Below are 57,671 nucleotides of genomic sequence, written 5' to 3'. Positions count from 1 at the left end.
GGTCGGTACGCCGAACGTTTCGTCGGTGTACTTCTTCGGGTCCAGGCGCTTGAGGAACGCAGCGTCACCGATCAGCGAACGGATGTCGCGGTCGGTCTCGGCGGCGATGCGTTGCACCAGCGGATACGCTTCCGGGTGAACGGCCGAGGAATCCAGCGGGTTGTCACCGTTCATTACGCGTAGGAAACCGGCGGCTTGCTCGAAGGTTTTCTCGCCCAGTCGAGCGACCTTTTTCAACGCGGCGCGGGTTTTGAACGCGCCGTTTTCGTCTCGGTGAGTGACGATATTCTGCGCCAGCGTGGTGTTCAGGCCGGAGATACGGGCCAACAGCGCGACCGAGGCAGTGTTTACATCCACGCCAACCTTGTTCACGCAGTCTTCCACCACCGCATCCAGGCCACGCGCCAGCTTCAGCTGTGACACGTCGTGCTGGTACTGGCCGACACCGATGGATTTAGGGTCAATCTTCACCAGTTCGGCCAGCGGATCCTGCAGGCGACGGGCGATGGATACCGCGCCACGGATCGACACGTCGAGGTCCGGGAATTCCTTGGAAGCCAGTTCCGACGCCGAGTACACCGAAGCGCCCGCCTCGGAGACCATGACCTTGGTCATCTTCATGGCTGGGTATTTTTTGATCAGTTCGGCGGCAAGCTTGTCGGTTTCACGGCTGGCGGTGCCGTTGCCGATGGCGATCAGGTCCACCGAATGCTTGGCGCACAGGGCGGCCAGAATCGCGAGGGTCTGGTCCCACTTGTTATGCGGCACGTGCGGGTACACGGTTGCGTGGTCCAGCAGCTTGCCGGTGGCATCGACCACGGCGACCTTGCAGCCGGTGCGCAGGCCCGGGTCGAGGCCCAGGGTGGCGCGCGGGCCGGCTGGTGCGGCCAGCAGTAGGTCGTGCAGGTTGTGGGCGAAGACGTTGATCGCTTCGGTTTCGGCACCGTCGCGCAATTCGCCCAGCAGGTCGGTTTCCAGGTGGGTGTAGAGCTTGACCTTCCAGGTCCAGCGCACTACTTCACCGAGCCACTTATCAGCAGGACGATTCTGATTCTGGATGCCGAATTGTTGACCGATCATGCCTTCGCACGGGTGCATGGTGCCCGGCAGCTCGTCGCCGACTTTGAGTGCGGAGCTGAGAATGCCTTCGTTGCGGCCACGGAAAATCGCCAGTGCACGGTGGGACGGCATGCTCTTGAGCGGTTCGTCGTGTTCGAAGTAATCGCGGAATTTGGCGCCTTCTTCCTCTTTGCCGGCGATGACGCGAGCGCTGATGATGGCTTCCTGCTTGAGGTAGGTACGCAGCTTTTCCAGAAGGCTGGCGTTTTCGGCGAAGCGCTCCATGAGGATGTACTTGGCGCCTTCGAGGGCTGCCTTGACATCGGCAACGCCTTTTTCAGCATTGACGAAGCGCGCGGCTTCGGTGTCCGGGGTCAGCGACGGGTCGTTGAACAGGCCGTCGGCCAGTTCGCCCAGGCCGGCTTCGAGGGCGATCTGGCCCTTGGTGCGGCGCTTTTGTTTGTAGGGCAGGTAAAGGTCTTCGAGGCGGGTTTTGGTGTCGGCGAGCTTGATGTCGCGCTCAAGCTGCGGGGTCAGCTTGCCCTGTTCCTCGATGCTGGCGAGGATGCTGATACGCCGTTCGTCGAGTTCTCGCAGGTAGCGCAGGCGCTCTTCCAGGTGACGCAGTTGGATGTCGTCGAGGCTGCCTGTCACTTCTTTTCGGTAACGGGCGATGAAGGGCACCGTGGAGCCTTCATCCAGTAGAGCGACGGCCGCTTCGACCTGTTGTGGGCGTACACCGAGTTCCTCGGCGATGCGGCTGTTGATGCTGTCCATAAAACCACCTGAAATTCTTAGAAGCAGCTTGCAGGCCCGGAAAACAAGGCCTTGCGCAGCTGGTTGAGCGGCCCGACTGGCGCCGCTGCCTGGGTCAAGAGGCAGCCTATTGACCCTCGAAATCGGAAAAATCGCGACAAGCGGGTAAAAAAGCTTGGCAGTAAAAAGGTAACGATCTGACGTCGCCCTGTATGAGGGCGCCGCATTATAACCAGCGTTTTGTCCTTGAGGGCTACTGCGCGGGTGGTTGTAGGGCGCGGGTTTGCTGGCAGTTGAGGAAAAATCTGCTAACAATGCACACGGTGCGTATAACGACAGCTACGCCATAATGCGCGCCGAGATAAGAGGAGCATCTAATGAGCAGCACTGCACAAACTGCTGAAGGCGAAAAAATTCTCATCGTTGATGACGATCCAGGGCTGAGCAGCCTGCTGGAGCGTTTCTTCAATTCCAAGGGCTACCGTGCCCGCGCGGTGCCGAACACCGAGCAGATGGATCGCCTCCTGGGGCGCGAAGTATTCAACCTGGTCGTACTCGACCTGATGCTGCCCGGCGAAGATGGCCTGACCGCATGCAAACGCCTGCGCGGCGCGAACAATCAGATTCCAATCATCATGCTCACCGCCAAGGGCGATGAGCTGAGCCGCATCAAGGGCCTTGAACTGGGCGCCGATGACTACCTGGCCAAACCCTTCAATCCGGATGAGTTGATGGCGCGGGTCAAAGCCGTATTGCGCCGTCAGGCACCGCCAGTACCGGGCGCGCCAGGCAGCGAAGACGAAAGCGTTACCTTCGGCGACTACGAACTGTCGCTGGCGACCCGCGAACTCAAGCGCGGCGATGAAGTGCACATGCTCACCACCGGCGAATTCGCCGTGCTCAAGGCGCTGGTGATGAACGCTCGCCAGCCGCTGACACGCGACAAGCTGATGAACCTGGCTCGTGGTCGTGAATGGGACGCCCTGGAGCGCTCCATTGACGTGCAAATTTCCCGTCTGCGCCGGATGATCGAGCCGGACCCTTCCAAGCCACGTTATATCCAGACTGTCTGGGGCGTGGGTTATGTGTTTGTGCCGGATGGCACCGCAACCAAGTGATCGATGATTTGCAGGGCGGGCATCCTGGCGTTTGACTCCATGAGGGTCGACGGGATGCCCGGCGTCTGCAATTCTGCGAGCGCCGCTCGTTCCTGCAAGGTGTCCAGCTTTCATCTATGAAAACCCCGCTGTGGTTCCCACAAAGTTTCTTCTCCCGCACCCTTTGGCTGGTGCTGATCGTCGTTCTGTTTTCCAAAGCGCTCACGCTGGTTTATCTGCTGATGAACGAAGATGTGCTGGTGGATCGACAGTACAGCCACGGTGTGGCTTTGACGCTGCGCGCCTATTGGGCCGCCGATCCCGAGAACCGCGAGAAGATTGCCAAGGCCGCCACTCTGGTACGCGTGGCGGGTGCAGGTGTGCCGGAAGGCGAGCAACATTGGCCTTATAGCGAGATTTACCAGCGCCAAATGCAGGCCGAACTGGGTGAAGACACCGAAGTACGGCTGCGTATGCATGTGTCTCCTGCATTGTGGGTACGTGCGCCGAGCCTGGGTGAGGACTGGCTGAAAGTGCCGCTGTACCCTCATCCTTTGCGGGGGCAGAAGATCTGGAACGTGCTGGGCTGGTTCTTGGCGATCGGGCTGCTTTCCACAGCATCCGCGTGGATCTTTGTGCGCCAGCTCAACCAACCCCTTAAACGATTGGTGTTCGCCGCCCGGCAATTGGGTCAGGGGCGCAGCGTGCGCCTGCCGGTCAGCGATACACCGAGTGAAATGACCGAGGTGTACGGCGCGTTCAACCAGATGGCGGAGGATGTCGAACAGGCCGGGCGCGAACGCGAGTTGATGCTGGCCGGTGTCTCTCACGACCTGCGCACGCCGCTGACACGCTTGCGACTGTCCCTGGAGTTGATGGACAACCATACCGATCTGACCGACGACATGGTCCGCGATATCGAGGACATGGACGCGATTCTCGATCAGTTTCTGGCGTTTATCCGCGATGGCCGCGATGAGGTGGTTGAGGAAGTCGACCTGACGGATTTGGTGCGCGAGGTGGTTGCGCCCTATAACCAGAACGGCGAACAGGTTCGGATGCGCCTTGAGCCGATCCAGCCGTTTGCGTTGCGACGTGTGTCGATGAAGCGCCTGTTGAACAATTTGATTGGCAACGCCTTGCATCACGCCGGCTCTGATGTGGAAGTGGCGGCGTACGTTTCGGGCGACAGCGCCGCACCTTATGTGGTGCTGAGTGTGATGGACCGTGGCACGGGGATCGACCCGGCGGAACTGGAGGGCATCTTCAACCCGTTTACTCGTGGGGACCGTGCACGCGGTGGCAAAGGCACGGGGCTTGGGCTGGCAATCGTGCGACGAATTGCCTCGATGCATGGTGGCAATGTTGAGTTGCGTAATCGCGAAGGCGGCGGCCTTGAGGCGCGGGTGCGTTTGCCGTTGGGCTTGATGTTGCCCAGAGACGCGGTCTAACAAACAACGCAGATCAAAATGTGGGAGGGGGCTTGCTCCCGATTGCAGTGGGTCAGCTACCAATAAGCTGGCTGATCCACCGCTATCGGGAGCAAGCCCCCTCCCACATTTGGTTTACGTGTGCCACAGACTGCGTTTTATCAGCCCTTGCCCTTGGTCCTGGTCATATTCGGCCCACCATTCTTCTCTAGATGCTGAATGATGATCCCCGCCACATCTTTGCCAGTGGTGGTTTCGATACCTTCCAGGCCCGGAGATGAATTGACTTCCATCACCAGCGGCCCGTGGTTCGAACGCAGGATATCTACCCCCGCCACGGCCAACCCCATCACCTTGGCCGCCCGCAGCGCGGTCATGCGCTCCTCAGGGGTGATCTTGATCAGGCTGGCACTGCCGCCGCGGTGCAGGTTGGAGCGAAACTCTCCAGGTTTGGCCTGGCGCTTCATCGCCGCAATTACCTTGTCGCCCACCACGAAGCAGCGGATATCCGCACCCCCTGCCTCCTTGATGTATTCCTGCACCATGATGTTCTGCTTGAGGCCCATGAATGCCTCGATCACCGACTCCGCCGCGGTTGCGGTTTCACACAGCACTACGCCAATGCCCTGTGTGCCTTCCAGTACCTTGATTACCAGTGGCGCGCCGTTGACCATCTCGATCAGGTCCGGGATGTCATCGGGTGAGTGGGCAAACCCGGTGACCGGCAGGCCGATCCCCCGGCGCGACAGCAGTTGCAGCGAACGTAATTTGTCCCGCGAGCGCGCAATGGCCACGGACTCGTTCAAGGGGAACACCCCCATCATCTCGAATTGGCGCAGCACCGCGCAGCCATAAAACGTCACCGAAGCGCCGATCCGCGGGATTACGGCATCAAAGCCTTCCAGCGGTTTGCCTCGGTAATGGATCTGCGGCTTGTGGCTGGCAATGTTCATATAGGCACGCAACGTGTCGATCACCACCATTTCGTGGCCACGTTCGGTGCCGGCCTCGACCAGGCGGCGGGTGGAATACAGACGCGGGTTTCGCGACAGCACAGCAATCTTCATGCAGCACCTGGGGCAGAAATAGTAGAGACCGGGAACACCGGCTTGTCTTGAACGTACTTGATGCCGGGGTTGACCACCAACTGGCCGTCAATCAGCGCCTTGGAACCCAGCAGCAAGCGGTAACGCATAGCCTTGCGGCAGGCCAGGGTGAACTCCACCCGCCATACCCGATCACCCAACGCCAGGGTGGTGCTGATCACATAGCGCACCTGCGCATGGCCGTTGGAGCTCTTGATGGTTTTCATCGTCACCAGGGGCGCTTCGCAGCGGCGGTGGCGCAGTTGCACAACACTGCCCAGATGCGCAGTGAAGCGCACCCACTTCTCACCGTCGCGCTCAAAGGGTTCGATATCGGTGGCGTGCAGGCTTGAGGTGCTGGCACCTGTGTCGATCTTCGCGCGCAGGCCTGCCACTCCCAAGTCGGGAAGTGCCACCCACTCACGCAGACCCACAACGGTCAAATGGTCAAATGTCTTCAATATGGGTAACCGGTCAATTAGCCCAAGCTTTCGGTGAAACCTCGGCCAGGGCTTTGAATGCGGGCTTGGCGAACCAGTAGCCTTGCATGAGAAATATTCCACAGTCAGACAGAAAGTCTCGCTCTCCGGCACTTTCAATGCCTTCGGCGATGACAGTAACGTTCAACTGCTCACAGATTGTGACAATCCCCCGGACGATTACCTGGCGGACACGATCCTTGTCGACATCGCGGATAAGAGCCATGTCGAGTTTGATCAAGTCAGGTTGGAAATCGGCCAGTAGATTCAGCCCCGAATAGCCCGCTCCGAAATCGTCGATGGCGGTCTTGAAGCCGAATTCGCGGTATTCACGCAGAATATTCGTCAAATGGCGATAGTTATCTACATGCTCGCTTTCCAGCGTCTCGAAAATCAGTCTGTTCAGCGGGAAATTGTGTGCGCGAGCCGCCTCCAGGGTGCTGCGGATGCACAACTCCGGACGGTACACGGCGTTGGGCATGAAATTGATGGAAAGATGGGTTTGCATCCCCATGGCTGCTGCGCCGGCAATTGCCTGAGTGCGGCAGCGTTGGTCGAAGCGGTAGCGATTGCTTTCGTTAACCTGGTTCAGCACCGACAACGCGCCTTCGCCTTGTGTACCGCGCACCAAGGCTTCGTGGGCAAAAATCGAATGGTCCCGAAGGTCTACGATAGGCTGGTAGGCAAACGCAAAATCGAAACCCAGGGGCTCGCTTTGCTGGCAGCCTACGCAGCGCTGGTCAGGCGAGGTGAGTGAAGTGGGAAAGTCGGTCACGGCGTATCCTCGCGAAAACAGGGTGCTACCTGGCGTATCTTAGGTGAGCCTTGAGGTTTATGCGTCGAAGGGTTTCAACGGTAAAGTTGCGACATTTTTCAGAGCGAGGAATTCAAGTGGCTCAAAAGCAGGAAGAGGAAGAAAAGGTTCGCCTGGACAAGTGGCTGTGGGCCGCGCGTTTCTATAAAACCCGTGCCCTGGCCAAGGCGGCGATAGAGAGTGGCAAGGTGCACCATCGTGGCGAGCGCTGCAAGCCGGGCAAGGAGCCACGCGTCGGCGATGAGTTTCAGATTCGTACCGGTTTTGATGAAAAGACCATTGTGGTCCAAGCACTTTCCATCGTGCGTCGTGGCGCACCTGAAGCTCAGGCGCTCTACACCGAGACCGACGCTAGCATTGCCAAGCGCGAAAATGCTGCGGCGATGCGCAAGGCGGGGGCTTCAGGCCTGACCACCGATGGTAAGCCGAGCAAGAAGCAACGCCGCGATCTCTTCAAGTTTCGCGGCAGTGGCAGTGATGACTGATTGCGCAGAACCCCAGCCGAATTAGGGAGGGAGCCAGCCCCCTCGCTTATTCGGCCTGCAGCGTTAAGGGGATGTGCGCACGACGCTCAATCCTCCGATCACCGGCAGCTTGCCAAGTAACCGGAAGATCGGTGTTGTCACGTGTAACAAAGCGCCCGACACCTTTGCCGCAAACGGCGTGTAATACCCCCAGCCCAACGCCAACAGCGCCAGCAGCACTCCGCCGATGTAATCGTCCTGCCCCCAATGCGCACCTGCCACCAGCCGCGGCATCATAAACAACAGCGCCAGGCCCCAGATCACCAGCACTTGGCTGATGCGCTTGGCGAACACCGTCATGAACATCCCCCAAATCAACAGCACAGACGCATGATCCCCAGGGAAGCTTTGGCTCGAACGGTCCTTCAGCTCCCAGGTCTTCTCCAGGCCAGGAAAGTAATCACTCATCTGAATGGCCCCGCCGATCACCATCGACGGGCTGCTGTGCTGCCAGCCCATCTGTGCCGCAAGTTTGGAAAACAGCATGCGGATAAACAACAGCAGCAACAAAATGCCGACAAAACCTAACAGCGCCTGACGCACCTGTACGGCCTTGAACACCCAGTCGCCGCGAACCAGCAGCGACAGCAGGATCACCCCGACCACCGCATCAAACGGTCGCAAACTGGCCACGGCCCAAATGTGCAGCCACGTTGCGTTAGTGGCCAGAGGGTCATTGAGCAGATGAAACAGCCACTCGTCGAAAATCACACAGAGCATCTGGCCCGTGGGCCACAGCCAAAAACACAGCAGCGCGATAGCGAGTAGATTGCACAGAACCCATCGCCGGAGGTTCCACTTGGCTTGGAACAAACCCGGATTGTTCATAAACTGTCCCTCTTCGCTCTATTTAAACTCTCTGTTTCCAGGAGAAATTCGCACCAAAACGGTGCTAAAGCGTTTAATTCTATAAACCTTGTAATCAATTTGTCATCAATTCAGATACCCAGACCTATGACTGATCTACCGGATACCGACTTCACCCAACGCTTCATCTTCGACGAGAGCGACGCCCGCGGCGAAATGGTTTCGTTGGAACTCAGCTACGCCGAAGTCCTCGCCAAGCACCCCTATCCTGAGCCGGTCGCGCAACTGCTTGGAGAGCTGATGGCCGCTGCGGCGTTGCTGGTCGGCACCATGAAGTTTGACGGTTTGCTGATCCTGCAGGCCCGCTCCGAAGGCCCGATCCCGCTGCTGATGATCGAGTGCTCCAGCGAACGTGAAATCCGCGGCCTGGCCCGTTATGACGCCGACCTGATTGCCCCGGACGCCATGCTGGCGGACCTGATGCCCAACGGCGTCCTGGCGCTCACCGTCGACCCGACCGTTGGCCAGCGTTACCAGGGCATCGTCGACCTCGACGGCGAAACCTTGTCGGATTGCTTCACTAACTATTTCGTGATGTCCCAACAAGTCGGCACCAAGTTCTGGCTCAACGCAGACGGCAAACGCGCCCGTGGCATGCTGTTGCAGCAATTGCCGGCCGACCGCATCAAGGACGACGACGATCGCGCTGAAAGCTGGCGGCACACCATCGCTCTGGCCGACACCCTGAAAGCCGAAGAGCTGCTGGGCTTGAACAACGAAACCATCCTGCATCGCCTCTACCACGAAGAACCTGTGCGCCTGTTCGACGCGCAAACCTTGCGCTTCCATTGCAGTTGCTCCCGCGAGCGTTCAGGTAGCGCATTGGTCAGCCTGGGTCTGGAAGATGCGCAAAATCTGGTGGTGGAACACGGTGGCAATATTGAGATCGACTGCCAGTTCTGCAACCAGCGCTACCTGTTCGATGCTGCCGATGTCACTCAATTGTTCGCTGGCGCAGGCATCGACACGCCATCCGACACCCGCCACTAAAACGTTTAAGCACAGGTAAATCACCTGACAAATGCCGGATTAGAGGTGTTCTGACGGGAGGGCCCTACTCTTTTTGGGCTTTTCTGGCATAATCCGGCCCACTTTTTTCGCGGTAGTAGTGCGCAACTTTCTACTACAAAACGTTTGGAGCACTCGGCCATAGGCCGACGGGGAACCTCATGACGCAAGCCAATAACGCCGTATACACCGATCTGAGTGTTGACGATCTGGTCAAAGAAGCCCTGCAGCGCGGTGAAGGCGTGCTTGCCGATACTGGCGCACTGGTCGTAGAAACCGGTCATCGCACCGGTCGTTCGCCGGTCGACCGTTTCATCGTTGAAGAGCCTTCCACCCAGGACGCCATCGCCTGGGGCCCGATCAACCGCAAGTTTCCGGCCGACAAGTTCGATGCCCTGTGGGCTCGCGTCGAGGCTTTCAACAACGCGCAAGAGCACTTCGTTTCCCACGTTCACGTAGGGGCTGCGGAAGACCACTACCTGGCTGTGAAAATGACCACCCAGACTGCCTGGCAGAACCTGTTCGGTCGTTGCCTGTTCATCAACCCGGCCCAGTACAACCCGGCCGGCCGTGACGAATGGCAAGTGCTCAACGTGGCTAACTTCGAGTGCGTGCCAGAGCGTGATGGCACCAACTCCGACGGTTGCGTGATTCTCAACTTCGCACAGAAAAAAGTACTCATCGCTGGCATGCGTTACGCCGGTGAAATGAAGAAAGCCATGTTCTCGGTGCAGAACTTCCTGCTGCCGGCTTCCGACGTACTGCCGATGCACTGCGCCGCCAACATCGGCGAAGCGGGCGACGTGACCCTGTTCTTCGGCCTGTCCGGCACCGGTAAAACCACCCTGTCGGCCGACGAAAGCCGTTACCTGATCGGTGACGATGAACACGGTTGGGGCGAAGGCGTGGTGTTCAACATCGAAGGCGGTTGCTATGCCAAATGCATCGACCTGTCCGAGAAGAACGAGCCAGTTATCTGGAAAGCCATCAAGCACGGCGCAGTATTGGAAAACGTCGTGATCGACGACGCCAAGCACGCCGACTACGCCGACGTGAGCCTGACCCAGAACAGCCGCGCCGCCTACCCGCTGGAGCACGTTGCCAAACGTTCCGAGAAGAACCTGGGCGGCGAGCCAAACGCAGTGATCTTCCTGACCTGCGACCTGACCGGCGTACTGCCACCAGTGTCTATCCTCAGCGAAGAACAAGCGGCCTACCACTTCCTGTCCGGCTACACTGCATTGGTGGGTTCGACTGAGATGGGGTCGGGTAGCGGCATCAAATCGACTTTCTCCACCTGCTTCGGCGCGCCATTCTTCCCACGCCCAGCCGGCGAATACGCAGAGCTGCTGATCAAGCGCATCCGCGGCTTCGGCTCCAAGGTCTACCTGGTCAACACCGGCTGGACCGGCGGCGGCTACGGCGTTGGCAAGCGCTTCAACATCCCGACCACTCGCGGTGTGATCGCAGCGATCCAGAGCGGCGCGTTGATCGGTGCTGAAACCGAACACCTCGACACCATCAACCTCGACGTGCCATTGGCCGTACCGGGTGTTGAAACCGGCCTGTTGAACCCACGTAATACCTGGGCTGACAAGGCCGCTTACGATGAAGCAGCGAAGGCGCTGGCTGGTCTGTTCATCGAGAACTTCAAGAAGTTTGAAGTGAGCGATGCGATCAAGGCTGCGGGTCCTAAGTTGTAAGATTCGCGTGTTGTGAAAAAGCCGCCTCTTGTGGGCGGCTTTTTTATGCGCGAAAGGTCAGTCGGCGATGTGCAGAACTACTGCTCCGATCAATACCAATACAACCCCCAGCACCTGCACCGCAGTGAGCCGCTCCTTGAAAAACACAAACCCCAGAATCGCCGCAATCCCACCTGACAACGTACTGATCACCGTCACCACCGAAACCGACCCCGCCATCGCACCCCATGAAAACGCCGAGAACCCGCCGAGGTTCATCAAGCTCGCGCCGGTCAGCGTCGCACAGTTTTTCAGTGGCGGGATTTTCAGGCCGTCTTTGATCTTCAGCACCATCATTACCAGTACGCACACGCCCACCAGATAACCCAACCAAAGCATGGTGATCGGTCCCAACGCGGGTAGCGTGTAGCGGCCTTGCAGCCAGAAACTGGCGCCGTACAACAGTGCGGCGAGCATGGCGTAGGCGATGGATAGGCGGGGGTTGTTGTGGGGTACGCCGTTGTCCTTGTGGATGCTGGAGAGGATCACGCCGATGACGCATAGGGCAATGCAACCGAGTTGTATAAGGCTGATGTGCTCGCCGCTGGCCCAGGACAATAAGGTAGTGACCACGCCGTAGGATGTCACCAGTGGTGCAACGATGGCGGCTTTGCCCATGGCGAAGGCTTTGGACAGCGCGAGAGCGCCGGACACGGTGAGCAGCGCGGCTACGATGCCCAGCAGCCAGGCGCTTAGCGGGGCGTCGAGGGATTTGAAGAGAAAGGTCGGCAACATGACCAGTAGCAAGGTCATGATCAGGAAGCCGAGCGCCTGGCCAAAGTAAACGGCGCGTTTAACGCCGACAGCCCGGGCATTGAGGCCGACGAGGAAATCCGTGCCACCCCAGAGCAGGGCGGCCAGCAGGCCCATTGTTACGTCCATGTATCGTCCTTTCTGAAGACTCAATTTCCTTTAACAGCCCCGCTTGCCGGCAATGGCGACCTCAAGACCGCCATCGCCGGTAAGCCGGGCTCCTACAGGGGGCTGCGTGTTAGCTCAGGTTTTCCAGAGTCTGCGTGTCCCAGCTGTGAGTCTTTATGGCGAGATAGAGCATGCCGATGGTCAGTGGAACCTTGTTGCCGCGCCCCTTGGCCCGACGCTTGAGGAACACATCAAAGACCGGCGGGTTGAAGTAACGATAAGTGTCGTAGTCGCCCAGGTCGAGTACGAATTCCTGCTCCAGCGCTTCCATCAGTTGCTTGGCTTCACTGCCGTCACAGCCCAGGTCGAAATTGAGTGAGGTTTGCAGGCGGATAGTCTTGTGTTTCGGCAGGCCGATTTCTTCGTGCAGCAGTTGCAGGAGTTGCTGCATGACGGGGTCTTCGGGGAAGTCGGGGGCGAGGTTCATGGTGGGGGCACGCAGGAGTGGGTGAAGAGGGAGGTCGCGTTTCAAGCGGAATTTGTTTCGGGTGATGAAGAGTGCCAAGCCTATCAAGAATAGGAATACAGGCAGGAGGGGCATTTTAAGGATTACTGCTACGTAGGGTAGTAGGAATGCCAACGTAACGCCTGTCGCGAGCAACGTGATAGCAAATCGCTTTCTGAGTATTGGGGTTGTGATTTGGTGATTCAAAACAAGGTATAGCGCCACAAAGGCGACAATTTGAACGCAGATAGTCATGGCTTCTGACATTCCATGGCTTCGAGTGGATAGCTGCGAATAATACTTTTGGTGATCGCACCCACAGTGGTGGCAGCGGCGCGCGCTATTGGTTTTGAAAACGGGTGAATTGGCGCACTGAAAAGTCCCGCTAACGCTAGAGCGATAAGGGGCCCGCGTTCATTGAGCAAATCTGCCTGCTGCCGGTTCAGCGGCTTAGCGATTGCGACAGTCATTTTGCAAGGCAAATCACCGGGTAGCATTTTTCCGTAGAGATCCGCCAGCCGATAGCGAACTTCGGTTGCGCGGGTGCCGGCTTCCAAAAGGCAGAGGTTTGCCAGTGCTTGTCGATGGGCGGGTAGAACGCTAAACCGAATCACCGCGAAGGTGATGCCGTAGTGGCCAATGTATTGAGTCCTTTCGATGTTCACAGGTTTCTGCCGGGAAAGTTGAGGCCGCGCTATTTTCATTCAGCGACGGGTAACTTCTGTAGAGGGTTGAGCGGGTGTCTGGAGCAGTTTGGGAAGGAGATGTCGTAACCTGTGGAAATTTCCTACGACTGTTTCAGGCATTTGTGGCTTGGCATCACATTTTCTACAAAAACTCCGCCAGTGGCCTGAATTAAGCGTATGTTTCACCGCAAAATCTTGTAGGGCGATTTCCGCCCACTACTTAAATGGAGTTAAGCATGGGTTTGCTTCGTGTCGCTTCGGCGATGTCATTGTGTGCGTTGGCTTTTTCCGTCCAGGCCGAACAGTTGCCGATTGAAGTGCTAAGCGCCGTGGTCAAGGATCAGAAAATCGCCGACGCCGAAGTGCTACTGCAACGCAACGGCGCGCAGAATGTGGTGGGTCGCACCAACGCCCAGGGCCAAGTGACGCTGACCAGTGAGGCCGCCGATGACGCGAGCAACCTGCTGATCATCAAGAAGCCCGGCTACTCCAACCTGGTGGTGAAGTGCCCATGCGCGGGCATGACCTACGCCATCAGCCCGGTGATGGAAAACCTCGATGGCCTGCGTGTGGTGCTGACCTGGGGCAAGACCCCGAGTGACCTCGACTCCCACATGATTTTCCCCGGCAATAACATCTATTTCGAGAACCAGAAGGGTACCGACGCCGAGTTGGATGTGGATGACACCGACAGCTACGGCCCGGAAACCATCACCCTGCAGAAAAAGCACTACGGCGAAAGCTACGTCTATGCCGTGCACGACTACAGTAATGGCGGCAACCCGGGCTCGCGCCAGTTGTCCGACAGCGAAGCCAAGGTGTTCGTGTACATGGGCCAATCGCTGGTGCGTACCTACTACGTGCCTAAGAACCGCAGCGGCAACCTGTGGACTGTGTTCCGCATGACCGGCAGCGGCGACTTCCAGGACATCAACACCTTCAGTGGCGTGACAGTGAATGCCGCCAATGTGCTGAACGAAGTCAAACCGCTGCTGGATGACAGCGTCGCGGTCACCGCAGTCACCGTTAGCTCTTCCGTACAGACTGATGCGAAGAAGCTGAACCTGAAAGGTGAAGCGGCTTACCAGGCAGGCAATCTGGATCAGGCGATTGACTACTTCCGTCAGGCCATCGATCTGGATAACAGCTTCGGCAAGGCTTACGGCAACCTCGGCCTGGCGTATCAAAAGGCTGGTAACACTGCTGAATCGATCTGGGCCAACCGCAAGGCTATCGCCCTTGCCACCGGCGCCAATGCTGCGACCGTGCGTGCAGGTGCCTACTACAACATTGCGCGGATCTACGAAGCGGCGGGGCAGTTCCAGGATGCGCTGCGTCACTACCAGTTGGCCAAGGAACAGAAAGCCAACCCGGTGTATGACACGGCGATTGAGCGGGTGCAGAACCGCTGATTCAGCTGTAGCTCAGTTCTAAAGATGTGGGAGGGGCTTGCTTCCTCCCACATTTGGATCGGTGTGTTTCCTACTGCATCATCAGGTTATTCCCACTTCGGCCCTGGGCCATCTCCCAGCCTGTGTATCATCCTGTCTCTTTTTCCATGCGACCTTTCTCGATCCGCTGAGCTTACTGGGCTACGTTTTTAAGCCACCTTCAGCGGTCAATGGAGTGACAGCCTATGCACGACACCCTCCAGCAGGTCTTTGGTTATCCACAGTTTCGTTTGGGTCAGGAAGAAACGGTCAGCGCCGTTCTGGCCGGTCGTTCGGCGGCTGCAATTTTCCCTACTGGGTCGGGTAAATCCCTGTGTTATCAGCTGTCAGCAGTGTTGCTGCCGCACCTGACGCTGGTGGTCTCGCCACTGTTGGCACTGATGCAGGACCAGTTGGGCTTTTTGCAGCGCCATGGCATTTCGGCGGGTAGTATCGATTCGGCCCAGAGTCGTGACGACGCCAATGACGTGATGGCCCGCGCCCGTTCCGGTGAGCTGAAAATCCTGATGATTTCCGTGGAGCGCTTGAAGAACGAGCGCTTCCGCAACTTCCTGCAAAGTGTGCAGATCTCTCTGCTGGTGGTGGACGAGGCGCACTGCATTTCCGAGTGGGGCCATAACTTTCGCCCGGACTACCTGAAGCTGCCGGACTACCAGCGTCAGTTCAAGATCCCACAAGCGCTGCTGCTGACGGCTACAGCCACGCCCAAGGTGATTGCCGATATGCAGGCGAAGTTCGCCATAGCGCCGGGTGATGTGGTGACTACGGGGTTCTATAGGCCGAACCTGAACCTGTTGGTCGAACCGGTCAGCGGCGCGGACAAACGCCGTCGCCTGGTGCAGTGGATGAGCGAACGGGCCAACCAGCCGAGCATCGTCTACGTCACCCTGCAAAAAACCGCCGAGCATATTGCCGAGCATCTGAACCGCAATGGCATACAGGCCGAGGCGTATCACGCCGGCTTGCCCCACGACAGACGTGAGGGTATCCAGCAGCGCTTCATGGGCGGGCGCTCCAATTGCATTGTCGCCACCATCGCGTTTGGCATGGGCATCGACAAGAGTGACATCCGCAATGTGGTGCATTTTGACCTGCCCAAATCCATCGAGAACTACAGCCAGGAAATAGGTCGCGCCGGGCGTGATGGGCAGCCGTCGGACTGCCTGGTGTTGGCTAACCGTGACAGCCTCAATGTGCTGGAAAACTTTGTGTACGGTGACACGCCTGAGCAGGAGGGGATCCGCCGGGTGCTGGAGGATTTGCAGGCGGCGCGCGGTGAAGGGCAGTGGGAGTTTCTACTGAGGTCGCTGTCGGACCACAGCAATATCCGCGAGCTGCCACTCAAGACCCTGCTGGTGCAGTTGGAGCTCAAAGGCGTGATCGCGCCGCGCTACGCGTTTTATGCCGAATACCGGTTCAAATACCTGATTGAGCCCGAAGCGTTACTGGCGCGGTTTTCCGGTGAGCGGCAGCAGTTTGTCGCGGCGATTATTCAAGTGTGCAAGCGTGCGAAGACCTGGGCGACGGTGGATTTCGACGCGCTGTATCAGCAGCACAATGCCGAGCGCAATCGTGTGGTGAAGGCGCTGGATTACTTCCAGGAGCAAGGCCTGATCGAGCTGGAAAGCAAGCAGATGACTGAGGTCTACAGCCTGCTGAATACCGAATTTGATCCACAGGTGTTAAGCGCCGAGTTATACACAGGCTTCAAGCACCACGAGGTGACAGAAGTGGCGCGGATTCACGCCATGCTCGATCTGTTCGCCACCGATCATTGCTTGGGCCAGCGCTTGGCCCATTATTTTGGTGATGAAAAAGCCCCCCATCGCTGCGGACATTGCTCGGTCTGTCACGGCCATGTGGCGCACCTGCCATCACCGCCGGGCTTGCCGCCGCTTGTGGATAAAAATTTCATGGAGCTGTGCGGTGATTTTATCCACAGGCATCATGAGCACACGGGCCAACTGCCCGGTGCCGAGCGACTGACGCGCTTTCTCGGGGGGATCAGTGTGCCGTTGTTTACCAAGCTGAAGGCGCGGGGCATTCCCGGTTTTGCTGCGCTGGAAGACTATCCCTATGCCGAAGTACGCAGTTGGGCCGAAGTCCATTTGAATGACCTGTAAACCCACTTTCACCAGAGGTGCCCATGCCTGATTCAGTGCCACAGCGTGCCGATTACCCCCACTTCCAGCCGATCATAACGCGCTGGCACGACAATGATGTGTACGGTCACGTGAATAACGTCACCTACTACAGCTTTTTCGACACGGCGGTGAATACCTACCTGATCGAGCAGGGCGGGCTGGATATTCATGGCGGCGAAGTGGTGGGGTTCGTGGTGAGTTCGGCGTGCGATTACTTCGCGTCGATTGCCTTTCCCGAGCGTATCGATATTGGCTTGCGAGTGGGCAAGTTAGGTAATAGCTCAGTGCAGTATGAGTTGGCGGTGTTCAAGACCGGCGAAGAGGAATCCTGCGCTGCGGGGCGCTTTGTGCATGTGTTTGTGGATCGGGGGTCGAATCAGCCGGTGACCATTCCGGGAGTGTTGCGCGAGGCGCTGCAGCGGTTGGTGGTCTGACGGCAAAAACCAATGTGAGAGGGTGCAAGCTTGCTCTCACATTGGTTTTGCGGCGTTTTTTAGAGATTACCGGTGACGGTAGTGATGCTTGTTCTTGCGATGCCCATAGGCATGGCCGCGGCCGCGATGGTCATCACGGTCATAGCGACGGTTGTCGCGCCCACGATCACGACGATCATCGTCATCGCTCTTGTTGCCCATGTAGTTGCCCAGTGCACCGCCCGCGCCACCGCCTGCAGCCGAGCCGATCAGTGCACCTGTGCTACCGCCGACACTGCGGCCTACGACGTTGCCGCCGGCTGCGCCCAGCGCGCCGCCAATAGCGGCTTCGCCACGGCTGCGCTTGTCAGCGCCGACCGCACTACCACCTGCGCCACCGAGGGCCGCGCCGATGGTCGAACCGGTATTGCCGCCCAACTGCTGGCCGACGACAGAACCTAGAACCCCGCCCAATGCGCCGCCTACACCGGCTTCGGTGGTGCCACCGGCCATGGCTGCGCCACTGACCAGGCCAAGGGACAACAAGAGAATCGAGGAGAACTTCATTCGGGAAACCTCAAGAGGATGACGGCGCGATCCTGAGGCTGTATTGACATTGTGACAATAGAATTCCGACCAGTAACACGAGTTGTACACAATCCTCTAAGTTACTGTTTTTAATCGGGAACTTAAGTGGTTTTTGAGAGTCTTTAACTACTTCGGAACGGCCGCTTTTATGCAAAAGCGGCCTTTTTTGTGTCCGAAATGATCAGTTAGGCTGTACGGGCCATGATCAGGCCATTATCGCTTGCGGCTTCCAAGCGGATCGCCACGAACTTCGATGTTGGCGTATGGCTGCCGTCCCCGGTGCTTTCCAGCGGCACCAGCGGGTTCACTTCCGGATAGTAAGCGGCTGCCTGCCCCGCCGGGATATCAAACGCCAGCAACGTGAAGCCCTTCACACGACGCTCACGGCCATCTTCCCACAGCGACACGATGTCAGCCTTCTGCCCCGGCTTGAAGCCCAGGCGGATGATGTCGGCTTCGTTGACGAACAGTACGTCACGCTGGCCTTTCACGCCGCGATAGCGGTCATCCAGGCCATAAATGGTGGTGTTGTACTGATCGTGGGAGCGCATCGACTGCATGATCAGATCCGGTACCCGGCCAGTGGCGTGGGTGCGTTCGTGGATCAAGTCTTTGGGCAGGATGTTCGGGCGGAAGTTGGCGCGACCCGAAGGCGTGTTCCAACGGCGCGCGCCGGCGGAGTTGCCTAAGTAGAAGCCACCTGGGTTTTTGATCTTGTCATTGAAGTCCTTGAAGCCTGGAATGGTATCGGCAATCAGGTCGCGGATACGGCTGTAGTCGGCCACCAGCCAGTTCCAGTCGACCGGCTTGCTGCCCAGTGTCGCGGCGGCAATGCCGGCCAGGATTGCTGGCTCGGACTTCATCAGCTTCGACAGGGGTTGCAGTTGGCCATTGGAGCCGTGAACCATGCTGAACGAGTCTTCCACCGTGACCGCCTGCGGGCCGTCTGCCTGGATGTCGATGTCGGTACGGCCCAAACACGGGAGGATCAGCGCGTCCTTGCCGTGCATCAGGTGGCTGCGATTGAGCTTGGTGCTGATCTGCACGGTCAGGTCGCAATTACGCAGTGCTTCGAAGGTGCGCGGGCTGTCCGGGGTAGCTTGGGCGAAGTTGCCGCCCAGGCCGATAAATACTTTGGAGCGGCCTTCAAGCATCGCGTGGATCGCTTCCACCACGTTGTGCCCGTTGGTACGCGGCACCTGGAACTGGAAGCGACGCTCCAGGGCGTCGAGGAACGCCACCGGTGGACGTTCGTTAATGCCCATGGTGCGGTCGCCCTGCACGTTGCTGTGGCCGCGCACCGGGCACAAACCGGCGCCTGGGCGGCCGATGTTGCCGCGCAGCAGCATCAGGTTGGCGATTTCCTGGATGGTCGGTACCGAGTGGCGGTGCTGGGTGATGCCCATCGCCCAGCACATGATCACGTTTTTGCCTTTGGCGTACATGCGTGCCGCTTGCTCGATCTCCACCAGCGGCAGGCCGGACTGCGCGACGATTTCATCCCACGAGGTGTCGTCGATCTGGCCCAGGTAATCGAGCACGTTGGCCGTGTGTTCGTTGAGGAAGTCGTGGTCGAACACGGCTTCCTTGCCTTCGGCCTGCGCCTGGCGTTCCCACAGCAGCAGGAACTTGGCCATGCCGCGCAGGATAGCCATGTCGCCACCCAGCGCTGGGCGAAAGTAGGCGGTATTGGTCGGCTTGTCGCCGTTGGTGAGCATTTCCAGCGGGTGTTGCGGGTGCTGAAAACGTTCCAGGCCGCGCTCTTTCAGCGGATTGATACACACCACTTGGGCGCCGCGTTTAACCGCTTCACGCAGCGGTTCGAGCATGCGCGGGTGGTTGGTGCCGGGGTTTTGGCCCCAGACGAAAATCGCATCGGCATGTTCGAAGTCATCAAAGGTCACGGTGCCTTTGCCGACGCCCACGCTTTGCGCCAAGGCCACGCCGCTGGCCTCGTGGCACATGTTCGAGCAATCCGGGAAGTTGTTGGTGCCGTAGGCACGCACGAACAGCTGATACAGGTACGCCGCCTCGTTGCTGGCCCGGCCCGAGGTGTAGAACTCGGCCATATCCGGGCTTGGCAGTGCGTTGAGGTGCTGGCCGATGAGGTCGAAGGCTGCTTCCCAGCTGACGGGTGTGTAGCGGTCGGTTTCGGCGTCGTAGCGCATCGGCTCGGTCAGGCGGCCCTGGTATTCGAGCCAGTAATCGCTCTGTTCCAGCAGCGCAGTGACGCTGTGTTTGGCGAAGAATGCAGCGTCTACACGACGTTTGGTGGCTTCCCAGTTGACCGCTTTGGCGCCGTTTTCGCAGAACTTGACCATGCCGCTTTCCGGCGAGTCGCCCCAGGCGCAGCCCGGGCAGTCAAAGCCGCCGTTCTGGTTGGTCTTGAGCATCATGCGCAGGTTTTTCAGCGCGTTGTCGCTGGTCAACCACGCCTGTGCCACGCTGATCAGCGCGCCCCAGCCGCCCGCCGGGCCTTTGTAAGGCTTGTAGCGCGGGGTTGGGGTTTGGTCGGCTTGATGATGATTGCTCACGGCTGGTTCTCCATCGCAGGGCTGTAGACCCGCGGCGCACTTTTCTGCGGCAGGTGGATGAGATTGAGGTTGTGCCGGCGGGCCCATTGCAGGGCCAGGCCGGTGGGCGACGACAGGCTGACGAGGGTCTGGATGCCTGCGCGCAAAACTTTCTGGATCAATTCGAGGCTGCAACGACTAGTGACAATCGCCAGGCCGCCATCGGTCGGGATCTTTTGGCGGATCAACGCACCGATCAATTTATCGAGCGCGTTGTGCCGGCCAATGTCTTCGCGGCCCATCAACAGTTCGCCTTGGCTGTTCATGAACACCGCCGCATGCACCGCGCCGCTGTATTGGCCCAGAGGCTGAAAGGCGCTGATGCGCTGGCGCAGACCATCAAGCCATTCGGCGGGTGGCAGTGGTGCGCCAGGCAGGACCTTAAGGTCCGGCAAGGCTTGTTCCACCGCTTCTACACCGCACAAACCACAACCGCTGGTGCCCGCCAACTGGCGACGTTGTTGCTTGAGATTCCAGAACGCGCGGCTGGAAATCTGCACCTGAGCGTACTGGGTCGAGCCTGAACCGCTGAGTTTGAGATCATAGATGTCGCTAACGTCGGCGATAATGCCGCTGCCGATGCTGAAGCCGACGATAAAGTCTTCCAGGTCTGTCGGCGTGACCAACATGACTGCCTGGCTGATGTCGTTATAGGCGATCGCCAACGCCACTTCTTCCGCCAACGCAGTGCTGGCGACCTCTGTGTGTTCGAGATTGCAGTATTGGTAGCTCTGGCTGGCGGCGGGCGCGGGCGTTTCAGAGGCGGGCGCCGCGCAGACTGGGCGCTTGGCGTTCATGGGGCAGTACCACCGGCGGATTGGTCAGTGTTTAGACTAGGCGCGACAAAGCGTCGCGTCTAATTGCCAGTACTGATCTACCGATAGATGACGTCGATCAAGACGCGTTTTGCGATTTCTGAAACAGCGCGAAACATGCCTCTGCGAGCGCGGAGCGCGGTGCGCTGCGACGCATGATCAGCCCCAGGCGCGCAAGGGTGTGGGCATCCTCGATAGGTTGCAGGCGCAGGTGCTCGGTGAGCGCATCCAGGCCACCGTCCAGGGGCATGACCGCGCAACACAGCCCGCCGTGTACCGCTTGTAGCAACTGATGGACGGCATCGGTTTGCAGCAGCGGTTGGGGATTGAGTCCACGGCTGTGGAAGTTGTGGTCGATGGACTGGCGAAAATGCATGCCACTGGTGAGCATGCCCAGGGGCAGTTCGGTCAGGGCCTCCCAACTCAACGGCTTGTCGCCAAAGCTGAAAAACCGCTGGTCGTAGAGCAGGCCCATGCGCGTTTCGCCCAAGGCCAGTGAGTCAAAGCGTTCATTATCCAAACGCTCAAGATAGGAGACGCCCAGGTCCAGTCGATTACTCGCAAGTTGTTCAAGGATCTGTTCGGAGCTCAAGGCCGAGAGCTCGAAGCGCAGGCTCGGGTGTTCTTTATGCAGTTGTTGCATCAACGCCAACGGATCAAAGCTCGACAACGGCACCACGCCCAAACGCAACGTACCCACCAGGTTGCCGCGACAGGCAGCAGCTTCAGCCTGCAAGCCGTCATACGCCGCCAGCACTGTTCGGGCCCACGCCAGCACCCGTTCACCGGGTGCGGTGAAGCCTTCGAAGCGCTGGCCGCGATTGACCAGGGGCAAGTCCAACTCTTCTTCGAGGCTGCGCAGGCGCATCGACAGGGTGGGCTGGGTAATGTGGCAACGAGCCGCTGCCTGGCCGAAGTGCCGGGTTTCATCGAGGGCGATCAGGAATTTCAGCTGTTTGATGTCCATCTTCGCTCCAGGGCTTATTCCAATGGCGGGGGGATTCTAGCGCGTTTGGGTCTTTGGCCGGGCTGGAACCCAAATCTGTAGGACTGGTCTAGTCTTTGGCATCTGGAAATCAACTACCAAGGAGCGCGTACGATGAGTCTTTTTAGCTTTGTTAAGGAAGCAGGCGAGAAGTTGGCCAAGCTGTTTGCCCCGGACAACGCCAACGCAAGCGATGATCTGAAAAAGCACATTGAAGAAGTCGGGCTGGGTAATCCCGATGTTCACGCGACTGTGGAGGGTGACAAGGTCACGCTTACTGGAACCGTTGCCAGTCAGGAAGAGAAAGAAAAAATCATTCTGGCGGCGGGCAATATTGCCGGTGTGGCCAGTGTGGATGACCAGATCACCGTATCCGGCCCGGCAGTTGCCGCGGCCCGTTTCGTCGTGGTGAAAAAGGGCGACACCCTTAGCGCAATATCCCTGGCGGTCTACGGCAACGCCAATCAGTACAACAAAATCTTCGAAGCTAACAAACCGCAGTTGTCGAACCCGGACAAGATTTACCCAGGGCAGACGCTGCGTATTCCTGAGTAATACACGGGCGAAAATATGGGAGGGGGCTTGCTCCCGATAACGCAGTGTCAGTCAAAGCTTCCTTGACTGACACACTGCTATCGGGAGCAAGCCCCCTCCCACATTTGGTCAGAGCCCGACAATGAGATCGCGGTAGTCACCGACTGCTGCAAACTCGCCCGTGTCCTTCCGCCCTTTTTTGCTGTCCGGCTCTTTTACCGCCAGCAAATGGCCCACGCCAAACGCCTGGGCGCTGCGCAGGATCGGCAAGGTGTCGTCGATAAACAGGCTGCGCGAGGGATCAAACTGAATGTCGGCCTGCAAGGCATCCCAGAACTGCGGATCTTCCTTTGCGAAACCGTAGTCGTGGGAGCTGATCAATCGCTCGAAATACGGCGCCAGTTCAATGCGTTCCAATTTCAACGACAGCGAATCACGATGGGCGTTGGTGATCAGAATCACGCGCTTGCCGGCCTGTTTGATCGCCGCGAGAAAGGTATCCGCATCCGGGCGCAGGGCAATCAGGTGAGCGGTTTCCAGTTTGAGTTCACGCACTGGGATCTTCAGTTCTGTGCTCCAAAAATCCAGGCAATACCATTGCAACTGTCCGGCGTTACGCTCGAACAGAGGCTGCAACTCCATCTCGGCCATGGCCCGGCTCACCCCGTGCAGCTCGGCGTAGCGCTGGGGCAGGTGTTCCATCCAGAAGTGGTTGTCGTAATGCAGGTCGAGCAGGGTGCCGTCCATGTCCAGCAGGACAGTGTCGATGGCGTGCCAGGGCAAAGAGGGCATGGTGCGGTCTCATGTAAGTAAAGATATCCGACACAGACAATCGGAAAAGCCACGGTATAGTAACCCGATCACGCCAAGGAGCCGCTCATGCGCCAGAAACCCACCGTCCTCGCCCGCGAAATAGTCGCCAGTAGCCGTTTGTTCCGCGTGGAGGAAGTGCAGTTGCGCTTTTCCAATGGCGTTGAACGGACCTACGAGCGCCTGGTGGGGCGTGGTGCCGGCTATGGCGCGGTGATGATCGTGGCGATGATCGATGAAGAGCATGCCTTGCTGGTGGAAGAGTACTGCGGCGGTATCGACGAATATGAGTTGTCCTTGCCCAAAGGCCTGATCGAGCCGGGTGAAGACGTACTGGCTGCCGCCGATCGTGAGCTCAAGGAAGAAGCCGGTTACGGCGCGCGACAGTTGGAACACATTACCGAGCTGTCGCTGTCGCCCGGTTATATGAGCCAGAAAATCCAAGTGGTATTGGCCACTGACCTGTATGAAGAAAGCCTTGAAGGCGATGAGCCCGAGCCGATGCGTGTGGATCGGGTCAATCTGCGCGAGCTGTCAAAGTTAGCGCAAAACGAGCAATTCAGTGAGGGTCGCGCTTTGGCGGCGTTGTACCTGGTACGAGATCTGTTGATCCAGCGTGGAGCGTTTACCGCATGAGCGAACTGTTTTTAGGCCACCCGTTTATCGCCCCTGTAATCGAGCTGGCTCGCCAGGCGGGTGAAGTCATCCTGCCGTACTGGCGCGCCGATGTGGCGGTGACTTCAAAGGCCGACGATTCGCCGGTGACGGCAGCAGACCTGGCCGCCCACCACCTGATTCTCGCTGGCCTCACCGCGCTGGACCCGAGCATCCCCGTGCTGTCCGAAGAAGACGCTGATATCGACCAGAGCGTGCGCGCAGGCTGGACGCGTTGGTGGTTGGTGGACCCGCTGGACGGCACCAAGGAATTCATCGCCGGCAGTGAAGAGTTCACCGTCAATATCGCCCTGATTGAACACGGCCGCGTGGTGTTCGGTGTGGTGTCGATGCCCACCAGTGGCCGTTGCTACTTTGGCGGCGCAGGTTTAGGCGCGTGGCGATCCGATGTGAACGAAGCGCCCAGGCAGATCCAGGTGCGCAAGGCACCGGCGGCGGGTGAGGCATTCACGGTGGTTGCCAGCCGTCGGCATACCAGCCCCGAGCAGGAGCGTTTGCTGGACGGGTTGAGCGCAGGCGTGGGTGAGTTGAAGTTGGCGAATATCGGCAGCTCGTTGAAGTTCTGCCTGTTGGCCGAGGGCAGTGCCGACTGCTATCCACGCTTGGCGCCGACTTCGCAATGGGATACGGCTGCGGCACAAGGCGTGCTCGAAGGTGCGGGGGGCGAGGTGCTGGAGTTGAGTGGTGAGCCGTTCAGCTACCCGGCGCGGGAATCGTTGTTGAACCCGTTTTTTCTGGCGTTGCCGGCGAAGGCTGCGTGGCGTGAGCGGTTGCTGACCTTGGCAAGATCTTAAAACCATCGCAGATCAAAATGTGGGAGGGGGCTTGCCCCCGATAGCGGTGTATCAGTCAAAACAGCAGTGACTGAACTACCGCCTTCGGGAGCAAGCCCCCTCCCACATTTTTTTGTGTATTGGCTTCTAGCGGTGCAGGACGTATTGGCCAGTGAAGGCTACCGCTCTTTCGTCACTGCCCTCATTCACGATCCACGTGTCCAACGCCAACCGGGCCCGGCCATAGCGCTTGTAGGTCGCGATAAAGCGCTTCCATACCTTTTCCTCCGGCGCCGCGCATATCGCGGTCGCGTCATGCGTCACCGGCAGCGGATAACTGATCTGCCCTTCCTGAATCACGATATGCCCGTCTTCAATCCCTTCCTCACGCAGTTGCAGGTGCAGCCAGCCCCAACCCGCCAGCACCGCGCCGCAGTAGAGGCTGCCGCCGAACATGGTGCTCTTGTGGTTGATATTGGCCTGCAGGGGCAGGTGCAGCCGCAGTTGCCTGTCTTGCCAGTCGAGCACCTTGAGGCCCATTTCCCGGGTCAGGGGGATGTCGTGGTGCAGGACGGATTCCAGGTAACGGCTGTCGCGGCTCATGGGGACCTCTCGGTGGGTGGGCAGGGTCATTCGTCGTCGGCGCTTTGGTTGGCGAAGTTCAGGCCATGCTTGCGCAGTTTGTCGTGCAAGGTCTTGCGCGGTACTCCGAGCGCTTCGGCGAGGCTGCGCATGGAGCTGTGGGGACGGGTCAGTTCGGCAGCGATCAGGCTTTTCTCGAACTGCTCGACTTGCTCGCTCAAGCCACCCGGTGTGGAGGTCAGTACGATGCTGGCGGGGTTGTCCGGCGTGCTGTCCAGTGCCAGTTCCAGGCCCAGTGCAAAGCGCTCGGCGGCGTTCTGCAATTCCCGCACATTGCCCGGCCAGCTGTGACGCAACAGCAAGGCCCGCTGGCCCGGCTGCAGCTCGTGCAACGTCAGGCCATGGCGGCTGCTGGCTTCGTCGGCGAAGTGCTGGAAGAGCATCAATGCATCTTCACCGCGCTCGCGCAGCGGCGGAATGCGCAGCGGCGCGACGTTGAGACGGTAATACAAGTCGGCGCGGAAACGGCCCTGGTCGGCGGCCTGGCGCAGGTCCTCCTTGGTGGCGGCGATAATGCGGATATCCAGCGGGATCAGTTGATTGCCGCCCAGGCGTTCCACCACGCGCTCCTGCAACAGGCGCAACAGTTTGACCTGCACATCCAGGCTCATGCTTTCGATTTCGTCGAGGAACAAGGTGCCGCCGTTGGCAAACTCGAACTTGCCGATGCGGCGTTTCTGCGCCCCGGTAAAGGCTCCGGGCTCATGACCGAACAGTTCGCTTTCCACTACGGATTCCGCCAGGGCACCTGCGTTGATCGCGACGAACGGGCCGCTGCGTCGGTTCGACAGGTCATGTAGTGCACGGGCCACGACTTCTTTGCCGGCGCCGGTTTCACCGAGGATCAGCACGTCGGCCTTGGTCGCCGCCAACGCGCCGATCTGCTCGCGCAGGCGCAGCATTTGCGGTGAGTGTCCAACGAGTCGCGTGCTCAGTTGCTGGCGGTCGCTGAGGGCCAGGCGCAGGCTGCGGTTATCCAACACCAGCCGGCGCAAGGCCAGGGCGCGGCGCACGCTGTCGAGCAGCGAGTCGCTGGCGAAGGGTTTTTCGAGGAAGTCATAGGCACCCGCGCGCATCGCCTGCACCGCCAACGGCACGTCGCCGTGGCCGGTGATCAGCAGCACCGGCAGGTCTGGATCCTGGCCGTGCAGTTCGGCCAGCAGCTCCAGGCCGTCCATGCCGGGCATGCGGATGTCGCTGACCACTACGCCCGGCCAATCCCGCGACAGGCGCGCGGTGAGGCCGGTGGCTTCGCCCAGGGTCAGGACTTTCAGCCCGGCCAGGTCCAGGGTCTGGCACAGGGCCTGACGCAGGTGTGGATCGTCGTCGATCAACACCACCTGAATCTGGTTATCGATACTCATACACTGCGGTCCTCGGACGGTTGCAGACTGACGCCCGGCGAGCCGGCACGCAATTTCAGGGTTAACAGCGCGCCACCTTCCTTGTGGTTAGCGAACGACAGTTCGCCGCCAAAGGCACGCATCAAGGTGTCACAGATCGCCAGGCCCAATCCCAGGCCTTGGGTGCGGGTCTTGGTGGTGTAGAACGGTTCGCTGGCGCGGCCCAACGCCTCCATGCAAAACCCAGGGCCATTGTCGCGAATGTACAGGTTGACGCCTTGGGCGGTGGTTTCGGCACTCAGCCACAGTTTACGCGGCGGGCCTTTTTCGGTGAGGGCGTCCAGGGCGTTGGCCAGCAGGTTGCCCAGCACTTGGCGCAGCCGTGTTTCGCCGGCCTGTACCCACAGGGTCGCTTCCGGCAAATCGCGGATCAGCTCCACTTCCATTGACCGCCGACGTTTGGCCAGCAGCGCCAGCGCGTCGTCCAGCGCCGGTTGCAGGGCCACGCTCTCCGGCGCATGCCGGTCGCGCCGGGCGAAGGCGCGCAGGTGGGCGATGATCGAAGCCATGCGTCCGGTCAGTTCGCTGATCAACTTAAGGTTGCCCCGCGCATCGGCGGTGCGTTCATGGTCCAGCAGGATCTCGGCGTTTTCCGCATAGCTGCGAATTGCGGCCAGGGGCTGATTGAGTTCGTGGCTGATACTCGCCGACATGGTGCCCAGCGCCGAGAGCTTGCCCGCTTGCACCAAATCATCCTGGGCGCGCACCAGTTCCTGCTGGGCATGTTCGCGTTCCAGTACTTCTTGTTTGAGGCGGCGGTTCAAGCCTTCCAGGTCGCTGGTCCGCTCGATCACACGGGCTTCCAGTTCGCGACGCGCCTTGGCTTCAAAAGCGATGCGCTCCAGGTAATGGCGGCGTCGTTGCATCATCAAACCGAGCAGCAACATCAGCACCAGAAGCGTGGCCCCACCCACGGCGACCACCGTGCGCACCGGGCGGCTGATTAATGATTGGGGCGCGAGGATTTCGACGTTCCAGCCGGTCTCGGCGATGGCAGTGGATTGGCGCAACCATGCGGTGTTGCTCAGGCTCAGCGGCTGTGGATCACGGGTCGGGTAGGGCTGGATTGCGGTGATCGCCTGTCGTTCTTCAGCGGTCAGCGGCCGAGTGGCGCGGAAACGCCATTGCGGGCGTGAGGTGAGGATCACCACGCCGTTGTGGTCGGTCACCAGCAGTTGTTCAGGCGTGTTGCCCCACAGGCTTTCGGTATGGTCCAGGTCGACCTTGACCACCAGCACGCCGATGATCTTGTCGCCCTCGCGCACGGCGGCGGCGAAGAAATAACCGCGTTTGGCCGACGTAGTACCCAGGCCGAAAAACCGCCCGAGGCGCCCGGCCATGGCTTCGCTGAAGTACGGGCGGAACGAGAAATTGCGCCCGACAAAGCTGTCCTGTTTATCCCAGTTCGAGGCGGCGAGGGTCTTGCCGGTGGTGTCCATCAGGTACATCACTTCAACCCCGGCCTGGGCGGCGACGTCCTTGAGCAGCAGGTTGGCGTTGATTTGATGGGAGCTTACATTCGGCGCATCCAGCACGGTGCGCAGCGCGGGCAAGTCGCCGAGGATCTGCGGCAGCACTTCATAGCGGTGCAGGGTGCCCAACAGGTTGGCGACGTAGAGGTCGAGGGTCTGGCGATTCTGCCCGGCCAGTTCGCTGCGGTAATAGCGCTCGGCCAAGTGCTCCAGCGGCCACAGCAGCGGTGCCAGGCACAATGCCAGCAGGGCGAGGCTGCGCCAGCGGGGTCTTCGCGGAAGGGATGGAGTCATGGGAGTCGTGCGCCTATGGGGACAGGCGCATTATGCCTAGTGCTGCTGTGCAAGACACTCGCGCAATGCGTCTTGCCACTGTGGCTGGCTGACGTGCCACTGTTGCTGCAAGCGGCTGCAATCGAGGCGTGAGTTCAAGGGGCGCTTGGCGGGCGTCGGGTAGGCGCTGGATGGGATCGCCTCCAGTTCGGCACAGGCTTTGCCATCGGCGTGCAGGTGCTCGCCAATCGCCTGAGCGAAGCCGAACCACGATGTTTCACCTTGGGCGGTGAGGTGATAAATACCCCATTTTCCCGCCTCGCCGGCCAGCCAGCGCTCGATCAGTGCGCGGGTGCTGCCGGCAATGGTCCCGGCCCATGTTGGCGCGCCGATCTGGTCAGCCACGATGCGCATCTGCGGTTTTTCTTGCAGCAGGCGTTGCATGGTCAGCAGGAAATTCTTGCCCTGGTTGGAGTAGACCCAACTGGTACGCAGGATCAGGTATTGACCGCCCGCCGCCGCAATGGCCTGCTCGCCCGCCAGCTTACTCTGGCCGTAGACGCTCAACGGGTTCGGCGTGTCGGCTTCGGTGTAGGGCGCAGGCTTGCTGCCGTCGAACACATAGTCGGTGGAGTAGTGAATCAGTGGAATCCCCAGGGCCTTGGCTTCCTGCGCAAGGATGCCGGGGGCGATGGCGTTGATGGCGAATGCGGCGTCTGGTTCGCTTTCGGCTTGGTCGACTGCGGTGTGGGCGGCGGCGTTGATGATCAGGTCGGGGCGATGGGCGCGGATCTGCTCGCGGATCTGGTCCGGTTTGGCCAGGTCGAGCTGGTTGCTGCCGAGCACCATCAATTCGCCCAGCCCCTGAAGGTGCGCTTGCAGTGCCTGGGAGACTTGGCCACGTTGGCCGGTAATCAGGATCTTCATGGGAACAGATCGGCGTCCATCAGCAGTTTGCCCGCCTGGTCCTTGGCGGACAGTTGCGGCGGCTCGTTCAGCTCCCAGTCGATAGCCAGCGTCGGGTCATTCCACAGGATGCTGCGCTCGGCGCTCGGCTGGTAGTAGTCGGTGGTCTTGTACAGGAACTCGGCGTAGTCGCTCAGCACCACAAACCCATGGGCAAACCCTTCCGGTACCCACAACTGGCGACGGTTCTGTGCCGACAGACGTACGCCCACCCATTGGCCGAAGTTCGGCGAACTGCGGCGAATGTCCACGGCGACATCGAGCACTTCGCCAGCGGTGACACGCACGAGTTTGCCTTGGGTGTGCTCCAGTTGGTAATGCAGGCCTCGCAGCACATTTTTTTGCGAGCGCGAGTGGTTGTCCTGGACGAACTCGCGCCTGAGCCCGGTAGCCTCTGCAAAGGCTCGGGCGTTGAAGCTTTCGTAGAAAAAGCCGCGTTCGTCACCGAATACTTTTGGTTCGAGGATCAATACACCGGGAAGTGAGGTGTCGATGATATTCACTGGTTGTCTCCCGCCAGGGAATACAGGTACTGACCATAACCGGTCTTGCCGAAGTATTTGGCGCGCTCCAACAAATGGTCGCGGTCGATCCAGCCGTTGCCGTAGGCGATTTCTTCAAGGCACGCCACTTTGAGACCTTGGCGACGCTCGATGGTCTGCACGTACTGCGACGCGTCCAGCAAACTGTCGTGGGTGCCGGTATCCAGCCAGGCGAAACCTCGACCGAAGCGCTCCACCTGCAAGTCGCCGCGCTTGAGATAAGCGTTGTTGACGTCGGTGATTTCCAGTTCGCCACGGGCGGAGGGTTTGACCGCCTTGGCGATGCTGACCACGTCGTTGTCGTAAAAATACAGGCCGGTGACGGCATAGCTGGATTTCGGTACAGCGGGTTTTTCTTCGATGGACAGGGCGCGGCCTTCGCTGTCGAAGTCGATCACACCGAAGCGCTCCGGGTCTTTGACCCAATAGCCAAACACCGTGGCACCTTTGCCGCGATTGACCGCCGCATGCAACTGCTCGCTGAAACGCTGGCCGTGGAAAATGTTGTCGCCCAGGATCAGGCACACGGGGTTGTTGCCGATGAACTGCTCGCCAATCAGGAAGGCTTGCGCCAGCCCGTCCGGCTTCGGTTGTTCGGCGTAGCTGAACGTCACGCCAAACTGGCTACCGTCACCCAGCAGGTTGCGGTATTGCGGTAAGTCCGCCGGCGTGGAAATCACCAGAATTTCTTTGATGCCTGCCAGCATCAGTACCGAGATCGGGTAGTAAATCATCGGCTTGTCGTAGACCGGCAGCAGTTGTTTGGAGACACCCAGGGTGATGGGGTGCAAGCGTGTGCCGGAGCCACCGGCCAATACGATTCCTTTCATGCAATCAGATCCCTCGTGTCGGTATTGCCCAATCGTTCACCTTGATAACTCCCATCCTGAACCCTGCGGCACCATTCCAGGTTATCGAGGTACCACTGCACGGTTTTGCGCAGCCCGGTTTCAAAGGTTTCTTCGGGTACCCAGCCCAGTTCGCGTTCGATTTTGCTGGCGTCGATCGCGTAGCGTTGGTCGTGGCCCGGACGGTCTTTCACGAACGTGATCAGGTCGGCGTATTTCTCCACACCGTGCGGAAGGTGGGGTGCCAATTCCTCCAGCAGGCTGCAGATGCTGCGCACAACATCGATGTTCTGCTGCTCGTTGTGGCCGCCGATGTTGTAGGTCTCGCCGACTACGCCGTGCGTCACGACGGTGAGCAACGCTCGGGCGTGGTCCTCGACAAACAGCCAGTCGCGCACTTGCAAGCCATCACCATAGACCGGCAAAGGCTTGCCCGCGAGAGCGTTGAGGATCACCAGCGGAATCAACTTTTCAGGAAAGTGGAAGGGGCCGTAGTTGTTGGAGCAATTGGTCAGCAACACGGGCAGGCCGTAGGTGCGTTGCCAGGCGCGGACCAAGTGGTCGGACGCGGCTTTGCTGGCAGAGTAGGGCGAACTGGGCGCGTAGGGCGTGGTTTCGGTGAACAGATCGTCCACGCCGTGTAGGTCGCCGTAGACCTCGTCGGTGGAAATATGGTGGAAGCGAAACGTGCTCTTGTCTGGCCCGGAAAGGGTTTGCCAGTAGCCGCGGGCGGCTTCCAGCAGGCTGTAGGTGCCGACGATATTGGTCTGGATAAAATCCGACGGGCCGTCAATCGAACGGTCGACGTGGGATTCGGCGGCCAGATGCATGATCGCTTGAGGCTCGAAGCGCGCGAGCACTGCGCTGACGGTGGCTTGGTCGATGATATCGGCCTGTACGAACTCATAGCGGCTATTGGCCGCGATACTGGTCAGCGATTCCAGATTGCCGGCGTAGGTGAGTTTGTCCAGGTTGAGCACTTCGTGCTCGGTGTGCTGAATCAGATGACGTATCAAAGCAGAACCGATAAAACCGGCGCCACCGGTAATGAGAATGCGCATGACTGGGGCCCTTTTCCTTAGGCGGACGTTTAGCGAATGGAGCATAGCTTGTGTTGTGGCGCTGGTCAGGACCGTGTGCATGTGGGGGTTGCGCAAGCCCCCTGAACAATGGCGATATACACGTCTAAAAAACGGCCTTTCTGGCACGTTGCAGTCATTGGGCAGCCAGCAAGACCTCAATTACAAAGTCGACAGCTCCCGCGGCCGGTTTGTTCTGAAAATCTGCCGGGGCGACTACGCCGCTGTGGAGTTGCAGCCCCAGCTCGCAGCCCTCAACACACTGCAGGGCGTGCGCGTACCCAAGGTCATCAAGGCGCTGAGCGGTGTACGGGTTGGTTCGCGCTCAGGGCGGCGTCTGCATCGCTGATGAAGTGCAGGTGGGCTATGGCCGCATGGGGCATTTTTTCTGAGGCTTTGAAGAGCAGGGCGTTGTACCTGACATCATCACCATGGCCAAGGGCATGGGCAACGGCCAGCCGTTGGGTGCAGTGATTACCCGGCGGGAAATCGCCGATGCACTGGAGGCTGGAGGGTATTTCTTCTCGTCGTCGGGGGCAGCCCAGTGAGTTGCCGCATCGGCATGGCGGTGCTGGGCGTGATGGAGGAAGAAAAACTGTGGGAAAACGCCAAAGTTGTCGGAGGGCATTTCAAGACGCGGTTGGAAGCACTGATTGATCGCCATCCCTTGGTGGGCGCGGTTCACGGTTCCGGTTTTTATCTTGGCCTGGAATTGGTTCGCGATCGACAAACCCTGGAACCGGAGACCGAAGAGACCACGTTGCTATGTGACCGCCTGCGCGCGTTGGGGATTTTCATGCAACCTACTGGTGACTACCTGAACATCCTCAAGATCAAGCCGCCGATGGTTACGTCTAAACGCAGCGTGGATTTTTTTGTCGACATGTTGTCGAAGATACCCAATGAGCAGCTGTAATTAATCGATTGTTATCGGCTATTACCTGTCATATTTATCGATCATGCTTTTTGATCGCTTTTAAAGCCGATTTTTATCCGTTATAAAGTCGGCCTTTTCCCCCATTCGGAGTCCTGATCGCCATGACCACCCTGCACAGCACCCCCCGCGCCGATGGCTTCCATATGCCCGCCGAATGGGCACCACAGACGCAAACCTGGATGGTCTGGCCAGAGCGCCCGGACAACTGGCGTCTGGGGGGTAAACCGGCGCAGGCGGCTCATGTGGCAGTGGCCAAGGCCATCGCGCGTTTTGAGCCGGTGACCGTGGCGGTTTCTGCCGGCCAGTACGAAAACGCCCGCGCCCGTTTGGACGTGCCGAATATTCGTGTGGTGGAAATGTCCAGCGATGACGCCTGGGTACGCGACACTGGCCCGACGTTCGTGATCAACAACAGCGGCGAAGTGCGCGGCGTGAACTGGGATTTCAACGCCTGGGGTGGTTTTGATGGCGGCCTCTACTCGCCGTGGAATCGCGACTCGCAGGTGGGCGGCAAGATCCTCGAAATCGAGCGAGCACCGCGTTATCGCACCGAAGGTTTTGTGCTGGAAGGCGGTTCGATCCATGTCGATGGCGAAGGCACCCTGATCACTACTGAAGAATGCCTGCTCAACCGCAATCGCAACCCGCACCTTGACCGTGCCGAGATCGAAGCGGTGCTCAGCGCCAACCTGGCTGTGGATAAGATCATCTGGCTGCCGGACGGTCTGTTCAACGACGAAACCGACGGCCATGTGGATAACTTCTGCTGCTACGTGCGCCCAGGTGAAGTGTTGTTGGCGTGGACCGACGATGCGCAAGACCCGAACTACGCCCGCTGCCACGCGGCGATGGACGTGCTGCAAAGCAGCACCGACGCTCAGGGCCGCCCATTCACAGTGCACAAAATGCCGATCCCAGGGCCGTTGTATGCCACTGAAGAAGAATGCGCAGGTGTTGACCCGGTGGACGGCACCCAGGAACGTAATCCGACCGTGCGGTTAGCCGGTTCCTACGTCAACTTCCTGATCGTCAACGGCGGGATCATCGCGCCAAGCTTCGACGACCCGCTGGACAACGAAGCCAAGGCCATCCTGCAGAACCTGTTCCCGCAACACGAAGTGGTGATGGTGCCGGGCCGTGAACTGTTACTGGGTGGCGGTAATATCCACTGTCTGACCCAGCAGCAGCCCGCCCCGCACAAAAACTGAGTGCAGTTGTAACAGCGCCTTTCCGGCGGCCGGGTGCTACTCGGTTTCAGCGTATGCAGCAAGCCCGCGGCCCAGTAAGGCCGCGGGCTTTTTTGTGCCCATAAGCCCGCAAGCACGCGACATTGGCATAGCTCTTGTATCGGTGTTGCCTCAGTGGCCCAAGGTGATAACTGCACAGTTCTGTCATAAACCTTGAGTAAGTTAGCCGCTCAAGCAGTAGGAGAGAGCGCTGAAATGAACGCCGATATCAACCCGATCTACACGCGCACCTTCCACCCTTTACGGGTTAACAACGATACGATCCATGCGCTGGGGCACTGGTTGAAGGAACACGGCGCGCGGCAGGTCCGGCGGCAATCGGATCTGCGCAGCGTTATGAGTGAACGCTACCCGGTAGGGTTGTTCAGTGATGATGAAGTGCACGCGTTGTGTGACCTGCTCAAAAACTGAACTACACGGCCATCAAAGGTTTGAGCGAGCCTGCTGCGGCGAGGGGGCTCGCCTGCGTTGTTCGGCGAAGCAGCCCCTCCCACACTTAAATTAAAAGCTGTAAGTCCCCGTCACCACCAGGTTACGCGGCTCCCCCGGCTGAATCTGCGCCACACTGGTCGCCGATTCGTAGTAAGTCTTGTCGGTAATGTTGTTCAGCGCCGCCCGCACGTCCCATTCTTTATGGCGGAACCCGACCAGCGCATCCCAACTGCCATAACCCGGTAGGACCACGGTGTTGAGACTGTCGGCATAACGGTCGCCCACCAGCGTCAGGCCGGTTTCTGCGTACCAGCCCATTTCCGGTTTCCAGGTGATAAACAGGCTGGCATTGCGCTTGGCGACGTCGCTGACGCGCTTGCCTTCAAAGCCATTGTTGTCTTTCTCGACCTTGGCATCCTGCACGCCAACACCGCCGCGTACATACCAATTGCCGACGATCTTGCCGGTGGCCGTCAGCTCCACGCCACGCGAACGCTGAAGGCCGCTGAGCAGGATGATGGTGCGGTCAAGCGGGTCGTTGGTGCGGCGGTTGTAGAGTTCCAGTTCGTACACCGCCAGAGTGGTGCTCAGGCGGTCGTCGAGCCAGTCACTCTTCACGCCGATTTCTTTCTGCTTGGTCAGCTCGGGGCTCAGGTCGTTGACGCTGCCGGCGGCGTTCGGGGTGATGCCGATCAAACCACCCCCTGCCGGTGAGAACGTCTTGCTCCACGAGGCATAGAACGAGTGGTGTTCCAGAGGCGTCCACACCAGGCCGAAACGTGGGCTGGCCTTGCGGCTGTCGACCCCCTCCTGAACATTGAGCAGCTTGTTTTTGGTGCTCACTTCAAACACGTCGTAACGCACGCCGGCCAGCACTTGCCATTGATCATTCAGCCGCAGTTGGTCCTGGACGTAAATGGCGCGGCTTTCGACTTCGGTGTGGTTGTTGCTCGACACGCTCATCCGCCCGGTATGGCTCAAATGACGATTCGGCTGGTTGAGGTCAATGGCCGGCACGGTCAGGCCACCACTGTATAGCTTTGGATCGCGACGTTGGCTGCCCAGCTCAAGGCCAGTGAGCAGGCGGTGCTCCAGGCCATAGGTACTGAAACTGCCTTCGAGCTCGACGTTGTTGAAAATGTTGAGGGTGGTCAGGTCCTGTTGCCAGCGTTGGCGCGTCACGCGGTTGTTCGCAGGGTTGTAGCCGGTTTGGTAGGTATTGTCGAAATCGCTGTCGTGCTTGAACACGCCCAGCGTCTGGCGCAGTTGCCAGTTGTCGTTGAGCTCGTAGGTGAGCTTGGAGCGCAGGGACTGGGTTTTGTCGTCGATGTAATCGCGGCTGTCGCCGTAGGTGGTGCTGCGGCTCACATCCGCTGGGCGCCCGTTGACGCCGGGCACGCCGCGATCAGGCGTGCGGTTGTAGCGGCTGTATTCGTATTGCACCAGCCAGTTCAGGTCAGGCGTGAGTTGCCAGCTCATGGACGGTGCAAACAGTTGGCGGCTGCCGCTGACGTCGTCGCGAAAGCTGTTGTTGTCCTGGTTACCCATGTTCAGGCGCAGGCTGATGTTATCGGTGGGGTCAGTGCTCAGGTCGGCATACAGGCTGCGCAAATCGTTGCTGCCGCCTTGCGCCTCGATGCTCGATTTGTGCCCGGCCGTTGGCAACTTGCTCACGCGGTTGACGATCCCTCCCTGACCGCCTCGCCCGTAAAGCACTGCTGCCGGGCCTTTGAGCACTTCGATGCGCTCGATGTTATGCAGGTCGCGCACGTACTGGCTGTCGTCGCGAATGCCGTCCAGGTAGAAGTCATTGCTCGCGTCAAAACCACGGATGCGCACACTGTCGAAACGTGTATCGGCGCCGCTGCTCACGTTGGGGATGCCGCTCAACGCCTGGCCCAGGTCGTTGGTGCCGTAGGACCGCAGGTTCTCAGTCTTCACCGAATCAATAGCCTGAGGCACATAACGCACGGGAGTGGCAGTGCGTGTGGCGGTGCTGGTTTCCTTGATGCGCGGGTCATCTTCGTCAGCTTCGGCGCTGATCGAGGTCTCGGGCAAGGTGGTGGCCGCACAGGCAAAACTCGCAGACAGCAGAAAAGAAAGCCCAAGAGTCATGGGTGTCAGGCGAGGGGCAGGCATTGGGAAAAGTATCCAAAATGTTTGGGAGGAGAAAACGCGCTAATGGTAATGCTTTGCATTTGCGCGCGTTATCTATTACCAAACGTATCCACTTTGATATGTGTTACTGGATGTGTTTTTTTCTTGTATGCGACGAGAATTTTGTCGTTTTCAGACAGGCTATAGGCCTTTGCTTAGAATTATTTCGCCTAAATACAGACGATTCGCGAAATTGACACATAGTTCAACCCGCGACTAGGATTGCGCCCAACGCCTGTGGCTAACCGCCATGACTCATCTAATAAAAAAAGGCCCGCGGCATGTTCAGTCGTCCGCGGGCCTTCTTTTTTCCGGAAAAGTCGACACCAGAAAAGCGACATGGAGCCTGGTGTCACAGTGCGTACTCAACCAGAAATAAGGAATACAAGAAAATGTTGAAGCAACGGATGAGTCTGATCGCTCTGGGGATTTTGAGCGCATCGGCAGCAATGGCAAACGACCAGGAGCAATCCAAGGGTTTCGTTGAAGACAGCCACCTGAACATCGCAGCACGTAACGCTTACATCAGCCGTGACTACAAAAACGGCAAGCAAGACAAAGCCGAATGGGGCCAGGGCTTCATCGGCAAGTTTGAGTCCGGCTTCACCCAAGGCACCGTTGGTGTGGGTGTGGACGTGATCGGTCAGTACGCTATCCGTCTGGACGGTGGCAAAGGTCGCAGCGGCGCGGGCGGTATTAACTTCTTCAAGCAAGGTGACAGCGGCGCAGCAGCCGACGACCTGGCCAAGGGCGGCGCCGCGGTGAAGTTCCGCGTATCGAACACCGTGCTCAAGTACGGCGATCAAATGCCGGCCGTTCCTGTGCTGCAGTACGACAACTCTCGTCTGTTGTCGGAAACCTACACCGGTACCTCGATCGTTTCCAAAGAGATCGAAGGTCTGCAACTGGACGCAGGTCGTTTCACCAAGGAAGCCCAAAAAGGTGCTGAAGGCACCGACAGCGGTAACCTGAAGAACATCAGCTACCTGGGCGGCAGCTACAAGTTCACCGAAAGCCTGTCGGCTGCGCTGTACGCTTCCGACATGCAAGACGTGCTGAAGAAGCAATACGTCAACGTCAACTACGTGCTGGCCCTGCCAGAGAAACAGTCGCTGACCTTTGATTTCAACGGCTACAAAACCAAGCTGGACAGGAGCTTCGCCGAGCAACGCGGTAATGGCGACGCGCGCGACAACAAAATCTGGAGCCTGGGCGCTACATGGGCTGTTGGTGCGCACAGCTTCACCTTGGCCCATCAGCGCAGTACCGGCGATACCGGTTACCTGTATGGCGGCTACCGTGACAATACCGTGGACACCGGCATCGGCGACGGCGGCAACACCATCCTGCTGGCCAACTCCTACTGGTCCGACTTCAACGGCAAGGACGAGCGCTCCTGGCAAGCCGGCTACGGTCTGGACTTCAGCACCTTCGGCGTGCCTGGCCTGACCTACAACGTGGCCTACGTTCGCGGTACCAACATTGACGACGGCAGTGGCCGTGGCAATGGCACCGAGCGCGAGATCTTCAACCAGTTCAAATACGTCGTTCAGAGCGGCCCAGCCAAAGACTTGAGCCTGCGTGCTCGTGCCTCGTGGTTGCGCGTTTCCAGCAATGCCGACAAGTACAACGTAGGCGGTAACGAAATCCGTCTGTTCGCCGACTACCCGATCAACGTTTTCTAACTGATCCCACGTCGCGCCTGATTCCAGGCGATAAAAAACCCCGACTGGTTCGGGGTTTTTTTATGTGCGCGTATCAGTCCTGGCGGCTCTGCAAAATCGTGCGCGCCAACGCTGCATTCTTGTAGTCGAGCATCAAGGACAACCCTTCATAGGGCTCTATCTTTTTATTGTCGATACAGAGCTGTGCCATCAGCAGCAGCACTTGGCGTTTCTTTTTATTAATTCGCACACCGGGAACGCCGAACGCTGTCTTGCGCGTTGCAGGTAATGGCGCCTCGGGCGTCAATTGAAGCGTTATCCAAATGCCCTGGACGAATTGCAGCGAAATCTCTTCGATATGTTCGATGGGCAGCGGCTGCGCCAGGTTATTGAACACAAAATGTTCCGGCGTCAGGCGCAATGCGGTCTGCGGCGCACGCATGAATCGGCGGATCCCCAGCCACAGCAGGGCCAGCCCAATAACACCCAGGCAAGCGCCCGCGCCGACTGCCGACAGCGGCGTGCCTTTCAAACGCTCCGGGGCGATCCAGACCCGGCTCAGGATAAACAGTGCAGCCAACACAAAGGGCAGGCCCGACAGCGCCATCAGTACCCCGCGCCATTGTCCTCCTTCATGCAATCTACGATCACCTTCGGTCGAAGCGGCCAGGGTTTCCAGCAGATGGGTATGCGCGGTGTTCTCTGACTCGGCCACTTCCATCACGTCGCCAGACAGCTGCGCGCGCAGGGCCTGTGGTGCGCTGAAGCAGGCATCTATCTGAGCATTCGCCGCGTCGCTATCCACCGCGCGGGTTGCGCTGCGCAGGGCATCGTCCAGCGAAACGTTCAGCGCCTGCAGGCGTTCGCCGTTGGAGGGATGGGAGTCGGTTGGGTGCGGTTGATGAATCGCCAAGGCTTCGGGCGGCAGTTGCAATTGGCACTCACGCAAGGTCGCGAGCACGGCGTCGGGCAGATCTGTCGCCGAGGCAGCGTCACACAGTGCCAGCAGTGAGTCCTCTATGTGCGGTTGCAACACCGACACCCGCAACAGCGCCGACGCCGCAGCTGTACTGCCTACCAGTCGCGCACCGGCCGCATCCGCCAGCAATTCGCGCTCACGGCTCCAGTGGTTAACCGCGTCATCAAAGCGCTGCATGAAAAACACACCGAACATGAACGACGGCCGCATCAGCCATCCCTGGATAACATCGCTGGCCAGCATCGTGTTCAACAGCGCTTCCAGGCTGCGATTAACCCCGTCGTAGATCGGCAAAAAACGCAGGCTGTATTCCGTGTCTTTCCCAGCAAAGTGCGCCAGCTCATGGCCGATCACCGCGCCGACTTCCTCGCGACTCAACAGGCCCAGGAACAACAGCGGCACATGCAAGGTGCGCCCCTGCAGCGAAGTGTTCGCCGGTTGCACAGTGGCCTCGCTGGACGTCACGTAAAAGCCCTGAGCCAGGCTCACCACAATATGGTCCGGTGGCAGCGCGCCGAGTTTGCCCGCCACTTCGTTCACATGGCGCCACAACCCCGGCGCCTGCTCGGGCGTCACCACCTGCCCGAACATCTCCAGCGGTTCAGGCGTGAACATCCCCAGCATGTGGCGCAACTGTTTAAGCAACTGCCAGATCGAATACAAGCAAAACGCCGCAATCACCCCCAGCACCGCCATCAGCTTGACCTCGCCACTACCCAGCCGGCCGACATGCCACATCGCCAAGCCTTCGTAGCTCAACGCCAAGGCCACGGTCGCCGCCATTGCCACCACATGGCTCACCAGCACGTAGGGCAACGATCGGCTGCCGATGGAGAACACCTGCAACAATGTTTCGCGCGATTGCTGCGCACGTCGTCCCGCCCAGTGCGTAGCAAGCAATGCGGTTACACCAATCAAAGCGGCGACCAGTCCCAGGCCCATCACCCAGAGCGCGATGACGCGCCGTGCATGATTGACGCGTTGCGCAGTGGGCAATTCAGCTTCGTTTCTTTCCAGTCGAGCGATGGCTTCCTGAACGCTGATCAGCCCCTCTGGCGCATCAGCGGTGGGCACAGGTTGCATGGCCGCCACCTCTTGCAACTGTTGTTTATAAGTAACGAGGTGGCGCTGGTAATCAATCGACGCCGCGGTAGCGGACTCCGCCCGCTGGCGCTCCCAGCCACCCAGGGCCGTCAGCAGCAACGGGAAAATCACCAGTAGGAAGATCAACTTCAAAGCGTTCATAGAGGTCCGTTCACAACGCGAGGGAATTGGTTATACCGAAAAAGCGGGAACGACGGGATAGGGGCACTTTGATCTGCTGCCCGCCGATGGCAGGTTCAGGCTGATCAGGGTGGAACTCCAGAAACAACAAAGCCCCTGCATTTCTACAGGGGCTTTGTCTTATATGGCGCGGCCGTCGTCGTCTAAAAGCTAGGTGCGGCGGTGGACTTGGCTGAACGGCAAGCCGAATCGGAGAGCGGGGCAGTGGTGTGCGCTTTAAGAACACTCCCTCTTTATCTAACTACCTCACCCCTAAAATCGCTGGTATCCATAAGATTTTGGCGGAGTCCACGGAACGCCAAAACGAAAAAACCCGCCAGAAGGCGGGTTTTTCGGGGGTTCCAGAGATTTTGAAAGCTTTCTATGGAACCTTGTATGGTGCGGCACCAGGAGTCGAAAAAGTGCGGTAACCGTATGATGTTAATAGATTAATTATTATAATAATCGCCAGGCTATCCCTAAAAATATCCTTTTCTTCTTTCTGAACATCCCGGATATGATCAACTTAAGCTGCCGAGGGGAATATTTACATTGTCCGCCCAACAGATTAATTACTATCGAATTCCGCAATTCTATTGCATCTTTATGTAGCGGTGCGTATTTCTACATGCCTAGAGAAGGATAGCGGAGTTGTAGTTGTTAAGTGTAGGTGTGGCCAAGACTTTAAGGTGGTGCTATATTTGCACGCACATAACGTTGTTGCTATGTTGTCTATGTTAGTGAGAGTGTAAGGCGGGGATAATGGCCAAAGTTGAAGTCAAAGCAAAAGGGATTAAAAATAGGCTTAAGGCTATCAAGCCTTATAGGGCTGTAGCTGAATATATATGGAATGGCTTTGATGCCGGTGCGACTTCTGTTGATGTTAGATACGAAGTTGATGATCTGGGGGGTGTCAAATATCTCGCTGTACACGACAATGGATCGGGAATTCCACACCTTCAGGTTGAGAATAAGTTTAAACCTATTCTCTCTTCTGAAAAAAGAGATCTTGAGGTGCAGCACTCACTTGTACATGGTAAAAATGGCCTTGGACGCTTGACCTTTTTCCATTTTGCACAAAGAGCAATATGGAGGACTCGATATGCCAGCGGTGATGAAGTATATGAGTATGAAATAAAAGTAAGCGATGATGACATTGACAACTACAGCTTCTCCTCTGAGGAAAAAGTTTCCGGTAGAGAGGTAGGCACGTGTGTTAGTTTTGAAAATATTATCGGCCTGTCCGAGTCTTACATTAAGGATGAGTTGACTTCATACCTGATTAAGGATTTCGCATGGCTGTTGGAGCTGAAAAGAGATCAAGGTTTCGCGATTCGTATTAATGGCAATGATATACCCTGTGAGTCGCTCGTTAGAGATTCAGAGGAATTTACTCTAAATATTGCTGACTGCCTCTTTGATATTAAGTTTGTAAGGTGGTCTAAGAAATTGAATCGCCACTTCTCCCGATTCTATTGTTCAGATCTTGTGGGTAGCTTTAAGTATTCACGCCCGACGACCCTGAATAATAAAGGTGATGAGTTTTATCATAGTGTTTTTGTGGTTAGTGATTACTTCAAAGATTTTAGTGTTGGGAAGGAAGGCGGGCAAATTGATCTGTTATCCCCTCGGACGGATCAATCTGAAGAATTCAAGGAGCTGATAAAGAGCGTTAATTCATTCTTGAGAGCTAAGCGTAAACCTTTCATTGTCGATCATGCCAAGAAGCTAGTAGAAGAGTTCGAGGCTAAAGGCTACTTTCCTGAATTTAATTCGAAGAATAATTGGGAACTAGCACGACATGAAGATCTGAAAGAGATCATTACTCAACTTTATCAGGTAGAGCCAAAAATATTTTCCAACTTGAACCCTACTCAAAAGGTGACCTTCATAAGGTTTATATCGTTAATTGTCGACAGTGGTGAGGTTGAGGATTTATTCAAAATACTTGACGGTGTAATAGATTTGTCCTCAGGGGAGAGGGAGCGCTTTGCGCGTCAACTGCAAACAACCAAAATGTCATCGATAGTAAATACCATTGAGTTGATAAGTGATCGATATAAGTCTGTTGCGGAATTTAAAAAACTGGTATTTGATCCGAATATGTATGCCGGAGAAGTCCCGCACCTGCAGAAGATGATGGAGAAAAATTACTGGCTTATAGGTGAGGAGTACCAACTTCTAACCGCCGCTGAGCCCAAATTTGAAGAAGCTTTACGCCGATATACATATTTGCTGCATGGTATAGGTAGTAAGGATACAGTTGATCACGAGAGCAAAAACAGAGAAATGGATTTGTTTCTTGTTAGGCAAGGGAAGAAACAAAACATAGTAGAAAATATAGTTCTAGAGCTAAAGCATCCTACGAATATACGACTGGGCAAGAAAGAGTTTGATCAAGTTTATGATTATTATCAGGTAATTAGATCAATTGATCAGTTTAACGGTTCAAATATGGATTGGAGATTTTATTTGATAGGAAATCAATTTGATTCAACTGGTTATATTGAAAGCCAGATAAAGAGTCATAAAAATCATGGTGAGCCTGGATTGATGTTTATTGGTGAGTATCGAGTGTACGCATTTAGATGGAGTGAGATTTTTACTGAGTTTGAGTTGAAGCACGATTTTTTAAATAAAAATCTCCAACTCGAATTGGAGCGGCTTACTGATGGCAGGCATGATTCTGCAGACGACATAGTGGCTGCGGTGAGAACCTCTGATGCTCCGAAAGAAATGGTCGCTTAGCCGCATACTTAGGCTTCTTAAAGTCAGACTTCGGCTACCGGTGTGGTAACCCGCTCTCAGAAACAACACTGTTTTCTGCGCCGATTGTCACGAGTGGGGTCGCCGTTCCCTGCCGTCGGGTTCGGTGAAGAGATCGGTAACCACAGTCCAGATCTCATCTAAGTTCATAGCGCTTTGCCATCACGGAATTCCTTTCCGTAGATGGCTGCAGGCCCCACAGAATCTCAGCTTTCGAGGAGGGGCGATGGGGTTTCTCGGTATTTCGTACAAAGCCCAAACCACCTGAGCTTTGAACGGCTTCGGATAAGAGCTTCATTGGCGCAAAAAAACTGGCAATAAGGGCGATCGCGTCTGCTTAAAAATACGCGAACACCATCGTCCTCAATGCTCGGAGCTCGGAGGGTGAGTTGGCCGGACGAGTACCACGCAGCTTTCCGGGCAGGAGTTGCGGCCTAGGTACATCCTAATACATGCGATCCCTATTTGCGCAACCTTAACTACTACATAATTATAGACCTTAAACATTCCATTGTAGGCATCGTGATGCACTGCCAGTGCTTTAATGGCTTGCCATTGATTTCAAGCAATTTAAACCCCATCCTAATATAGGTGGGGTTAGGGGCGCATATTTAGTTAACATACAGAAATCTGCGCGCCCTCAGCTAACTTTGGAATCGTAGAAATTTCTCAATAGGTCAAGTCAACTGTAAAAATCTCTCTTTATTAGCTCCGTTCTGATTTTTTCATAAATCTCATTTTCGCCAAGTAATAAACCGTTCTCAAAGCAGTCAATTATAATCCAATCGGGCGTTTCACAGGCAAGTTTTTTAAAGACATGATAAACTTTCTCAAGGTAGCTTTCGTCTTCTTCGTGAAGGTCTTTCTTTTTATCGGTGTAATCCCTTAGCTCTTTTTTAAGGATCAAGTTTCCTGAAACTTCCGGGGGGACGTCGAGAAAGATTGTCAGGTCTGGCTTGGGTAACTTGTAGATCTTGAATTCTAACTCTTCAATCCATTGCGAAATTTCATCACGGGCTTCAGTTGAAAGTTTTGCGCTTTGATGGGCGACGTTAGAATAAACATAACGGTCACAAATAAGAATTCCGTTGCCGGCAATCTTGCTTAGAATATCATCTCTAGACTCGTATCTATCGCCAGCATACAGCATTGCCGAAAGCTTAGGGCTAATGGACTCGAGAGTACCAAATTCCCCATTTAGGTAGCGCCCAACTTCACGGCCGAAAAACGTCTCTCCATATCGTGGGAAAGACATTTTCTCGCACTTAAAGCCGTTATCTAAAAAGCCTTGAAGGATTTTGTTTGACTGAGTGTTTTTACCACTACCATCAATACCTTCGATCGCAATTATCTTTCCCATACGTCACCGCTTAACAATCGAATGAAGTCTAACGCCATTTGATAAAAGAAGATTCTTCCCATTTTTCCCTTGTGGTTCAAAGGCCACAAGGCAGTCGCCAATTACGCAGCCGAAGTGACGCAGATCGCTCACCAGTGAGCAGACTTTCCTTCCGCCAGTAGTGCTATCGTCTACGACCAAGCCAACCATGCCTGGCCTTAGATCGAATCCATAATCAATTTTCGATAGGGCACTTAGTGTGGGGTCGTCCACTCGGTACTTTTCCTCGTGACAATCGTGCAATACCAGTGGTTTTTGCAAGATTTTAGCAAACTCATAAGCGATAAATGGCGAGCCACTCTTCGGGCATGCTACGAAGTCGAAAGAGTCAGCACTAAACTCAGAGATATTATTTTTCAAATATGTGCTTAGGCATCTAGCAATCAATACTGCCTCTTTCGGGTCACACGAGGCGGACATCAAATCGGCGAAGTCCTTAATTTTAAAGTCAGAAATGCGGCCAACTTTAAAGTCTCCTTTCCTCAAGTGTTTGGCTATAATTTTTTTTACTTCGGAAGCAATGTCGGAATTTCCATCAAAATATGAAGCAAGCTTCGATCGAAATCGTAATTTTTTTTGTTCGGAAAAGTCTACTCCCATATCTTTTAGAATGTCTTTAAGCTCCCTGACTCTATTTCGTAGCAAAAACCTCGACAAAGCCTGAGGTAAAAAACCACTCCACTCTAGGAGAGTCAGAATTCCCCCTAGCGCAAGTATCGCAAGTACGGCTGCAGAAAAGAACGCGCCTGAAAATGTATTTAGTCCTGAAAGCACGTCACTCATAGCGTTCACTTATATGTTTTCCAGCTCGCCAAGACTTTCTTAAAAAAATCTTCATCAACACCTGCATCACTTATTACGGAATCAACCGCTTTCTTTCTCAGGTCCGGAGGAAAATACATTGCGTCACTAAGAGAGCCCTCAATAGCCTTCACTATAGAAAAAGCCGCTTCTAAGTCAGATACGGCATGCCCACTCAAGCTCCGCGACCTGGTATCAAATACAACCAAATCAACTCTCTGAGATTGAATCATTGAGTAATAATGGTATTCAGTATTTTTCTGGTCGTAAGAAACGGAGTCAAACCCTAAAGAGCCGAGCAGCGCTACAATTAAGTTCTGGGGGTCAGAGAATGAGGAAATTGCTGTAGGGAAGTCTTTCCCTTCAATCTCATTGATTCTGTCTTTTACATATATAATTTCGTTGTTTGCGTTCATTCGGACCTCCAGAAATTAATGGCTTCGACACTGTTATTATAACAGATATACTTTTTCGCACGAAAGAAGTTTAAAATGTATTCCATGTCATTGCTAGCGCACACATAGAGTCCAGTTGAAGGAATTGGCGCCTTAATCAAATCTGGCCTACTGTTGGATGATGTAAAATTAAATATGTCGCCGACAACTACAGAGCAGCCAGTGCGATCTATCACATTGGCGAATAAATCCAAATCATTTATTGTAACGCTATCTAGTACAGGCTTAATGTAAATGCAAACCTTTAAGCCGTTCGACAGCAGTTCGGTTATTTCTCTGAATCTATCTTGGGGTTTTGATGTTCCTTTTTCATAGGTGCGCCACTGAGATATTGTTGAGCATGATATAAATAGAGATAGCTGCCCGCTCCACTGTATTAACGGAAAAATATCTGCTAGCTGAGTAGTGCGCACCGAGCGTTTGGTCGCGAACTGTATCGGATTTAAAAAATCAAGTGCTGCTTTTATAAAATCTTTTGTGACGGCGATATTAGCGGAACTCCAGCACTCTGAGTAGCATCCAATAGAGATGACTGTCCCTTCCTTACCTTTTCTAAAACCCGGGAAAGCAAGCAGACATTCAATCAGAAACTCAGCACTTTTGGGACTTATGGTTTTTTTTCCAATATCTAGACCTTGTGTTCCTAAATAACAATAGGAGCAGTTAGAGTCACACCCTAAAGTAGGGTTTATGAAGATGCGGTCCTTAGTGCCTGAGATGTAACTAGCCATTCACTCCCCCTATGCCACTATCTTTAATGGGGGGGCAACCCGCCTTCTCCAAGTTTATATTCATCCCTAAAACGGAAAGAACAACTAAAACCAATCCCATCCTGACTGTTTCTTTACCAGCTTCTAGGTCAACAATAAACCGCACTCCCACACCCGCAGTGTCTGCCAGCTGACGCTGCGTCATATGCAAAGCTTTTCGCGACGTTGCCACAGTGCTACCAATTAAGGCACAAGAACCGACGAAAGCCATGATGAATGTCCAAAAACAATTTGGTTAGCTATTTCTACCTATTGTACATTTTTTCCCGATCGGGAAATTAACATTAGCTTACGACTCAGCTTTTCTGGTGAAGAATGGCAGTCAGGGGAGGTGCCTGAGCCATAAATTCAGTGTGGTGAACCAGACCTGTACCAGGTCTTTTGAAATGCCGATTCCCGCAGAATCCGTCGCCATTAGCGCCAGCAGGCCCAAACGGGATGAGCTCCCCAACGCAGACCAGGAGCGGGGTACCGATGTCTCCGCTCTGTCCTGTCGCAGCGGACGACCGGGAGCCGATGATCACTTGGCGCTCAATGGCATCTCCGTCTTTCGGGGTCTCTGCTTAGGCACGGCAGGGCGGGACACGCCAGTGGGCTTCGCTCCATGGTTAGTGCAAGGGGGGATATCTGCCGTTGGAGCAAGGGAGGTGATGGTCCTTGGTCTTCGCGCAGTTGCATAGCCATCCTCCAAAAATTGCCAATCTCTTCCCCACGTCATCCCGCCACGAATGTTGAGTGTTATCAGGGATCGAGGCCCCTGCGACCTGTGAGGGTTGTCCACTAACGCGGGACTGGCGGCTCTTTACGACCGGGAGCTTGGGCATCTCATGATCTGGCCTCCTGAACACCTCCGAAGAGGTGGGCGGGTGGGGGCTGCGCTGGCTGACGAGACCAACGCCGCGAGAACCTGAGTCGGGTGAAGGCAGTGATGCTATGACCGGGGCATGCCTGACTGTCAGTCAGGTGCAGTCCATTCCCTGGGCTGCGGCACCATCATCTGCATCGCTGTTGCTGGTGACTTCGGTGTTTGTCACGCCGATTGTCACGAGGGGGAATGCCGCAAAGCCTTTTACGAGTTGGGCTGCAGCAGCGGTAGGAGCGCCCGTCTCTTTCCGGGAGAAAGAGACGGGCGCAGGTTGGCGCAACGAAATGGCCAAGCGAATAGGTTGCTGCAGGGCAGCTATGAAAGAGGATGAGTTGCCGCAGTGGGCTCACTGGTAAAAGTAGGCGTCCATCACGTCGCTGTGACCGTGCGAGCCGCCGGACGCTAATCGCACTTTGGGAGAACCACCACGGTGTGGCGTAGCCTTAAAGGTTCTGGCTACCTGGGGTGCTGTCAACGACAGCGCTTTGCCCGATCTTTTCTACGCCTGTGGATAATTCGGGTCAAGGCTCGAATTTTTGGGAGTTCTGCGGCTGTGGATGAAATTATCCACCGGTGGAAATCTGTGGTTTTCCACAGACAGTTGCCCGGGCTTTAGATTTTTTAAGTGAGGTCCATCCAAGCAGGGCGGTTTTGCAGCCCTGTTTGGATGGACCCGCGTGGACAAGCGGATCACTGAGATATGAAGACCGAGCGTTTACTCGGTTACGCCACGTTTTGCTTTTAGGCGAGTGACGTTCGCTCCGGTCTGGTTCGCGAATTCGTGTGGAGTGACACGCTCTTGCCGGTTGGCCTCCAGGTACCGGCTCCACCAGTTCATGATCAGCCTGCGCTCCTCGATGAACTCAGCCTTGTGAATGTAAGCGGCGCGGACGTTGTTGCGTTCCTTGTGGCTCATTTGCCTTTCAATGGCGGTCTCGGACCACAGTCCTGACTCGATCAGTGCGCTACAGGCCATCGAACGAAACCCATGCCCGCAGATATCGATTTTGGTGTTGTATCCCATCGTCCGTAGCGCGTTGTTCACGGTATTTTCGGACATGGGTTTCCAGGGTTTGGCATCACCTGCGAAGACCAATGCGAATTTACCCGTGAGTGCATGGATTTTTTCGAGTAGTGCCACTGCTTGCGGTGATAAGGGTACTAAATGGATATCCCCTGCCATCTTCGTACCCCTTGTGGAAAAGGGTACTCCCTCCAACGCGGGTCGAGTGTCCGGTATCTCCCAGTGCCGCGCTTGAGGTCGAACTCGCTCCAGCGTGCGAAACGCAGCTCGCTGGAGCGTACAAACACATGCAGCGACAGCATCACCGTCAGACGGGTAAGTGCCCGGCCTTTATAGGTGTCGATCCGCTCTTGCAGCTCCGGCAGTCGCGATAAGGGTAGAGCGGGGCGATGTACCACCCGCGGGGCTTTGATCGAGCCTTCGAGATCGTAAGCAGGGTTTATGGTGATAAGCCGAAGGCGCTTTGCCTCGCGCATGATGCTCTGCAGGTAGTTTTGTACCCTTAAAGCAACGTCGATCGTTCCGCGCTTCTTGATCGCTTCCAAGGGCTGCATAAGGTCATGGGTGTCGAGATCAACAATGGCGCGTGCGCCAATCAGCGGGAATACGTGGGTTTTGAGGCGGCTCATCACAGTCTTGGAGTGGCCTGGTGCCCACTTGGCCGACATTTCCGTGTGCCAGTCCAGCGCAACGCTTTCAAAGGTTCTGCCTTTGATCACGGCTTCCGCCTTGGCTTGGTGCTTGGTCTGTATGGGATCAATGCCATCCGCCAGCATTCGCTTGACCTCCAAGCGCTTGCGACGCGCATCGGCGAGGCCGATGACGGGGTAGTTGCCGAACGAGGTCAGTCCTTCCCGTCCGTCAGGTTTGACGTAACGGAGCCGCCAGCCTTTGCGGCCATTGGGTTGGACTAGGAGGAGGTAGAGGCCATCGCCGTCGAAAAGCTTGTAGGCGCGGTATGTAGGTTTTGCCAAGCGGCAAGCTGCGTCGGAGAGCGGAGCCGTGGTGTGCGCTTTAAGAACACTCCCTCTTTATCTAACTACCTCACCCCTAAAATCGCTGGTATCCATAAGGTTTTGGCGGAGTCCACGGAACGCCAAAACGAAAAAACCCGCCAGAAGGCGGGTTTTTCGGGGATTCCAGAGATTTTGAAAGCCTTCTCTGGAACCTTGTATGGTGCCGGCACCAGGAGTCGAACCCGGGACCTACTGATTACAAGTCAGTTGCTCTACCAACTGAGCTATACCGGCGTGTTAGGGCGACGATTATAGCGACTGAAAAGGTTCTGTAAACCCCTGAAATCTGACTATTTTTGCGAAAACCCAAGTTTTCGCAAATCTCCCCACATTTCTGCGCGTCACCCGCCAAGAATCAACGCTCGTGCATTGCCTCTGCACGGGATTTGATGATCGGTTTGAGCAGGTAGCTCAGGATGCTCTTCTTGCCGGTGATGATGTCCACCGACGCCACCATGCCGGGGATGATCAGCAAGGGCTTCTCATCGGTGCCCAGGTGGCTGCGGTCGGTGCGCAGTTTGATGATGTAAAAGGTGTTTTTCTTCTCTTCATCCATCACGGTGTCGGCACCGATGGTTTCGAGTTTGCCTTTGAGGCCGCCGTAGATGGTGTAGTCGTAGGCGGTGAATTTGATCATGGCTTCCTGGCCGGGGTGCAGGAAGGCGATGTCTTGTGGGCGGATTTTCGCTTCGACCAGGAGAGTGTCGTCCAGTGGGACGACTTCGGCCATGTCGCTGCCGGGCTGGATCACGCCGCCGACGGTGTTGACCAGCATCTGCTTGACGATACCGCGCACGGGCGAGGTGACCATGGTGCGGCTGACGCGGTCTTCCAGGCCTTTGGACGTTGCCTGAGCCTTGCTCAGGTTGGTGCGGGCTTCGTTCAGCTGGGCCAGGGCTTCGCTGCGGAATTTGCCGCGTGTTTCGTCGACCTTGCGCTGCACTTCGTTGATCGCCGCTTGGGCGCGGGGGATGGCCAGGGTGGTGCCGTCGAGCATGCCGCGGGTTTCAACTTCCGAGCGTTTGAGGCGCAGCACTTCTACCGGGGAGATTGCGCCTTGCTGTACCAGTGGCTCGGACATGCCGATCTCCTGGCGCAGCAGGTTCAGGCTGTTGCGGTATTGCTCCTGCTTGGAGCTGAATTCGCGCAGCTCTTGCTGGCGTTGCAGCAGTTGCTGTTGCAGCCCGCCAATCTCATCGGCCAGTTGTTGGCGGCGGCTAAGGTACAGCGACTCTTCGTTCGAGGCCTGGTTAGGCACGGCTTTGCGTGCGGCATCGGTGATGTTCAGCGGGCGGTTATCGACTTCCGCGCTGAGACGCTCCACGCGCAGTTCCATGGCCACGCGGTCGGCTTCGGTTTCGCCGACGTTGGAGGCAAATCGGGTGTCATCCAAGCGAATCAGCGGCGCGCCGGCTTCGACGATCTGGCCTTCGTGCACGTAAATCTGGGCAACGATGCCGCCCTCCAGGTTCTGGATCTTCTGGATGCGCGACGAGGGGATCGCCTTGCCTTCGCCCTTGGTCACTTCGTCGATGATCGCGAAGTGTGCCCACAGCAGCAGGAACACGAAGAAGCCGATCACGGCCCAGATGGTCAGGCGCACGATGCGTGGTGCGTCGTCGATCAGCGCCTTTTCGACTTCGGGCAGTGGTTGATCATCGAGCGAGTCGCTGCCCTTGAAGTAGCGGAAGATGACGTCTTTCCAACGGCCTGGGCCGGACTTAAGCAACACTGATCTGCCCCTTTTTCAGCGCTTCCATAACGGCCGCTTTTGGACCGTCTGCGAGGATCTGGCCACGGTCGATCACCAGCAGGCGATCTACCAGGCTCAACAGCGAAGCACGGTGGGTGACGAGAATCACCGTCTTGTTTTCGATCACCGACTGCAAGCGCTGTTTGAGGCGCTCTTCACCGGTGTTGTCCATAGCGCTGGTGGGTTCGTCCAGCAGCAGAATCGGCGGGTTCAGCAGCAGCGCACGGGCCAGGGCAACGTTCTGGCGTTGACCGCCGGAGAGGTTCTGCCCACGCTCGCCCACTTGCAGCTCGTAACCTTGTGGGTGCAGCCTGGCGAACTCATGCACGCCGGCGAGTTCTGCGGCTTGCAGCACCATCTCATCGTCCACGTAGCGCGCGCCCGAGACCAGGTTGTCACGCAAGGTGCCGGCCAGCAGTTGGATGTCCTGGGCGACGTAGCCGATGTTGTGGCGCAATTCGCTGACGTCGATCTGGCGGATGTCTACGCCGTCCACCAGCAACGAGCCGGAGTCCGGCTGATACAGGCCGACCAGCAGCTTGGCCAGCGAGCTTTTGCCCGAGCCGCTGCGGCCGATGATGCCGATTTTCTCGCCGGGACGAACATTCAGGTTGATCCCGCGCAGAGCCAGGGTTTGCTGGTTCGGGTAGGTAAAGTCGACCTCGCGGAACGTCATCGCGCCTTGCAGGGTTTTGCGGCTAAGCGGGCGTTCGTCGAAGTTGCGTTCCTGCGGCAGTTCCATCATCTGGTCCACCGAGACCATCGTCACCTTGGCTTGCTGGTAGCGCGTCAGCAGGCCCGACAGCTGGGCCAAGGGGCCAAGCGCACGGCCGCTGAGCATGTAGCACGCCACCAGGCCGCCCATGCTGAGGGTGCCATCGATGATTTGGTACACGCCGAAGATAATCATCGCCACGCCCGCCACTTGCTGGATCAGCAAAGTGATGTTCATCGCCAGGCCGGACAGCACTTTGACTCGCAGTTCCAGGCGGCTGAGGGTGCCAATGGTTTGTTCCCACTGGTACTGACGTTCGCTTTCGGCGTTGTTGACCTTTACCGCGTCCAGCCCGGCGAGGGTCTCGATCAGGCTCGATTGACGCTCGGCACCCAGGGCCATGGTGCGCTCAAGTGTTGCCGTGAGCGGTTTTTGCAGGAAGTGGCCGATGCCCAGGGCGAGTGGGAAGGCGACGATGGGAATCCACACCAAGTGGCCCCCCAACAGCGCGATCACGCCGAGGATGATCAGGGTAAAGGGCAAGTCGATCAGGCTGGCAAGGGTCAGGGAGGTGAGGAAGTCGCGCATCCCCTGAAACTCGTGGATGTTGGAGGCGTAGCTGCCGACGCGCGCCGGGCGCATTTTCATCGACATACCCACGATGCGCTCGAACAGCGTCGCGGAAATGATCAGGTCGGTTTTCTTGCCCGCCAGGTCCAGGCACAGACTGCGCATGCTCTTGAGCAACAGGTCGAACAGGTAGGCGCCACAAATACCGATGGCCAGCACCCACAGGGTGGCGGTGGCCTGGTTCGGCACCACGCGGTCGTACACGTTCATGACAAACAACGGCGCAGCCAGGGCAATCAGGTTGATCACCAGGCTTGCGGCGATAGCGTCGGCGTACAGCCAGCGGGAGCGTTTGAGGGTGTCTTTGAACCACGAACGTGCGCGGGGGATCAGCGTGCCGCTGGTGACGTCAAATTTATGCTGCGGTTGGGCGAAGAAAACCCGACCGCTGTAATCCTGAGTCAGCGCCTCACGGGTGACCTGGACTTCGCCGCCGTCGCTTTCGCTGAGCAGCAGGCGGGCGGTATCACCCTCCCATCCCAACAGCACCGCACTGCGTCCTTCCTTTAATAGCAACAAGGCCGGCAATGCGATGGACGGGATCTGCTCCAGCTTGCGCTGCAGCAAACGCCCCTGCAAACCCGCCCGGGCTGCTGCGCGCGGCAGCAAATCCGGGCTCAGGCGCTGCCCCGCTAAGGGCAGGCCGGTGGTCAGCATGGCCCGACTGGCAGGCTTGTAATGCAGCGAACAGAGAGCCAACAACCCATCTAGCAATGGGTCGTCATGCTGAGCGCGCGGGTCATGGTGAAGTGGCGCCAAACCTATTTCGGAATCCAAGCTGACTCTCTCTTAAACGGTTGTGTGGTCCAACGCCGTCAAGAATCAGTTCATCCCTGGCAGGTTTACCGACGGTTTAATATCGTTTTGCACAACTGATGCCATCGGAGCGACTACGCCCTGACTTCTCAGCAATTGGCCCATGTCGGCCTTAATACGGTACTGGGTGTAAACGTAGAGGCTTTTGATCTGCGCCAAACGTTGCTGAGCGGTGAACAGTTCGTTCTCGCTGTCGAGCAAGTCGAGCAGTGTACGCTCACCGAGGCTGAACTGCTGCTGGTACGAGGTGCGCACTTTGGTGCTGCGGTCGACGTACTGCTGCGCGATCGGCACTTGCTGGCTGGCGTTGTTGTAAGCGTTCCACGCCAGGCCCAATTCTTCGTTCAACTGACGCAAGGCGTTGTTGCGGATATCCAGCGCCTGGGTGGCCTGGGAAGCCTTGGACTGCAGGCTGGCCTTGTCGCTGCCGCCGTTATACAGGTTGAACTGCATGTTCAGCATCGCGGAGTAGCCATTGTCATGGCCCTCTTCGCCGCCGATGTTGTTGTTGGCCGAGCGTTGCAGCACTGCATCAAAGCGCGGGTAGAAGGTCGACTTGGCGGCTTCGTACTGCTTTTCGGCAGCGGCGATGTCCGATTCGGCCGAGCGCAGCACCGGGCTGTCAGCAATCATCTGGCGGCGCGCGTCTTCCAGGCTGGCTGGCAGCAGGGTCACCACGCCCAGTGGGCGTTCCAGTTGGTCGGGCTCTTTGCCGACAACGCTGAGGTAGTTGGTGTTGGCGTCAGCGAGGTTGGTCTGCTCGGTGATCAGGTTATTTTGCGCCTGAGCCAGTCGGGCTTCAGCCTGGTCCATGTCCGCCATTCTTCCGACGCCACGGCTGGTGCGCAGTTTGATCTGGTCAAAAATGCGTTCGTGGCTCTTCAGATTGTCTTCTGCCAACTGCACCATCTCGCGACGGGTCAAGACATCCAGATAAACCTGAGCAACGGTCAGTGCAGTGCGCTCGGAAGTATTGAGCAGCGCATACCCACGGGAATTGGCGGTGGCTTGTTGGCGGCCGACTTCATTGATGGTGCCAAAGCCCTGGAACAAATTTTGTTGCAGGCGGATGGTCGATTCGCCGCGGTTCAGGGTTTTCCAATCGTGGCTGTTGCTGGCGGCGCGGGTCGAGGTGTTGTCCGAGCTTTCACGGCCATAGCCGCCCAGCAGGTCGACTTTAGGCAGGTAACCGCCCTGCGCCTCTCTGACCTGATAGTCAGCAGCAATGCGCGCATTGATTGCGGCCTGGATCTCCGGGTGGTTTTTCACGGCATCTTGCATGGCTTCGGGCAGGGTCTGAGCCTGGACGAAACTGGCGGCTAGAGCAAAAGGCACAGCTTTAAGAAGGTGCAAACGCATTCTGATGTTTCCCCGGGGATTGGTTGCCTGAAAAACCGCAACAAACTTGGAATATTGCATTGGAGTGGCAACTCGAAATGCCCGTTTTTCTAGGGCGCCGGAGGGCGCAAACAGAAAGTCGCGAGGCCGTTTAAATATCAATGTGACATTACTGGGCGGATTGTTTAGGATGACGCCCAATAGGTCAATACCTTGACGGAAAAGTAATTCTCCTGACGGAACAACAAAATATTGACGCCAAATTTCTTACTTAGAAACTACGTACTCCAGCTATTGAATCGGCACCCATGAGACGGCCGGTCACCTTGATGGATACCCCCTGACGGTAATACACGGAGAGTCTTTTATGAGCAGCGTTGCGGTCGTCAAAAGCATTGTCGGTCAAGTGTTCGCAGTTTCCCCGGAAGGGATTCGCCGCCTGCTTGTAGAAGGGGATCGCCTGTTTGCAGGGGAGCAGGTCGATACCGGTGCTTCGGGTGCCGTGTCGCTGGAACTGGCCGACGGCCGCGTCATCGACCTGGGTCGCGACACTCAGTGGAGCGCGAACGCTCCTGACTCGGTCACCGACCTCAGTGCTGCCACTGCTCAAGCTGCACCGTCCGTTGCCGAACTGCAGCAAGCCATCGCTGCCGGCGCTGACCCTACCCAAGACCTCGAAGCCACCGCTGCCGGCCCGACCTCCGCAGGCGCAGACGGCGCCGCGGGTGGCGGTCACAGTTTTGTTGTGCTGGAAGCCACAGCAGGCGTGGTTGACCCCACCATTGGTTACCCAACGACCGGCTTGAATGCCGGTGACGCCGTAGGCACGACCCAAACCGGTGCCGACAACAACGGCGTAGATCCGCGCAACGTCACCATTACCCTGACCGCCACGCCGAGCATCACCGAAGCCGGTGGCGTAGTCGTTTACACCGTATTCATCACCCAGGCACCGACCAGCGACCTGACCGTCACCTTGTCCAACGGCCTCTCCGTTGTGATCGCCGCGGGCCAGACCTCGGGCGTGCTGAACGTCACTTTCGCCGGTAATGACACGCCTTACCTGGACGCCTCGTCGATCTCCGCCACCATCGCCGGGACCTCCGGCGGCGGCAACCTGATCATCACCACCGACCCGGCGCCAGCAGTCACGCAGATCGCTGACACCATCGACACCACCACCGTCACCCTGACCGCGACCCCGTCGGTGAATGAAGGCGGCCAGATTGTCTACACCGCGACGGTGACCAACGCGGCGCAGACCGACGTTGTGATCAAACTGTCCAACGACCTGACCATCACCATTGAGGCCGGTAAAACCACCGGCACGGTCACTGCCGATACGCCTGCCAACCTGGCTGATGGCAAGAACCTGGCCGTCAGCGTCACGATCACCGAAGCGACTGGCGGTAACTACGAAAACCTTGCAATCAATCCTGAGCCGGCCACTTCCACTGTGGTCGCTGTGGATGATCCAAGCGTGTTGGTCGCCGATACCAACACTATCGTCGAAGATAGCGTCGCGACCGGCAATGTGCTGAGCAACGACAGCGACATCGATAACCAGTTGGCTGTCGCTACCTTCAAAGTGGGCAACACGACCTACAACGCCGGCCAGACTGCCGACATCCAAGGCATTGGTTCCATCACCATCGGTGCTGATGGCGCATACGTGTTTACCCCGGTCAAGGATTACAGCGGCGAAGTGCCGCAGATCGAATACACCACCAACACCGGTTCCAGCAGCACGCTGACGATCACAATCACACCGGTCAACGATGCGCCGCTGATCGACGTGACGGGCACGACCCTGGTCGAAAACACCGCAGTCGCGGGCACTGTGGCGGGCACGTTTGTTATCAGCGATGCAGAAACACCGGCTGGCCAACTGACCGTCACGTTTACGGGTGACAACAACAAGGATGGCTACTACGCCATCGTCGACAACACCGTTGTGCTGACGCAGAAGGGCGCGGACTACGTCAACGCCGGCAACCAACTGCCGAAGATCGACCTGACGGTTACCGATCCCGAAGGCCTCAACTCCAACGCTGCTGGCCAGCCGACCGTGACCCTGGTCAACGATGTGCCCGTGATTGAAATCACGGCTAACACCATTGTTGAAGAAACGGCGGCGGCGGGCACCGTCGCTGGTACCTTCGTTGCCAAAGACGAAGAAACCCCGCGCGATGGTTTGACCATCAGCTTCACCGCTGGCAGCAACGCTGACGGCTACTACGCCATCTCCGGCAACAACGTAGTCCTTACCGAAAAAGGTGCTGACTTCGTTAACGCGGGTAACCAGCTGCCGAAGATCGACCTGACCGTCACTGACCCTGAAGGCCTGAATTCAACCGGTACCGGTCAACCGACCGTAACGCTGGTTAACGATGTTCCGGTGATTGCTGTCACGCCGACCACCATCGTCGAGAACACCGCTGAAGCAGGCACCGTCGCCGGTACCTTCGTCGCCAAAGACGAAGAAACTCCGCGCGAAAACCTGAACATCAGCTTCACCGCTGGCACCAACGCTGACGGTTACTACGCCATCTCCGGCAACAACGTTGTACTGACTGAAAAAGGTGCTGACTTCGTTAACGCTGGTAACCAGCTGCCGAAGATCGACCTGACCGTTACTGACGTTGAAGGCCTGAATTCCACTGGCACAGGTCAACCGACCGTGACCCTGGTTAACGACGTCCCAGTAATTGCTGTCACGCCGACTACCATCGTCGAGAACACCGC

General features: G+C 57.3%; 47 protein-coding genes, 1 tRNA gene and 2 pseudogenes (1 of these 50 running past the window's edge). 18 read left to right on the top strand and 32 right to left on the bottom strand.

Annotation, left to right across the window (positions count from 1 at the left end; genetic code table 11):
- Positions 1 to 1,836: the 5' portion of a Tex family protein gene (locus ACEN2T_RS16535; RefSeq protein ID WP_095186289.1), read on the bottom strand. It extends 501 nt beyond the left edge of the window; 1,836 of the gene's 2,337 nt are visible here — the first part of the coding sequence; it begins with the start codon at positions 1,834 to 1,836; its stop codon lies off the left edge, out of view.
- A 356-nt stretch (positions 1,837 to 2,192) separates the two neighbouring features.
- Here ACEN2T_RS16535 and ompR point away from each other — a divergent pair, with 356 nt between their 5' ends.
- Positions 2,193 to 2,933 (top strand): osmolarity response regulator transcription factor OmpR, encoded by a 741-nt coding sequence (gene ompR, locus ACEN2T_RS16530; protein ID WP_015373500.1) that lies wholly within the window; start codon positions 2,193 to 2,195, stop codon positions 2,931 to 2,933.
- Between the two features lie 116 nt (positions 2,934 to 3,049).
- Complete coding sequence (locus tag ACEN2T_RS16525) at positions 3,050 to 4,363, top strand: ATP-binding protein (protein WP_032884939.1); 1,314 nt, start codon at positions 3,050 to 3,052, stop codon at positions 4,361 to 4,363.
- Between the two features lie 140 nt (positions 4,364 to 4,503).
- Here the strand turns inward: ACEN2T_RS16525 and rimK are convergent, their stop codons facing one another.
- The 3 genes from rimK to rimA are packed head-to-tail and all read right to left on the bottom strand — an operon-like array spanning position 4,504 to position 6,681.
- Positions 4,504 to 5,409 carry a 30S ribosomal protein S6--L-glutamate ligase gene (rimK, locus tag ACEN2T_RS16520; RefSeq protein ID WP_003171022.1) on the bottom strand — a complete coding sequence of 302 codons (906 nt, stop codon included), beginning with the start codon at positions 5,407 to 5,409 and terminating at the stop codon, positions 4,504 to 4,506.
- Complete coding sequence (rimB, locus tag ACEN2T_RS16515) at positions 5,406 to 5,888, bottom strand: retropepsin-like aspartic endopeptidase RimB (RefSeq protein WP_032884940.1); 483 nt, start codon at positions 5,886 to 5,888, stop codon at positions 5,406 to 5,408. The genes rimK and rimB overlap by 4 nt, the downstream gene beginning before the upstream one ends.
- 13 nt (positions 5,889 to 5,901) lie before the next feature.
- Positions 5,902 to 6,681, bottom strand: coding sequence for a S6 modification regulatory phosphodiesterase RimA (gene rimA / locus ACEN2T_RS16510; protein WP_122756732.1), 780 nt, complete (start codon positions 6,679 to 6,681; stop codon positions 5,902 to 5,904).
- A 116-nt stretch (positions 6,682 to 6,797) separates the two neighbouring features.
- Here rimA and ACEN2T_RS16505 point away from each other — a divergent pair, with 116 nt between their 5' ends.
- Positions 6,798 to 7,205, top strand: a complete 408-nt coding sequence (locus tag ACEN2T_RS16505; RefSeq protein WP_032884944.1) for an RNA-binding S4 domain-containing protein — start codon at positions 6,798 to 6,800, stop codon at positions 7,203 to 7,205.
- A 63-nt stretch (positions 7,206 to 7,268) separates the two neighbouring features.
- Here ACEN2T_RS16505 and ACEN2T_RS16500 read toward each other — a convergent pair whose 3' ends face one another.
- On the bottom strand, positions 7,269 to 8,072 hold the full coding sequence (locus ACEN2T_RS16500; RefSeq protein ID WP_442117018.1) for a phosphatase PAP2 family protein: 804 nt from the start codon (positions 8,070 to 8,072) through the stop codon (positions 7,269 to 7,271).
- 126 nt (positions 8,073 to 8,198) lie between these two features.
- Between ACEN2T_RS16500 and hslO the strand changes: the two genes are divergently transcribed.
- Together hslO and ACEN2T_RS16490 are read left to right on the top strand one after the other, a co-directional pair.
- Entirely contained in the window at positions 8,199 to 9,101 is a 903-nt protein-coding gene (gene hslO, locus ACEN2T_RS16495) for an Hsp33 family molecular chaperone HslO (protein WP_032884948.1), read from the top strand.
- Between the two features lie 179 nt (positions 9,102 to 9,280).
- Entirely contained in the window at positions 9,281 to 10,822 is a 1,542-nt protein-coding gene (locus ACEN2T_RS16490) for a phosphoenolpyruvate carboxykinase (protein ID WP_032884949.1), read from the top strand.
- A gap of 57 nt (positions 10,823 to 10,879) precedes the next feature.
- Here the strand turns inward: ACEN2T_RS16490 and ACEN2T_RS16485 are convergent, their stop codons facing one another.
- The 3 genes from ACEN2T_RS16485 to ACEN2T_RS16475 all read right to left on the bottom strand — a co-directional run bounded on the left by ACEN2T_RS16485 (position 10,880) and on the right by ACEN2T_RS16475 (position 12,892).
- Positions 10,880 to 11,743, bottom strand: coding sequence for an EamA family transporter (locus ACEN2T_RS16485; RefSeq protein ID WP_442117017.1), 864 nt, complete (start codon positions 11,741 to 11,743; stop codon positions 10,880 to 10,882).
- A gap of 109 nt (positions 11,744 to 11,852) precedes the next feature.
- Positions 11,853 to 12,209 (bottom strand): DUF1493 family protein, encoded by a 357-nt coding sequence (locus ACEN2T_RS16480; RefSeq protein WP_032885003.1) that lies wholly within the window; start codon positions 12,207 to 12,209, stop codon positions 11,853 to 11,855.
- Positions 12,210 to 12,478: 269 nt separating this feature from the next.
- Complete coding sequence (locus tag ACEN2T_RS16475) at positions 12,479 to 12,892, bottom strand: hypothetical protein (RefSeq protein WP_442117016.1); 414 nt, start codon at positions 12,890 to 12,892, stop codon at positions 12,479 to 12,481.
- Positions 12,893 to 13,149: 257 nt separating this feature from the next.
- Here ACEN2T_RS16475 and ACEN2T_RS16470 point away from each other — a divergent pair, with 257 nt between their 5' ends.
- From ACEN2T_RS16470 to ACEN2T_RS16460, 3 genes are all read left to right on the top strand, one after another.
- Entirely contained in the window at positions 13,150 to 14,325 is a 1,176-nt protein-coding gene (locus tag ACEN2T_RS16470) for a tetratricopeptide repeat protein (protein ID WP_122682156.1), read from the top strand.
- Positions 14,326 to 14,549: 224 nt separating this feature from the next.
- A complete protein-coding gene (locus ACEN2T_RS16465) occupies positions 14,550 to 16,487 on the top strand; it encodes a RecQ family ATP-dependent DNA helicase (RefSeq protein WP_032884952.1) in 1,938 nt (645 codons plus the stop codon).
- 23 nt (positions 16,488 to 16,510) lie between these two features.
- Positions 16,511 to 16,942 (top strand): acyl-CoA thioesterase, encoded by a 432-nt coding sequence (locus tag ACEN2T_RS16460; protein ID WP_442117015.1) that lies wholly within the window; start codon positions 16,511 to 16,513, stop codon positions 16,940 to 16,942.
- A 66-nt stretch (positions 16,943 to 17,008) separates the two neighbouring features.
- On the opposite strand, the gene ACEN2T_RS16455 is transcribed toward ACEN2T_RS16460, so the two are convergent.
- The 4 genes from ACEN2T_RS16455 to ACEN2T_RS16440 all read right to left on the bottom strand — a co-directional run bounded on the left by ACEN2T_RS16455 (position 17,009) and on the right by ACEN2T_RS16440 (position 21,864).
- Complete coding sequence (locus ACEN2T_RS16455) at positions 17,009 to 17,488, bottom strand: glycine zipper domain-containing protein (RefSeq protein WP_032884954.1); 480 nt, start codon at positions 17,486 to 17,488, stop codon at positions 17,009 to 17,011.
- Between the two features lie 206 nt (positions 17,489 to 17,694).
- Positions 17,695 to 20,043, bottom strand: a complete 2,349-nt coding sequence (locus ACEN2T_RS16450; protein WP_032884956.1) for an FdhF/YdeP family oxidoreductase — start codon at positions 20,041 to 20,043, stop codon at positions 17,695 to 17,697.
- Positions 20,040 to 20,879 carry a formate dehydrogenase accessory sulfurtransferase FdhD gene (gene fdhD / locus ACEN2T_RS16445; protein WP_032884958.1) on the bottom strand — a complete coding sequence of 280 codons (840 nt, stop codon included), beginning with the start codon at positions 20,877 to 20,879 and terminating at the stop codon, positions 20,040 to 20,042. The genes ACEN2T_RS16450 and fdhD overlap by 4 nt, the downstream gene beginning before the upstream one ends.
- 97 nt (positions 20,880 to 20,976) lie before the next feature.
- Positions 20,977 to 21,864 (bottom strand): LysR family transcriptional regulator, encoded by an 888-nt coding sequence (locus tag ACEN2T_RS16440; RefSeq protein ID WP_032884960.1) that lies wholly within the window; start codon positions 21,862 to 21,864, stop codon positions 20,977 to 20,979.
- Between the two features lie 132 nt (positions 21,865 to 21,996).
- Between ACEN2T_RS16440 and lysM the strand changes: the two genes are divergently transcribed.
- A complete protein-coding gene (gene lysM, locus ACEN2T_RS16435) occupies positions 21,997 to 22,437 on the top strand; it encodes a peptidoglycan-binding protein LysM (protein ID WP_181640200.1) in 441 nt (146 codons plus the stop codon).
- 108 nt (positions 22,438 to 22,545) lie between these two features.
- Here the strand turns inward: lysM and yrfG are convergent, their stop codons facing one another.
- Positions 22,546 to 23,208: a GMP/IMP nucleotidase gene (gene yrfG, locus ACEN2T_RS16430; RefSeq protein ID WP_442117014.1), complete on the bottom strand. Its 663-nt coding sequence runs from the start codon at positions 23,206 to 23,208 to the stop codon at positions 22,546 to 22,548.
- Between the two features lie 87 nt (positions 23,209 to 23,295).
- Here yrfG and nudE point away from each other — a divergent pair, with 87 nt between their 5' ends.
- On the top strand, positions 23,296 to 23,862 hold the full coding sequence (gene nudE / locus ACEN2T_RS16425) for an ADP compounds hydrolase NudE (protein WP_442117013.1): 567 nt from the start codon (positions 23,296 to 23,298) through the stop codon (positions 23,860 to 23,862).
- The gene (gene cysQ / locus ACEN2T_RS16420) at positions 23,859 to 24,695 is read left to right on the top strand and encodes a 3'(2'),5'-bisphosphate nucleotidase CysQ (protein WP_032884967.1); all 837 of its coding nucleotides are present in this window, start codon (positions 23,859 to 23,861) and stop codon (positions 24,693 to 24,695) included. The genes nudE and cysQ overlap by 4 nt, the downstream gene beginning before the upstream one ends.
- A gap of 126 nt (positions 24,696 to 24,821) precedes the next feature.
- Here cysQ and ACEN2T_RS16415 read toward each other — a convergent pair whose 3' ends face one another.
- From ACEN2T_RS16415 to rfbB, 7 genes are read right to left on the bottom strand one after another with little or no spacing between them, the layout of a single operon-like run.
- Positions 24,822 to 25,277, bottom strand: a complete 456-nt coding sequence (locus ACEN2T_RS16415) for a YiiD C-terminal domain-containing protein (RefSeq protein ID WP_181640199.1) — start codon at positions 25,275 to 25,277, stop codon at positions 24,822 to 24,824.
- A 26-nt stretch (positions 25,278 to 25,303) separates the two neighbouring features.
- Complete coding sequence (locus ACEN2T_RS16410; protein WP_442117012.1) at positions 25,304 to 26,680, bottom strand: sigma-54-dependent transcriptional regulator; 1,377 nt, start codon at positions 26,678 to 26,680, stop codon at positions 25,304 to 25,306.
- Positions 26,677 to 28,485: a sensor histidine kinase gene (locus ACEN2T_RS16405; RefSeq protein ID WP_032884970.1), complete on the bottom strand. Its 1,809-nt coding sequence runs from the start codon at positions 28,483 to 28,485 to the stop codon at positions 26,677 to 26,679. Before ACEN2T_RS16405 ends, ACEN2T_RS16410 begins: the two co-directional genes overlap by 4 nt.
- Positions 28,486 to 28,521: 36 nt before the next feature.
- Positions 28,522 to 29,391, bottom strand: coding sequence for a dTDP-4-dehydrorhamnose reductase (gene rfbD / locus ACEN2T_RS16400; RefSeq protein WP_442117011.1), 870 nt, complete (start codon positions 29,389 to 29,391; stop codon positions 28,522 to 28,524).
- Complete coding sequence (gene rfbC / locus ACEN2T_RS16395) at positions 29,388 to 29,933, bottom strand: dTDP-4-dehydrorhamnose 3,5-epimerase (RefSeq protein WP_032884972.1); 546 nt, start codon at positions 29,931 to 29,933, stop codon at positions 29,388 to 29,390. The genes rfbD and rfbC overlap by 4 nt, the downstream gene beginning before the upstream one ends.
- Positions 29,930 to 30,802, bottom strand: a complete 873-nt coding sequence (gene rfbA, locus ACEN2T_RS16390; RefSeq protein ID WP_032884973.1) for a glucose-1-phosphate thymidylyltransferase RfbA — start codon at positions 30,800 to 30,802, stop codon at positions 29,930 to 29,932. The genes rfbC and rfbA overlap by 4 nt, the downstream gene beginning before the upstream one ends.
- Positions 30,799 to 31,881 carry a dTDP-glucose 4,6-dehydratase gene (rfbB, locus tag ACEN2T_RS16385; protein ID WP_442117010.1) on the bottom strand — a complete coding sequence of 361 codons (1,083 nt, stop codon included), beginning with the start codon at positions 31,879 to 31,881 and terminating at the stop codon, positions 30,799 to 30,801. The genes rfbA and rfbB overlap by 4 nt, the downstream gene beginning before the upstream one ends.
- Before the next feature lie 79 nt (positions 31,882 to 31,960).
- On the opposite strand from rfbB, the gene ACEN2T_RS16380 reads away from it, so the two are divergent.
- The 4 genes and pseudogenes from ACEN2T_RS16380 (at position 31,961) to ACEN2T_RS16365 (ending at position 34,494) form a co-directional block, all read left to right on the top strand.
- Positions 31,961 to 32,248, top strand: a complete 288-nt coding sequence (locus ACEN2T_RS16380) for a phosphotransferase (protein WP_442117009.1) — start codon at positions 31,961 to 31,963, stop codon at positions 32,246 to 32,248.
- A pseudogene (locus ACEN2T_RS16375) lies at positions 32,205 to 32,815 on the top strand (aminotransferase class III-fold pyridoxal phosphate-dependent enzyme); the annotation flags it as partial. The gene ACEN2T_RS16380 and the pseudogene ACEN2T_RS16375, both read left to right, overlap by 44 nt.
- A 122-nt stretch (positions 32,816 to 32,937) precedes the next feature.
- The gene (aguA, locus tag ACEN2T_RS16370; RefSeq protein ID WP_032884980.1) at positions 32,938 to 34,044 is read left to right on the top strand and encodes an agmatine deiminase; all 1,107 of its coding nucleotides are present in this window, start codon (positions 32,938 to 32,940) and stop codon (positions 34,042 to 34,044) included.
- 234 nt (positions 34,045 to 34,278) lie between these two features.
- A complete protein-coding gene (locus ACEN2T_RS16365; protein ID WP_032884982.1) occupies positions 34,279 to 34,494 on the top strand; it encodes a hypothetical protein in 216 nt (71 codons plus the stop codon).
- Positions 34,495 to 34,584: 90 nt separating this feature from the next.
- Here ACEN2T_RS16365 and ACEN2T_RS16360 read toward each other — a convergent pair whose 3' ends face one another.
- On the bottom strand, positions 34,585 to 36,654 hold the full coding sequence (locus tag ACEN2T_RS16360; protein ID WP_442117008.1) for a TonB-dependent receptor: 2,070 nt from the start codon (positions 36,652 to 36,654) through the stop codon (positions 34,585 to 34,587).
- A 410-nt stretch (positions 36,655 to 37,064) separates the two neighbouring features.
- On the opposite strand from ACEN2T_RS16360, the gene ACEN2T_RS16355 reads away from it, so the two are divergent.
- A complete protein-coding gene (locus ACEN2T_RS16355) occupies positions 37,065 to 38,357 on the top strand; it encodes an OprD family porin (RefSeq protein WP_032884986.1) in 1,293 nt (430 codons plus the stop codon).
- A 73-nt stretch (positions 38,358 to 38,430) separates the two neighbouring features.
- Here the strand turns inward: ACEN2T_RS16355 and ACEN2T_RS16350 are convergent, their stop codons facing one another.
- Positions 38,431 to 40,560, bottom strand: a complete 2,130-nt coding sequence (locus tag ACEN2T_RS16350) for a M48 family metallopeptidase (protein WP_442117007.1) — start codon at positions 40,558 to 40,560, stop codon at positions 38,431 to 38,433.
- Between the two features lie 780 nt (positions 40,561 to 41,340).
- Here ACEN2T_RS16350 and ACEN2T_RS16345 point away from each other — a divergent pair.
- Positions 41,341 to 43,326, top strand: a complete 1,986-nt coding sequence (locus tag ACEN2T_RS16345) for an ATP-binding protein (protein WP_442117006.1) — start codon at positions 41,341 to 41,343, stop codon at positions 43,324 to 43,326.
- A 700-nt stretch (positions 43,327 to 44,026) separates the two neighbouring features.
- On the opposite strand, the gene tmk is transcribed toward ACEN2T_RS16345, so the two are convergent.
- The 10 genes and pseudogenes from tmk to ACEN2T_RS16295 all read right to left on the bottom strand — a co-directional run bounded on the left by tmk (position 44,027) and on the right by ACEN2T_RS16295 (position 54,947).
- Entirely contained in the window at positions 44,027 to 44,704 is a 678-nt protein-coding gene (gene tmk, locus ACEN2T_RS16340; protein WP_116079700.1) for a dTMP kinase, read from the bottom strand.
- A 3-nt stretch (positions 44,705 to 44,707) separates the two neighbouring features.
- A complete protein-coding gene (locus tag ACEN2T_RS16335; protein WP_442117005.1) occupies positions 44,708 to 45,526 on the bottom strand; it encodes a hypothetical protein in 819 nt (272 codons plus the stop codon).
- Positions 45,527 to 45,531: 5 nt separating this feature from the next.
- Positions 45,532 to 45,960 (bottom strand): hypothetical protein, encoded by a 429-nt coding sequence (locus ACEN2T_RS16330; protein WP_116079701.1) that lies wholly within the window; start codon positions 45,958 to 45,960, stop codon positions 45,532 to 45,534.
- Positions 45,957 to 46,730 (bottom strand): hypothetical protein, encoded by a 774-nt coding sequence (locus tag ACEN2T_RS16325; protein ID WP_442117004.1) that lies wholly within the window; start codon positions 46,728 to 46,730, stop codon positions 45,957 to 45,959. The genes ACEN2T_RS16330 and ACEN2T_RS16325 overlap by 4 nt, the downstream gene beginning before the upstream one ends.
- On the bottom strand, positions 46,723 to 46,980 hold the full coding sequence (locus ACEN2T_RS16320; RefSeq protein ID WP_116079702.1) for a helix-turn-helix domain-containing protein: 258 nt from the start codon (positions 46,978 to 46,980) through the stop codon (positions 46,723 to 46,725). Before ACEN2T_RS16320 ends, ACEN2T_RS16325 begins: the two co-directional genes overlap by 8 nt.
- A gap of 1,369 nt (positions 46,981 to 48,349) precedes the next feature.
- Positions 48,350 to 49,632 (bottom strand): annotated as a pseudogene (locus tag ACEN2T_RS16315) (tyrosine-type recombinase/integrase).
- 200 nt (positions 49,633 to 49,832) lie between these two features.
- Positions 49,833 to 49,908, bottom strand: a tRNA-Thr gene (locus tag ACEN2T_RS16310).
- Between the two features lie 121 nt (positions 49,909 to 50,029).
- Positions 50,030 to 51,406 carry an HlyD family type I secretion periplasmic adaptor subunit gene (locus tag ACEN2T_RS16305; protein WP_032884988.1) on the bottom strand — a complete coding sequence of 459 codons (1,377 nt, stop codon included), beginning with the start codon at positions 51,404 to 51,406 and terminating at the stop codon, positions 50,030 to 50,032.
- Entirely contained in the window at positions 51,396 to 53,549 is a 2,154-nt protein-coding gene (locus ACEN2T_RS16300; protein WP_032884989.1) for a type I secretion system permease/ATPase, read from the bottom strand. The genes ACEN2T_RS16305 and ACEN2T_RS16300 overlap by 11 nt, the downstream gene beginning before the upstream one ends.
- Positions 53,550 to 53,594: 45 nt before the next feature.
- Positions 53,595 to 54,947 carry a TolC family outer membrane protein gene (locus ACEN2T_RS16295; RefSeq protein WP_032884990.1) on the bottom strand — a complete coding sequence of 451 codons (1,353 nt, stop codon included), beginning with the start codon at positions 54,945 to 54,947 and terminating at the stop codon, positions 53,595 to 53,597.
- A gap of 346 nt (positions 54,948 to 55,293) precedes the next feature.
- On the opposite strand from ACEN2T_RS16295, the gene ACEN2T_RS16290 reads away from it, so the two are divergent.
- Positions 55,294 to 57,671 (top strand): retention module-containing protein (locus ACEN2T_RS16290; RefSeq protein WP_442117003.1); only part of this gene is annotated, 2,378 nt, incomplete at its 3' end.

It is taken from the genome of Pseudomonas sp. W22_MBD1_FP4 (assembly GCF_052113765.1).
Classification (GTDB): Bacteria; Pseudomonadota; Gammaproteobacteria; order Pseudomonadales; family Pseudomonadaceae; genus Aquipseudomonas; species Aquipseudomonas sivasensis.
The sequence above is the reverse complement of the archived record's forward strand: the minus strand, read 5'-3'. Positions and strand labels throughout refer to the sequence as shown.

Coding starts and splice junctions, on each gene's coding strand:
- ompR (WP_015373500.1), top strand. CDS start 2,193: ATGAGCAGCACTGCACAAACTGCTGAAGGCGAAAAAATTCTCATCGTT.
- ACEN2T_RS16525 (WP_032884939.1), top strand. CDS start 3,050: ATGAAAACCCCGCTGTGGTTCCCACAAAGTTTCTTCTCCCGCACCCTT.
- rimK (WP_003171022.1), bottom strand. CDS start 5,409: ATGAAGATTGCTGTGCTGTCGCGAAACCCGCGTCTGTATTCCACCCGC.
- ACEN2T_RS16500 (WP_442117018.1), bottom strand. CDS start 8,072: ATGAACAATCCGGGTTTGTTCCAAGCCAAGTGGAACCTCCGGCGATGG.
- hslO (WP_032884948.1), top strand. CDS start 8,199: ATGACTGATCTACCGGATACCGACTTCACCCAACGCTTCATCTTCGAC.
- ACEN2T_RS16490 (WP_032884949.1), top strand. CDS start 9,281: ATGACGCAAGCCAATAACGCCGTATACACCGATCTGAGTGTTGACGAT.
- ACEN2T_RS16485 (WP_442117017.1), bottom strand. CDS start 11,743: ATGGACGTAACAATGGGCCTGCTGGCCGCCCTGCTCTGGGGTGGCACG.
- ACEN2T_RS16480 (WP_032885003.1), bottom strand. CDS start 12,209: ATGAACCTCGCCCCCGACTTCCCCGAAGACCCCGTCATGCAGCAACTC.
- ACEN2T_RS16470 (WP_122682156.1), top strand. CDS start 13,150: ATGGGTTTGCTTCGTGTCGCTTCGGCGATGTCATTGTGTGCGTTGGCT.
- ACEN2T_RS16465 (WP_032884952.1), top strand. CDS start 14,550: ATGCACGACACCCTCCAGCAGGTCTTTGGTTATCCACAGTTTCGTTTG.
- ACEN2T_RS16460 (WP_442117015.1), top strand. CDS start 16,511: ATGCCTGATTCAGTGCCACAGCGTGCCGATTACCCCCACTTCCAGCCG.
- ACEN2T_RS16455 (WP_032884954.1), bottom strand. CDS start 17,488: ATGAAGTTCTCCTCGATTCTCTTGTTGTCCCTTGGCCTGGTCAGTGGC.
- fdhD (WP_032884958.1), bottom strand. CDS start 20,879: ATGAACGCCAAGCGCCCAGTCTGCGCGGCGCCCGCCTCTGAAACGCCC.
- ACEN2T_RS16440 (WP_032884960.1), bottom strand. CDS start 21,864: ATGGACATCAAACAGCTGAAATTCCTGATCGCCCTCGATGAAACCCGG.
- lysM (WP_181640200.1), top strand. CDS start 21,997: ATGAGTCTTTTTAGCTTTGTTAAGGAAGCAGGCGAGAAGTTGGCCAAG.
- yrfG (WP_442117014.1), bottom strand. CDS start 23,208: ATGCCCTCTTTGCCCTGGCACGCCATCGACACTGTCCTGCTGGACATG.
- nudE (WP_442117013.1), top strand. CDS start 23,296: ATGCGCCAGAAACCCACCGTCCTCGCCCGCGAAATAGTCGCCAGTAGC.
- cysQ (WP_032884967.1), top strand. CDS start 23,859: ATGAGCGAACTGTTTTTAGGCCACCCGTTTATCGCCCCTGTAATCGAG.
- ACEN2T_RS16415 (WP_181640199.1), bottom strand. CDS start 25,277: ATGAGCCGCGACAGCCGTTACCTGGAATCCGTCCTGCACCACGACATC.
- ACEN2T_RS16410 (WP_442117012.1), bottom strand. CDS start 26,680: ATGAGTATCGATAACCAGATTCAGGTGGTGTTGATCGACGACGATCCA.
- ACEN2T_RS16405 (WP_032884970.1), bottom strand. CDS start 28,485: ATGACTCCATCCCTTCCGCGAAGACCCCGCTGGCGCAGCCTCGCCCTG.
- rfbD (WP_442117011.1), bottom strand. CDS start 29,391: ATGAAGATCCTGATTACCGGCCAACGTGGCCAAGTCTCCCAGGCACTG.
- rfbA (WP_032884973.1), bottom strand. CDS start 30,802: ATGAAAGGAATCGTATTGGCCGGTGGCTCCGGCACACGCTTGCACCCC.
- rfbB (WP_442117010.1), bottom strand. CDS start 31,881: ATGCGCATTCTCATTACCGGTGGCGCCGGTTTTATCGGTTCTGCTTTG.
- ACEN2T_RS16380 (WP_442117009.1), top strand. CDS start 31,961: ATGTGGGGGTTGCGCAAGCCCCCTGAACAATGGCGATATACACGTCTA.
- aguA (WP_032884980.1), top strand. CDS start 32,938: ATGACCACCCTGCACAGCACCCCCCGCGCCGATGGCTTCCATATGCCC.
- ACEN2T_RS16365 (WP_032884982.1), top strand. CDS start 34,279: ATGAACGCCGATATCAACCCGATCTACACGCGCACCTTCCACCCTTTA.
- ACEN2T_RS16360 (WP_442117008.1), bottom strand. CDS start 36,654: ATGCCTGCCCCTCGCCTGACACCCATGACTCTTGGGCTTTCTTTTCTG.
- ACEN2T_RS16355 (WP_032884986.1), top strand. CDS start 37,065: ATGTTGAAGCAACGGATGAGTCTGATCGCTCTGGGGATTTTGAGCGCA.
- ACEN2T_RS16350 (WP_442117007.1), bottom strand. CDS start 40,560: ATGAACGCTTTGAAGTTGATCTTCCTACTGGTGATTTTCCCGTTGCTG.
- ACEN2T_RS16345 (WP_442117006.1), top strand. CDS start 41,341: ATGGCCAAAGTTGAAGTCAAAGCAAAAGGGATTAAAAATAGGCTTAAG.
- tmk (WP_116079700.1), bottom strand. CDS start 44,704: ATGGGAAAGATAATTGCGATCGAAGGTATTGATGGTAGTGGTAAAAAC.
- ACEN2T_RS16335 (WP_442117005.1), bottom strand. CDS start 45,526: ATGAGTGACGTGCTTTCAGGACTAAATACATTTTCAGGCGCGTTCTTT.
- ACEN2T_RS16330 (WP_116079701.1), bottom strand. CDS start 45,960: ATGAACGCAAACAACGAAATTATATATGTAAAAGACAGAATCAATGAG.
- ACEN2T_RS16325 (WP_442117004.1), bottom strand. CDS start 46,730: ATGGCTAGTTACATCTCAGGCACTAAGGACCGCATCTTCATAAACCCT.
- ACEN2T_RS16320 (WP_116079702.1), bottom strand. CDS start 46,980: ATGGCTTTCGTCGGTTCTTGTGCCTTAATTGGTAGCACTGTGGCAACG.
- ACEN2T_RS16295 (WP_032884990.1), bottom strand. CDS start 54,947: ATGCGTTTGCACCTTCTTAAAGCTGTGCCTTTTGCTCTAGCCGCCAGT.